We start from the raw sequence: 57,671 nt of genomic DNA on the forward strand, positions 1-57,671 counted from the left end.
CCCAATCATGAGGCCCCCGCCCTCTTCACGATAATAGCCGTAGGATCCCGGATCTTCGATGACCGGCCATGACGAGCTGATTTCGGGGATTTTTTCCGTAATGAGGTAATAATGCTCGGCCGCTTGAAGCGGAATGTTGACACCATTGCGAGCGCCCAATTGACGCGCCCACATGCCCGCGCAGTTGACGACGAATTCAGCTTCGATGTCGCCCTGAGACGTGCGCACGCCTTTGACCGCGCCTCGTTTGGTGATGACATCGATGACCGCCACACCTTCGATGATTTTCGCGCCCGCGAGCCGAGCGCCTTTTGCGAGCGCCATGGTGACGTCGACCGGATCGGCGCGCCCGTCTTCCTTGACATAAAACCCGGCGAGAATATCGTCCGTGCGGGCCAGCGGGAAAAGGCGCTTGACTTCGTCCGCCGAGATCTCGTGAACGTCGACCCCGCAATATCGATTGAATGCCGACACGCGCCGGTATTCTTCGAGCCGGTCGCGGTCTTTGGCCAATTCGATGAATCCGACGGGTTTGAATCCCGTGGCTTGACCGGTCTCCGCTTCGAGCCGCGAATAGAGATCCCGCGTGTATTTGCGCATTTCGGTCGACGTTTCCGACGTCGACCCGAACGTCACCATGAGGCCTGCGGCGTGCCACGTGGTGCCCGACGTAACGCGATCTCGCTCGAGAAGCACGACATCCTTGCACCCCATGTGCGCCAAGTGATACGCGACCGAACAACCAATCACGCCCCCACCGATGACGACCACCCGAGCACGGTCGGGCAATGCGCTTGCAGACATTTCTATCGGCTCCCTCGTTGATGTTCACCCATGCAAAGCGCTCGGGTGCCGGATACTGTGCAGATTCGCAGCCTTCGTCAACCCAAACGATGCATTTGTCTGCACTTTCCCCGAGCGGTGTTTCCAGGCATCGCGAGCATCGTCAGGCTCGCTCGAGTCCCCACAACTTGGCCAGTTCGAAAGCCCGCGCACGCATCGGCACGTTTTGCCAAAAGAACCGCCGCGACTCGGGGTCCTTGATCGCCTGTGCCTGGGCCAGGAGGTCCGAGAGCAGGTAGCCCAATACCGCCTTCGCTTCCTGCATTCGATCCGCCGCAAACAGCGCTTCGGCGTGGCTCAATATCGCATTCGGGTTCGCCGATCGCAAAGCTTCGTATTGAATGGCGAGCAAGGCAGCTTGCGTTTCACCTTCCGCACCGCACACCAGAGCTCGCTTGACGCGTTCGAGCGCCGCGCGATCATCGCCACCATGGAGCGCTTGACGTGCAGCGCCCAGATAATACCCCACTGCGCGCGCAGGCTCGCCACCGCGCGCAAAGTGTTCGGCCAATGTCATGGGATCCGGCTCCCCCATCGACTCCAGCCATTCCGCAGCAAGCTTGTGTCCGATCGTCCGATCGCGCTCGGTCAGCATTCCGTAGGCTGCTTGCTGAATCAATGCTTGACGAAATGCAAGCTCGTCCGGGCCGAATTGCCGGCTGCTCGATTTTCGTTCGAGAAATTCGCGATCGACGAGCTCGTCGAAAATGATTCCCGCCGCACCATTGCGAAGCGTTTGATCAATCAATGCGGCGGCACCATCGGGCCGGAACGTGCGCCCGAAAATACTGGCAGCTCGGAGCGCGAGCCGTAACGCCGGAGGCAGCGACATGATCCTCGTTTCAACCATGCCCGCGACGGTCTCCGGCAATGTTTCGGCGCGACCACTGGCAACGGCGCGCGATAATTCTTCAATGAAGAACGCATTCCCATCCGCGCGTTCCACGATGGCATCGATATGGGCCCGATCGATGGAGTCGCCCAAGATTGCGCCAATCATGGCTTCGGCCGCTTTTTTGGAGAGCCTCCCGAGGCGAACCGATTGCACCGCACGCCCTTGCCACAAGCTCGGGAATGCCTCGTGCACCTCGGGACGACCGAGACCCAATACCACGATGGGCAAATGGCCGATCTCGCGCAACACCGCGTCGACGAGCCTCGTCGAAGGCATGTCTCCCCAATGCAAGTCTTCGAGCACCAAGAGCACCGGCGACATCATGGCTTTGGCCCGCATGAAATCGACGAATGCTTCTTGAATGGCGTCGGCCATGATGGAGGCATTCGCGCGAGCCTCGAAAAGCCGCGGGTGAGCATCGTCAGGAAATGGAATTCCCAGCATTTCACCCAAAAAGGCGGCGACACGAATACGGTCCGCTTCGCCGCAAATGCTCGACGCTTCGACGAGCAGGTCTCGCTGTTGTGCTTCGGTCTTGACGGCATCCAAGCTCAGCGCGGCGCGGAGTGCTCCACCCACGAGACCAAACACCGATCCCAATCCCAACCAATCACCTCGACCCGAAATCACGAAAATATCGCGGACGCTCTCGCGCACGCGATCCAAAATCTCGAGGCGCAAGCGCGACTTTCCAATGCCCGGCGGCCCCACCATCAAAATGGCGCGCGCCGAAGGTTGCTCGAATGCCCCATCGATGTAATCGAGCATCGACCGCAAGTCTCGCTCGCGCCCCACGCACGGCACAGGTCGCCCCAGCACGCTTCGCTTCAGGTAATCGTGCGCGCGTTCGCGCTGCAAAATCCAAAAACCCGAACTCTCTCCCACGAGAAACCGCGACCCGAGCAGCGATCGAGTCGTGTCGTCAATCAAAATGCCACCGTTCCATCGTCGCAAGACGCTGACCGTCGATACGGATTGCGCAAACGTCATCATGCGATCGACGAGCTCTCCCACGGCCAAGGGATTCGCAGCCGTACTGCGTCCGGCAAAAACGGCCACGACATGGGACGTCACGACGTCCTTGATTCGTACTGCCGAGCGCGCGGCCACGGCCACTTGATCGCCGGCATTGCCCACTCCGTCGAACACGGCCACGACGCCACCCGTGCCAAAAGGCTCGACGGCTGCTTTGAATGGCTTCAATGTGCGCCGCACCAATTCGAATACGTCGTGAGGTCGCAAGGATGCTGGTTCGGCATCCGGAAGCATCGGCAATGGCAATACCGTCACCAATGATACGAGACGGCTCTCGTCGCTCGTCATCGAAAGCGACGGCGGACCATCTTGATTCGTATCGCTACGATATTGTTGCGCAATTCGCTCCAGCGCTTCGGCAACTTCGCGCCCATCCGCCGGTCGCATGGCCGGGTTCTTGGACAACATCCGCCCGAGCAACTTATCGAATTCTTTGGGAATTTCCGGGCACAGCGTCCGAGCGCTCGGGGCTTCTTCGAGGAGCACCTTGGCCAGCACCGCCATGACATGCGCACCCATGAATGCAGGCTGACCGGTGACGCATTCATAAAGCACGCACGCCAAGGAAAACACATCGGCACGCGCATCGATTCGACCTCGCTCGCCACGCGCCTGCTCGGGCGACATATACCCGGGCGTGCCGATGATGCTGCCTGTTTGAGTCAATACGGTTTTGCCACGTAGACGCGCGAGACCAAAGTCCAAAACCTTGACTCGTTCAATGTCCGATTGCACCAAAAAGATATTGCTCGGCTTGATGTCACGGTGCACGACACCTTGCATATGCGCCACCGCAAGCGCTCGGGCCACGCGAAGCCCGAGGTCGATGGCTGCCGCAACACCAAGACGCTCGCGATGCAAACGCGCTTCGAGCTCCTCGCCTTCGAGCCACTCCATCGCCAGATACGGCTCACCCGATGCGGCAAACCCATGCGCGACGTAGCGCACGATATGCGGATGCTCGAGCGCAGCAAGCACCTGCGCTTCCTTGGTGAACCGCATCGTCGTCTTTTCAGATTCCTCGTTCAGCACCTTCAGCGCCACGAGCTGATTCGTCACGCGATCGAGCGCCCGATACACGCTGCCCATGCCGCCGACACCAGCGCATGCTTGGAGCTCGAACCGATCATCGATGAGTTCACCCGAGAGCATTGCTCGCGCAAAGTCTAGAGGTTTCCGAGCCGGCACAACAAGATATATTTTCCGGATTTCTGAGACCGGTCCCGGATCGGGACGCGCGCTGTTTGATGACAGGCCCAGATCTGGACGCTCGCTGCGCGCGCGTGGGACGCGCGCTACGCGAGGCCAGTCACGATGGGGGGCTCGCAGGCGGCCCTATAAGTGTTTTTACCTGCGGCAAAAACACGGGCCGACTGCTCTGCCCCCCATACCCCCCAGTTCGGATTGAGAACTCGACCTTGTACTGCACGAATCTGCTATCCTCCGCCTTCATGCGACACCCCTCCTTCTCTTCACTTCTCATGGCCCTTCTTTTCGCCGGTTGTGGCACCGACCCTGCCGCCCAATCCGTCGATGATCGCACCCGAGCCCTCCTCGACTTCGAAAGCGACTTGACAACCGACGCCCGGTTCTACGACTTTCCCTTCCCATCCGATCTTCGGCTGACAGCGCAAGGTGCACCCGATTATTCCGGGGTGCCGCATCCATCCACGGTCGCATTTTGGAACGATTGGACGTCTCTTGCGATGGACCGCCGGGCATTTCCAACGGTTCCGGTCGCTTACTTTCGATTTACCCGAAGCCTCGCACCGCTCGATCACCACAATGTCGTTTCAGCCGACAAGACATCGCCCATTCTCTTGATCGACATCGATCCCGATTCACCCGAGCGCGGGCGTATGATTCCCACGGTCGCAGTAACCCCCGAAGTGGACGCTTACGTCCCCGAACACATGCTCGAAGTGGCCCCGAGGCCTGGATTCGTTTTGCACGAGAATCGCAAATATGCATTCGTGGTGATGACGAGCCTTCTCGATGAACGCGGCGAAAAGCTCGCTCCAAGCACCGATCTCGAAGCATTGCGATCCGGAAAAACCGCTAGCGGACCTCGAGGTGCGAATGCTGCCGAAGCGTATGCGCCGCTATGGGAAACGTTATCGGCAAAGGGAATCAATGCAGCCGACGTCGCATCGGCGACGGTATTCACCACGGGCGACGTCGTTGCAGATACTTACGAGGTCTCCGAAAAGGTTCGCGCTGCGCGATCGATTACGATCGAAAATATACAAATCGATCCGGACGATGGCTCGATGCACGACCGCTATTGCGAGCTTGTTGGTACGATCAAATATCCACAATTCCAAAAAGGCACGCCACCTTTCGACAAAGATGGCCTTTTCGAGATCGACGCGTCGGGTGTGCCCGTGCTTCAGCGCGAGGAATCGGCGCCCATTACCATCGTGATTCCCAAACAAATGATGCCGGCCGGCGGTTATCCTCTCATGATGTATTTTCACGGTTCCGGTGGCGTCAGCGGAGCCGTCGTCGATCGCGGCACGTGGAAACTCGACACGATGGACAATACGAAGGGCGAAGGTCCCGGATTTGTCCTTGCGCCATTCAACATTGCGAGTGTCGGGAGCGCCTTGCCCGTCAATCCCGAGCGTCTGCCAGGCGCATCCGAGCAAGAGTATCTCAATTTGAAAAATGTAGTCGCCATGCGCGATACGTTTCGTCAAGGCGTCATCGAACAGCGCTTGCTGCTCGACGCAATGCTCGACGTGAAAATCGATCCATCGGTGCTCGCCGGATGCGCGGGGCCACTTCTTCCGCCTGGTGAAACGGCCTTTCGCTTTGCTGCCGACAAGGTCGTCGCGCAAGGGCAATCGATGGGTGGCATGTATACCAACATGATCAGCGCCGTGGAACCTCGAATTCGAGCCGCCGTTCCGACGGGTGCGGGAGGCTTCTGGACCTATTACGTTTTGCAAACGACGGTCATCGACAATGCGCAGGGCTTGCTGGGCGTCATTCTCGCCACGCAGAGCGAGCTCACGTTCATGCATCCTGCATTGAGCATGTTGCAAGCGGGGCTCGAGCCAGCCGATCCATTCGTGTACATGCCGCGTGTCGGATTGCGGCCACTCGACGGAGCACCCGCCAGACCCATTTACGAACCCGTAGGCAAAGGCGATTCGTACTTCTCCACGGACCTCTACAATGCGGTGGCGCTATCGTATGGCCATCAACAAGCGGGTAACGAGGTTTGGCCGGAAATGCAAGAGGTGCTCGCGTTGTGGGGTCTCAGCGGGATATTGCCTTATCCGGTGAAGAACAACCGCGCCTCGGCCAAAGGCACGCCATACACAGGCGTCGTCGTGCAATACGAGGGTGACGGAATCTACGATCCGCATGCGATTTACACGCAGCTCGATGCGGTCAAATACCAATATGGATGCTTTTTGTCGACCTTTCTGTCCACGGGAAGCGCCACCGTCCCTGCCCCCGCGCCGCTCGGAACGCCTTGTCCGAATTGACGACGAAATCGCGTTTCTGGCTTGACACGAGACTACTTTTCAGCCTTTCCTACGCTTGCGCATTTGCTGTTGCAAGAAGGAGAAGCTCGCATGACGACGACGACACTGGCCCCCAATGCCAAGACCGGAGGGCTATTGCTCAAGGCCTTTCAGAACGGGGAGACCGAAGAGATTCGCTGGGTCGAGGTCACACTCGGGGATCTCATCATCACGGTCGCTTCCGATGCCTTGAAGGCTCCGCTCAACGACCGCGGTTTCGTGCGTTTGCCCGTGACGTACAAGGAGACGATCGAGATTTGCCGGGACCTCGAATGCATCGCCCCGACGCAGGCGATGTGTGACGCGATGTTTGCGCAGGCGAAATCGCAGACCTTGGCTGTTCCGCTGGTCATCAGGGCTTCTGATTCCGCAAAGATGCCAACGGTCGAATTCGTATTGAAGTTTCACGATGGGGTGGAAAAACAGCTCGCCGGGGTTGGCCAAGAAGATCGAGGGCTCATTTGTGGTGCTTGGAAATATTGGCTCCTTCATCCGCGGTTGAATGTCCTCGGCGCAGTCAATTATGGGTTTTGGAAGAGCAAGAAGCCACCGTCGGTCTACCAGACGCCCGGAGCTCGACATGATCCCGCGCATTACGATTATTCTCAATTGCTCCAGCCGGTGCAGCGCAAGGCGCGCCGGGTGTCCACGGGAGAAGAAGTCGATTTGCTCGAATACGTCGCGCAAAAGGAGAAGATTCCGGCGAAGTATTTGGACGTCTACCAGCCGACTTTGCGGACGTTCAGCAGCGTCGAAGACAATGCCGAGCCTTTGAAACCCGTCGACGTTTTGGCGCTGCTCGAAATGGAGGGGCTCGACGTGGTGGCCGAGAAAGGTTGGGACACGCGAGGCCGATCGGGTTTTACGCCCGAGGGGATCATGGTGCATCACACGGCTGGGCCGAAAACGGGCGACGCGCCGTGCCTATCGATATGTGTTAACGGGCGTCCGGATCTTTCGGGACCGCTTTGCCACATTTTGCTTTCGCGAAGTGGTAAGGTGCACTTGATTGCGGCGAACATTGCGAACCATGCGGGCAAAGGCGCGCGGCAAGTTTTGGATTTGGTACGTAAAGACGAACCCGTCACGAAAAACGCGAGGGACAACAGGTACGTCGATTCGATTGGCGGCAACCAATTCTTTTACGGCATCGAAGTCGAAAATGCGGGCGTTGCAGGAGACCCCTACCCGCCCGCTCAGCTCGAAGCCTTGGCGCGCATTTGCGCGATCATCTGCAATGCGCATAGCTGGAGTGCCAATCGGGTGATCCATCATCGTCAATGGACGAGCCGCAAGATCGACATGAGTTGGCGTGGAGATTTGCCGGGCATGGTCGCGCAATACATGGATTCGCTCGTCATCTCGTTTAGCACGGGCGAGGATCCCACCGAGCCGATGTGGGAGGACGATCACGACGGCGTGGCGATGCACGACTGCGGCGACGCGGACGAAGGCCCTGCGAGCATGTCGGTGTAACGGACCTCGGCAAACTTTTTTGGGTCTCTACGCAACTCACACCCAGTTCGCAACGATGTTGGTACATGACGTACCTCGGTCGTTCGCGACGAACTCGTGCCAACCGTAAGCACCGATCCACTCAAAAGCGCCATCGCGACCTGTGGCATGCGCCATTTGCAAGCTTTTTGGCGGAAATCGCGCCGAGCAATTTCGAGGTGATGGCGGAAGTTTGGCTCAGCATTGCGCCGCCGCGGGCGGATTTCATCATCTTGCGCCGCAGGGCGAAGGCCCGATGTGCCGCAAAGGCGTTTTGGCGCCTTTGGCGATGGCTGGGGAAAGTCACCGTGCTGGAATACAAGAGTCCTCTCAAATCATCCTTTCGACGAGGGGACCTGCTGCGGCTCGTCAGTTACGGCGCCATCTACGACGCTCGGCAGCGAAAAAAGGACGAGTTACGTTGCGACGAACTGACGCTCGTGCTCGTCGTAGCATCGATCACTCCTACGCTTCGTGCCGAAGTCAAGCGGATGGGCTGGACGCTCGAAAGTCTCGAACGGGGCTATGCGCGCATAACGGGAGTGATGTATCCTTGCTACGTTGCAGTCGTCAATGATGTATGCCAGGAAGAACGCAGCGAGATGCTGCGTCTGTTCAGCCATCTGCCGGTGACGGATGAAAGAGCCAAGGCGTGGCTTTCGTACTGGATGAAGGACGGGAAGATGAAGCAACCACGTAGATTCACTCGAGCGGAAGCTGATGAATTCATGCGACAACTCATCGGACGCTTGCCCGCCAAGGATCGTCTGCGAGGCCTCGCGCCTGAAGAACGTTTGGCGGGGCTCGCGCCTGAAGAACGTTTGGCGGGGCTCGCGCCTGAGGAACGTTTGGCGGGGCTCGCGCCTGAGGAACTGGTTGCCAACTTGCCGCTCGAAGTGCTGCGTGGCTTGTCGGATTCGTATCTTCGCACCTTGCCCATCGCGGTGCAACGAAAGGTAAAACGTCGCCTGCGCGCCGCCGAAGTCGCGACGAAGCCCCGGCGTGCAGCCGCCAAAAAGACGGGAACCGCGCGCACCGCTCGGTCGAAATCTGCTGTATAGCCGCCGCCATTCGTGAGATAGTGATCGGCGATGACCAAAACGAAATCCGCCCTTGCCTTGCTTTTTGCCTTCGTATTCGGTCCTTTCGCGTGCGATTACGTGCCACCGGGCACAAAAGCGGAACCGGATGCAGCTTCGTCGACTGGCGATCCCCCCGACTTCCAAGGCGTGCAATGTGGCGACGTCGTGTGTAATGCCCCCGAAGTTTGCTGCATCAACCTGGATTTAGGGGTACGGGAATGCACACCATTGGCCGAATGCTTTGCAACACGCGTATCATGCGACGGCCCCGAAGACTGCTCTGCCACTCAAATCTGCTGCGGCGCCCGAGACGGCAGTAGCAACCCCATTACGAACGTTCGATGCAATGCGTCGTGTGACGAGCCGAACGCCCAGATGTGCCATGTCCCCCCCAATGACGACGACAATTGCTCCACGGGCGCAACCTGTCAGGTCGAATTCTCTCTCGGAGGATTCGGCGCGTGCGTTCCGAAATCCACCAGCCGCTAATACCACCGCAGCAACGACTTCGATTCGCCCGACACATTGACCCATCACCGTCGTCACGGCGTCGTCCGTCCCCTTTGAAATCTACTTTTCCTGCATGCGATTGGCCGGCGCGACATTATGTTCTGAACGCAATCGTTTGTCCGCATGCATGCGTGTTTCCCGCACGCGTGCGTAAATCGCGATCGCCCTGGAAATGAGCCGTAGCGACAAACAAATGTTTTGAACCCTCTTGCCTCATTTCGAATGTTGCGCTTATCGTGGGCCATGCCTGCCAAAAAGAAACCCCCGGCTCCGCCTGCTCCGGGTCAACCTCGTCATTACGACCCGAGTCTCGGCAAGCTCGCGCTCGCTCAGCTCGCTCCTCGGCTGAAGACCCTTCAACCCGAAGATCTCCTTTCAACCCGTATCGACCTCGATGCAGCCGCATTTGCTGCCCTGGCGACGTACATGCGCGCTACCGCACCAGCGCTCAGAGCTCGTTTTCAGAAGCAACACGACGCCGGTGAATTCGATATTGCTCATCTCGATGACCTCGAAGAACTTGCTTTCGCCGTTCTCTATGCTCACGCGGAAGCGAGCGCACATCGCGCAAGCGACTCAGGTGCCAAGCTCCCAGCAGCCCTCGTCGAGCGTGCCATTGAACTCGAGGCACGTATGCAAGCCTTGTGTGAATACCACTTCCGCGATGACCCGGAAATCGCAGCCGAGCTCGACCGACTGCGACCTGGCACCAGCCATCGTGATCTCGCATCCGACCTGAATGGGTACGCTCGCATCTATGATCTGCGTCGCGATATCGTCGCGCTCGATAGAAAACATTACCGAGAAACGGACCTCGTCGATGCTCGTGCCGTTGCCGGCGTCATCTTTACCACGCTGAGCGCTGGTGCCTCGAGCAAGGCGCGTATTGCCCAGGATACGCTCGCTCGAGCCTGGACGCTGCTTTGCCGCAGCTACGATGAAGTGCGCGCCGTTGGCCTTTACGTATTGCGACACAATGCCGACAAGCATCGCTTCTTCCCGTCGCTCTTCTCGGCCGCCAAAAACCACTCGCCCGGTCGACGAAAGCCGAAGACAGTAGCCGTCGACCACGAGGAAGCTGCCACGCCGGAGTGAAAAGCCTCCCCAGACCACGCGCCTCCTTTTCAAAAGCTATCGATAGCCCCCATGACCACCTCATTCGTTTGCGGTGAGTCTCGACAGCTTCCGCTGACCATTTTTGTGCTCGAAGTTACTCTCGAGAGCTTCCGCTGACCACTTTTGTGGTCGTGGGATCAATTCCCGCGCGTGGAGGCATTGCGTGTCGAGCTCGATGGTTGGACCATCGCCGCGATTGGTCGGATAATCAATGTCGACCCACGCGCGGCTCCCGATACGCTTCAATCTTTCATTCATCAGGACAAACCAATGTTCAATTTTTACATTCGCGACCGCTCACCGACTTACAGCAATACGCGAACCTCGTCCATGCAGCATCACCAACATCCAGCGCGCCCACGCGTTTCCACGCGCGGCTCATTTCTGGCATTGAACGCGCGATCGAGAAACGCCGACAAAAATACCGTGCGAGTGTGTAAGTGCCTGAGCGTGTCATTGTCATCCACGTGCTAGCAAGCTTCGCGCCATTGATGTGGTTTGTTCTTCGCTAGCATTGGCACGGCTTTGGCAAGCAAAACGGAATCGAGCGAATTGTCATGTAAAAACTTGACGAACGGTCTGAATCGAAGGAAGCCATTCCTCGGCTCGGATGATAGCTCCGCAAACGATAGCCTCGGTCAAAGAGCGCACGGATCTCGTGGCGCTCATCGGGGAAACCGTACGCCTTCAGCGAAAAGGGCGGACGTTTCAGGGCCTTTGTCCTTTTCACAAGGAAAAAACCCCGAGCTTTCACGTCAATCCCGAACGCGGCATCTACCATTGCTTCGGCTGCAAGGAGAGCGGCAGCGCCATCGACTTCATGATGAAGATCGAAGGCATGAGCTTCACGGAGGCCGTGCGAGCTCTGGCCGAACGAAGCGGCGTCGAAGTCGTCGATACCGCAACCGATGCGGAGCGACGTGAAGCCGTCGCGGCTCGGCGCGCCCGCGAGGACCTCTACGCCGTCAATCACTTGGCAGCGACGTTTTTCGAGCAGTCGATGCGCGGGACGAGCGCCCATCCACTGGCCGGATATGCGCTCGATGAATTGCGTCGCCGAGGTCTCGACCCGGGCCCAGACGCGGCAGGCAGTGTCGCCGATGCGCTCCAGGCATTTCGTGTCGGTTATGCTCCTCCCGCCTGGGACGGCCTCGTGGCGTACCTGAAGCGCCAGGGTGTCTCGCCCGTCGCCGCTGAAAAAGTCGGCCTGCTCGTGCCGCGTTCGTCCGGGTCTGGGTACTACGATCGTTTCCGACATCGGCTGATGTTTGCCGTGACGGACGTACAAGGTCGCGTCATTGCGTTCAGCGGCAGGAGTTTGGCGGAGCCAACCGCCGACGAGCTTCGCAGCTTGGGTTTGTCCCCGGCGGCGGGTGCGGAAGTGCCTGCGAAGTACGTGAACAGTCCCGAGTCGACCATCTACACGAAGGGCGAGCACTTGTTTGGGCTGTACCAAGCGCGTCATGCGATCCGTCAAAAGGGCGAAGCGATCTTGGTCGAGGGCAACTTTGACGTTTTGTCACTGCATGCACGCGGCGTGGACAACGTCGTCGCGCCGCTCGGTACGGCGTTCACGGCGGCGCAGGCGAAGCTCTTGAAGCGTTTTACGCCGACGGTGACGCTGCTTTTCGATGGTGATGCGGCAGGCAAGAAGGCGACGTGGGGTGCGCGGCAGCCTTGCAAAGAAGGCGGGCTCGATGCGCGCGTGGGCGTGCTCCCGCCAAAGATGGACCCCGACGATTTCGTGCGCACGCGAGGCGTCGATGCGCTGAAGAACGTGACGAAGGCGGCGAAGGAGCTTTACGAGCACCTCATCGACGACGCGCTCGAGAACGACTCGTTCAACGATGCGACGACCGATGGAAAGCTTTCGCGTATCCACGCGGTTGCGTCGCTCTTGGGTGAACAGCAGGACGCGGTCAAACGCTTGATGCTGAAGACGTATGCGGATCGGCTGTCGTCGAAGCTCGTGATGGGAGGTCAATCGCCGAAGGATCTCCGACAGCTCGAACAGCTTTTGGATCAGGCGACGCGCAAGGCGCCACAGCCTGTGCTTCGAGCTGCCGAGACGCAGGCACCGCATCATCAGGCGCGATCGCGGTCGCGTGTGGACGAGATCGGGCTCGAGATTCTTGGCGCGCTGCTCGACTATCCCGTGTTGTTCGATCACGGTGATGTCATGGATGCGGTGAGTGCGCTCGATGGCGAAGCGGCGCTGGCGATTGGCACGGCGCGTCAATGCTTGACGGATGAAATGGAGTTTCGTGCCGACGAATTTCTTGCGCAGATCCCCCGGTCGATCCATGCATTTGCGGCTGGACGGCTGGCATCGCCCGTCTTCGAGACCGCCGACATGGCGCGTGAAGAGCTTCTAAAGAATGCAGGAAAGTTGAAAAAGCTGAGCCTGTTGCGCGAGAACGCGGAAGTGGCGGTTCAGCTCCAACGCGTGGCGCCGTTGGGGGACGTTGCGCTCGAGGATGCTTTGTTACTTGAGAGTGCCAGGCGTGCGAGAGCGAAGCTCGGTGGGAGATGAAGGCGCCTGGTGAGCGCGGTTGGCGGTGCGTTTGTCGTAGTTTCTCAATGGTTTGTCTCGAGGTTTCTTGAAGCATGCGGTCCACGAAGGACCGCGGGTGGAGCGAGTGCGAATGGCGAGCAAGGCCAAGCAGTCTGCGGGTCGGCCAAGCGGATCGAGCACGGGGAAGAGCAACGGAGCGTCGAGCTCTCATGGCTCCCGTGGCAAACATGCGGCGGAGGGTTCTGGGAAATCAGACCCTCGTAAAGCTCTCGAGAAACTCGTCGATGCGGGCAAGACGAAGGGCTTCTTGACGTACGACGAGGTGAACGACGCGCTTCCGGCCGATGTTTCACCCGACCAACTCGACGACGTCGTTGGAGCTTTGGGCGACGAAGACATCGAGATTGTCGATGGGGCGACGCAAGTAAAGATCGCGCCCAAGCGCATCGCCGATGAAGAAGCGATCGAGAAGAAGCTCGTCGTTTCCAACGATCGCGAAGCGGAAGAAGACGTCGACTACTACTCGAAGTCGAACGATCCGGTTCGCATGTACTTGCGCAAGATGGGCAGCGTTTCGCTACTCACGCGCGAGGGCGAAGTGGAGATCGCCAAGCGCATCGAGCAAGGCGAGCTTTCGGTCAACGCTGCGATCCTCGATTCGCCCATCGCCGTGCGCGAGATCATCGACCTTGGCGAGAAGCTCCGCAAACACAAGATTCGCGTGAAGGAGCTGATTCGCGATGCCGAGTCGGACGATCAAGAGTTCGACGAGGAAGAGGCGGATCGGCGCATCATTCGGCTGATCGACAAGGTCAAGCGCCTCGACAAGAAGAAGGCCGACTTGCTCGAAGAGCGCAAGGAGGCGAAGACCGAGAGCCGTCGCAAGGCGGTGGATACGGAAATTCAGAGCACGACTTCAGAGCTCGTGACGACGCTCGAGGAGATGCGTCTCAACAAGAAGACGATCGAGAAGATCGTGCTGAAGCTGAAGGGGCTCATTTCCAAGGTCGAGCGAGCGGAAGCGGGTGCGACGGAGATCGAGCGTCGCACGGGGATGAGCAAGTCCGAGCTGCGGCGCGAGCTGGTGAAGGTCAAGGGCAACAAGCTTGCCGAGGCGCGTTTGGCTCGGCGTCTCAACGTTCCGCGTGAAGAACTGCTGGAGCTCGAATCGACGCTGAAGAACGCCCAGAAGGGGCTGAAGAAGGTCGAGGAGGAGCTCAACATCGACGTCGACGGCGTTCGCGGCACCTACGACAGCATTCGTCGTGGCGAGCGGATGGCCGAGCAGGCGAAGGCCGAGCTTGTCGAGGCAAACTTGCGGCTCGTCGTGTCGATCGCGAAGAAGTACACGAACCGAGGTCTTCAGTTCCTGGACCTGATCCAGGAGGGCAACATCGGCCTGATGAAGGCGGTGGACAAGTTCGAGTACAAGCGCGGCTACAAGTTTTCGACGTATGCGACGTGGTGGATTCGTCAGGCGATCACGCGAGCGATCGCGGATCAGGCGCGCACGATCCGCATCCCGGTGCACATGATCGAGACGATCAACAAGCTCATCCGTACGTCGCGGTATCTCGTGCAGGAGTACGGTCGCGAGCCGACGCCGGAAGAGATTGCCGAGAAGATGGAGCTGCCGCTCGACAAGGTGCGCAAGGTCCTGAAGATCGCGAAGGAGCCCATCTCGCTGGAGACACCGATCGGCGAGGAGGAAGATTCGCATCTTGGCGACTTCATCGAGGACAAGAGCGTGGTTTCGCCGGCGGAAGCGGTGATCAACATGAACTTGTCCGAGCAAACTCGGCGGGTGTTGAAGACGCTGACGCCGCGCGAGGAAAAAGTTCTTCGCATGCGATTTGGCATTGGCGAGAAGAGCGATCACACGCTGGAAGAGGTTGGGCAGGACTTCGAGGTCACGCGCGAGCGGATTCGGCAGATCGAAGCGAAGGCGCTGCGGAAGTTGCGTCACCCGAGCCGCTCGAAGCAGCTCAAGAGTTTCATCGATAGTTAGGACGAACCATGCGTGGTCGGGACAAACTCGGCGAGCAACGGCGCTTCTTTGCACTGGCTCCTGGGTTTGTCCTGCTCATCGGCGTGTTTGTCGGCTCGGCCTGCGTCCGGGACGTGACGGAAGAAGACTGTCGTTCGCTTGGCGCGCACTTGCGCGCGATATGGACGGCGGAAGCGAAGTTTCCGCAAACCGCGACGCCGTCGGCGGAGAAGGCCGTGGCGGTCATCAAGAGTGAAGGCGCGAAGCTCGAGGAGTCCGTGATTGTCACGTGCAAACGCGACTACATGGGCAAGCCCAAGGCATCGGGCGAGTTTTCATGTTTGTCGCGCGCGAAGACGTACGCGGATGTCCAGGCATGCGCGACGATTCCTGAGCATTAATTCAAGTAGCGTTTGTCCGGGGGCTCTTTGCTCCCGCCGCCTTCGATGACGCGCAGTGCGGGTCCGCCTGCGCGACGCGCCCGAGCAGCTTCTGCACTTGCGGACGCTTGCCGTCGAATCTTCGCGGTTTGGGCTTCGAGCTGCCGCAGACGGAGCTTGAGCCACACACGGCGAAGCGGCGACCTGTCGCAGAAGAGATAGCCCGCGAGCATGCCTCCAAAGGGCGTGATGAGCCCTTCTGGCGTGTGGTGGTTCTTGGCGATGACGTGGGCCACCGACAGCAAAAAGATGAACGCGATGAGCACGGTTGCCGAAACGGGCAGCACGAAGAAGAGCCGCACCTGCGAGTGGCGATTCTGCAGCGCCCAGGCGACGGCAATCGCTTCGATGAACCCAAGCCCGCCGTACCAGAGCTGGCTGCCGATGCTGGGCACGAGCAAGGAGCCGATGACCTGAAAGACGAAAGCCAGCGCGCCCGAGCCGAGGATGAACAGGAGCATTCGGCGCGGGCCCCAATCCGATTCGAGGCTGGGCGCGAGAAACCACAGCCCGAGCAGCGTCATGATGAGGTGTGACGGCTGGTGGATGTCATGGAGCAGCGGTGCCGTGACGAGGCGCCAGATTTCGCCGCGAAGGACGCCTGGTGTCGAGCCGGCGAGAAACTGCATGACGCTGTAACCGACGTTGACCCAATTGACGCTGATCGCGAGCGCAACCCAGATGACGGTGACCGCGATCATCACCCCGCCGACGGCCTTGCGTGGACGGGGAAAGGCGAACTGGACGGGGTTATCGCGCATCGCTCATGAGCTACCAAGCGCAGGGGCTTGGAGCAACTGCGCACGGGCTTTGAAAACGTCTACGACGGGCGGGGCGTCAGAGGGCGTTTGGCGGGCGTCGCGAGCGTTGCGACGCTAGGGAGGACGGCGGAAGCGTACTTCGTACGCTGAGCAAGTCCGACCGACGCATCGCAGCGCGCAGCAGCCAGCCAAACGCTCTCAGAAGAAGTTGCCGATAGTGAACTGGAACGGGCTGACGTTCTCGTACGGGAGCGCTTTGAAGGGATATCCGAACTCGAAACGGAGCGGGCCCAGCGGTGAGAACCAGCGAATGCCGAATCCGTACGATGCGCGGATGGCGAGCAAGCTTTCCGCCGAGAAGCACGGGTTTGTCTCGAGATACGGCGCAGCCGGTGCCGCCTTGCAGTAATTCTGCTCGAGGTTCCACGCGTTGCCGAAGTCGGTGAAGAGCACGCCGCGGATGCCGAGCTGTTCGAGGATGGTGAACTCGAGCTCGATGTTTTGGTAGTACATCAAGTTGCCGCCGATGATCGCTCCGTTCGGCCAGGGACTGGAGTTCGGATCGAGCGAGCGAGTCAGGGGCAAACGAGCGCCGAGGCTGCGCAAGCCGAAGCCGCGCACGTCGAGAATGCCGCCTAGGAAGAACCGCTGGTAGATGGGTACGCCCTGCGCCGACGGGCTCGTGATGAGACCAAAGTTGCCCTGCGTCTTGAACACGAGCCAGCTCGTGATCGGATGGTAAAACCGCCCCGTCAAGCGATAGCGGATGAAGTCGTTGTCGCTGCCGATGTAGCGGCTGGCGATCTCTGCCGAACCTTGCAAAAACCAGCCATCGGATGGAAAGAGCTGGTTGTTCCGGGTGTCGAACGTGATGGTCGGCTGGATGCTCGACGTGAGCCCGATCTGGTAGAGGTTTGCCAGGGGCAAACGCGGAAAGACGCTGATGGATGCGGCGGTACCGAAGATCGTCGACGTCGTCTGATTCGAGATGTCGTTATTCTCGAGCGTGTACGTGAGCGACGTGCGCAGTTCCGGGTTGATGATTGGGTAGCCGAGCGTGAGGGATCCGCCCGTCGAGGTTTGGGAGAACGTGTCGAACAGTCGAAGCTGGTCGTAGACGCTGATCGATCCGCTGATTTGCGTATCGAACAGGTAGGGCTCGAAGACGCGAAGATCGATGAGCTGCCGCAGACCCGAGATTTGCGCTTGCAGCGACAGTGATTGCCCCCGACCGAAGAGGTTTTGTTGCTGGATTTGCGCGGTGGCGATGAAGTTTTCGATGCTGGAAAAACCTGCGCCGACTTGGAACGTGCCCGTGGGTTTTTCCGCGACCTCGACGTTGATGTTGATGTGTTCCGAGTCGTCGCCTTGCTCGGTCGAAATATCTACGCGCTCGAAATAACCGAGCATCGTGATGCGGCGCTTGCTTCGTTCGAGCTTCGATTCGCTGAAGAGCTGCTCCTCGAAAATTTCCATCTCGCGACGGATGACTTTGTCGCGCGTCTTCGTGTTGCCCTTGATCTCGATGCGACCGATCTTGACGGGTTTGTTGCGGCGAATCGCAACGATGATGTCGACCTCTTGCGTCTCGGGATCGAGATCCGTAGCGGGAGGAGCTTCGACGTTCGCGTAGCCTGCGTCGCGATAGAGCGTTTGGATTTTCGCGAGGTCTGCGGCGAGCTCGGCGCGGTTGAACCAATCGCCGCTCTTGGCGCGGATCATTTCGCGCAGTTGCCTGCGCCCTCCGAGCGGCTCGATTTCACGGCCTTCGGCATCGCGTTCGTACACGCGAAGTTGCCGAATTTTGTATCGCGGGCCTTCGTTGATCGTGAGCGTCACTTCGATGCCGCCCCGATCCGGCGTGAGCATCACGCGCGGCGTTGCGACCTGAACCGATAGAAATCCGCGGTCGTAGTAGAGCGCCGAAATGACGAGAACGTCGCGTTCGAAAGCATCTTGGCGGAACGCGCCGCCGGTGCCGAAATCGAAGAAGCTGCCTTGGCCAGTGATCATCACCTCGCGCAGCTCGGATTCGGGAATGCTGGTGTTCCCGATGAACGTGACGCGACGAACGGTGACTCGTTCGTGTTCCTTGACCTTGAACTTCACGATCACTTGGTTGTCGCGTTGCGGCACCTGTTCGTGCGTGACTTCGGCGAGGAAGTAGCCCTCCTCCGCGTACTTGTCGCGCAACTTCTGGATGCCTCGACGAATCGCGCTGTAGCTGATGATCGTGCCGGTTTTGACTTCCACACCGAGCGCTTCGGTGAGGTCTTCGGCGCTGATGTTCGCGTTGCCGTCGAACTCGATCGCTTTGATGTTGGGGCGTTCGCGAACGAGGATGCGAAGGTGAGCGCCGTCGTCGCGCCGCGTGAGATCGACTTCGATGTCCTCGAAGAAACCCGAGTCCCACAGTTCGCGAACGTCGCGAGCGAGTCCTTCGGGCGTGAACGTTTTTCCTTCGCGCGCCGTGTTGAGGTAGGCGCGAATGTCGTCGCCCGAGATGCGCCTGTTGCCGGCAATCGTCACGCGAGCGACGGTTTGTCCGCGTGCTTGCTCGGCTTCGGTTGGTGCGAGAACGACGGGCGGAGGCGCATCTTCGGGTGCTGCGGCTGCACCAGCGGCGGCGCCTTGTGCCGGTTGCGCTGGGGTTTGTCCCGTACCTGGAGCGCCCGGAGCTGCGGGTTCGTCCTCGTCTTCTTCCTCGTCGGCGTCGTCGCTTGCGGGAGCTGCAGGAGGCTGCGTTTGCGGCTCTTGTGGCGCTGGTTTCGCCTTGGCCGAAGGCGCGGGCTTTGCGGGTTGGCCCTCGGCAGCGCCCTTTCCTTGGGCCCATCCGACGCCGGGAAACAGCCCGAAGGTCGACAACACGACCAAGAGAACGCTCGTCGGCAAAAGCCGCGGGGCGATCGGGAGGCGAAGCGGAGGGTTCGGCGTAGGGAACAAGTGGCGGCTCTGGCTAGCCCAGCGGGGCGTCGGTCTCAAGGTCACAACGACGGGTTTTTCCTCTCGACGACCGGGACACCCTGGTTGAAGAGGACATTTTGCCGGTCTAAGTCGGGCAAGAGAATGTTTGTCGTCGGGGAATTCACGTGGTCGAAAGCATGGCTTGGAAGTGGGGCGGATGGGTCGCGGGAGCCAGGCACGATGCTGGCGCGGCTTGACCGATCGACGATGCGTGGGTAATGGCATGCCAGTCCACGAGCCTACTGAACGTGGGTACACCCTACGATTGAAGGTGGGTTCGTGCAGCCAAGTTTGCGGCTGATCTGCCAAACTCCTGGAGAAACCCCTCGTGGCCACAGCATCGCAGCTCCCGTTGCCCATCGACGGTGAGGGTTCTCGCCGACGATCTCGGCGCAACCCGCCTCCGCCGGCCGACAACGACCCTCCGGGCCCGCCGCCACCCATCCCGGATACGTCGCTCGCCGAGGAAGCGCAGCGTCGCTACCTGAACTACGCGCTCAGCGTGATCACGGCGCGCGCGCTGCCGGATGTGCGCGACGGCCTGAAGCCGGTGCAGCGCCGCATCCTGTACGCGATGCAGCACGACCTGCACCTCAGCCCGGACGCTCGGCCGCGCAAGAGTGCTGCGGTCGTCGGTGATGTGATGGGCAAGTATCACCCGCACGGCGACTCGGCGATTTACGACGCGATGGTGCGTTTGGCGCAGGATTTCACGATGCGTGCGCCGCTCGTCGCCGGCCAAGGCAACTTCGGTTCTCCAGACGGCGATGCACCGGCCGCGATGCGTTACACCGAAGCGAAGTTGCGCCCGCTCGCGCTCGAGCTGCTCGGCGAGCTTGGCAAACGCACGGTCGAATGGCGCCCGAACTACGACGGAACGCGCAGCGAGCCCATCGTCCTGCCGGCCCGTTTCCCCAACCTCTTGGTGAACGGTTCACAAGGCATCGCCGTAGGCATGGCGACGAGCATCCCGCCGCATAACCTCGGCGAAGTGCTCGATGCAGCCATCGCGCTGTCGAATCAGCGCGACCTGCCCGTGAGCCAACTTCTGCGGCACATCAAAGGGCCAGACTTCCCCACGGGCGCGCAACTGCACGCGACGAAACGCGAGCTCGAAGCGGTCTACACGACAGGGCAAGGGTCGCTGAAGCTGCGCGGCGAATGGCATCTCGAAGAGGAAGACGGAAAGCGCGGCGCTTCGTACATCATCGTCACGTCGGTTCCGTACGCCATCGAGCGCAAGTCGATCGTCGAGAAGATCGCCGAGGTCATCAACTCGAAGAAGCTGCCGCCACTGCTCGACGTGCGTGACGAGTCCACCGACATCGTTCGCGTCGTGATGGAGATCAAGCGCGGCAGCGATCCGCAGCTCGTGATGGCGTACCTCTACAAGCACACGCCGCTTTCGGTGCACATTCCAGTGAACCTCACGTGTCTGGTTCCGACGGACAATCCCGAGCTTTCGGCGCCGAAGCGTTTGTCGCTGGACGAGATCCTGAACCAGTTCCTCACGTACCGCCTGGCCACGGTGACGCGTCGTCTCGAGTTCGAGCTGGGGGAGCTCAAGGCGCGCATTCATCTGCTCGAAGGCTTCGATCTCATCTTCGACGCCCTCGATGAAGTGATCGCCATCATCCGCAAGAGCGAAGGCAAAGCGGACGCTGCGGACAAACTCATCAAGCGGTTTCACCTGTCCGAAGAGCAAACGGACGCAATCTTGGAGCTCAAACTATATCGTTTGGCGCGCCTCGAAATTCAGGTCGTCCGCAAGGAGCTCGCGGAAAAACGCGGCGAAGCCCGGAAGCTCGAAGCGCTCATCAAGAGCGAGCCGAGGCGCTGGGAGGTGGTCCGCGACGAGCTGTCCCAGCTCAAGGAGAAGTACGCGGACAAACGCCGCACCAAGATCGTGGTTTCGGTGGACGAACCCGAATTCCAAGCGGAAGACTTCATCGTCGCGGAAGACGCGAACGTGATTCTTTCGGCGCAGGGTTGGGTCAAACGACAGCGCGAAATCAAAGATCCGGCGCAGACACGATTGCGCGAAGGCGACAGCGTGCTCGCGGCGGTTGCAGGTTCGACGCGTTCGTCGGTCGCGTTCTTCTCGAACTTCGGCGCGTGTTACGTCTGCCGCATCCACGACGTGCCCGCTTCGACGGGATACGGCGACCCCGTGCAGAAGCTCTTCAAGCTGGCGGACGGAGAACGCATGGTGGCGATGCTCTCGCTCGATCCCCGCGTGCTCGGCCAAGAGCTGCGTGAACCGACGGATGATTCACCCGAGGCCGACGGTCCGTACGGTTTGGCGCTGACGCGTGGAGGTTTGGGTTTCCGCTTCCCGCTGCATCACCATCGCGAGCCTTCGACGCGCGCAGGGCGTAAGTTTGCCAAGCTGAACGAGGGCGACGAGGTCCTCGCAGTGCTCTTGCCGCAGAATGCTCGAGGCGTCGTGCTGGCCGCGACGAACGGCTTTGCGCTATGCGTGCCCATCGACGAGATCGCGGCATTGTCGGGCGCAGGCAAAGGGTCGATCGTGATGAAGGTCGACGAGGGCGAACGTCTCGTCGGGGCAATGCTCGACAATCAGGATCTCGTCGAAGTCGAGACGGAGAAGGGCAAGATCGTGCGCGAAACCGTGGAGAAGATCTCGGGCGTACGCGGCGAATACGGCCGGCAGATCACGGGGAAGAAGGATCGTGTGATGCGAATGATCATGCCTCCGATCGCCACTCCGAATCTCAACCGCGCGGCCGAGGTGGAGGGCTGATCCATGGCAACTGCTCAAACGACGGCAGCGGCATCTCGCTACACGGCCAAGGACATCGAGGTACTCGAGGGGCTGGAGCCCGTTCGTGCACGTCCCGCCATGTACATCGGCGGCACGGACATCCGCGGCTATCACCACTTGCTCTGGGAAATCGTCGACAACGCGGTCGACGAAGCCATCAACGGGCACGCCAAGCGCATCGAAGTGACGCTCGACGAAGATCGTCGTGGCGTGACCGTGTTCGACGATGGTCGCGGCATCCCCGTCGACATTCACCCCAAGTACAACCGGCCCGCGCTCGAGCTCATCCTCTGCACTCTCCATGCGGGCGGCAAGTTCGCGACCTCCAGCTACAAGGTGAGCGGCGGCTTGCATGGCGTTGGTTCGAGCGTCGTGAATGCGCTCTCCGAAGTGCTCGACGTCAAGGTTTTGCGCGACGGTCACGAGCACGTGCAGTCGTTTTCCCGCGGCGTGCCCACGGGCAAACTCAAGCGCGGACAAACCACGCGCAAGCACGGCACGATCCTGCACTTCCGGCCCGATCCGAAAATCTTTGGGGACAAAGCAACCTTCGATGTCGACACCATCAAGGAGCGGCTCGAAGCGAAGGCGTACCTGCACGGTGGGCTCGTCATCACGTTCAAGGATCCGACGAATGGCGAAACGGTCGAGTTTCTCCATCCAAACGGCATCGCCGACTATTTGCCCAAGCTCGTCACGCATCGTGGCAAGTCGCTCGTGCATCCGAGCCCCTTCATTCATCGGCACACGGCTCCCGGCGGCGAGATGCTCGAAGCGGCCCTTTGCTGGACCGAATCACCCGATGAATCGCTGCGATCGTACGTCAACGGCATCCCGACGCACTCGGGCGGCTCGCACGAAAACGGTTTCAACACTGCGATAGTGAAGGCCGTGCGCGCCTTCATCGAAGCCAAGAAGATCCAGGTCAAAGGCGTCACGCTCGCCGCGGAAGACATCCGCGAAGGCATCGTCGGCCTCTTGTCGATCTACATTCAAAACCCGCAATTTCAGGGACAGACGAAGGATCGGCTGAACAATCCCGAAGCGGGACCGATGGTCGAAAGTTCCGTTCGTCCGGCTCTCGAACAGTGGCTGCTCGAAAACGGCACCGCAGGTGAAGCGATCGTCATGCGCGGCATCTTGGCCGCCCGCGCGCGCGAAGCTCGGCGCGAAGCCACGCAGCAAGTCGTCCGCAAGACGGCCATCTCGCATCGGCTCAACTTGCCCGGCAAGCTCGCCGATTGCGCCTCGACAGACCCGCACGAAAGCGAGCTTTTCATCGTCGAGGGCGACAGCGCAGGCGGCTCGGCCAAACAAGGCCGCGACAGGCGCACGCAGGCAATCCTTCCGCTGCGCGGCAAGGTTTTGAATGCCGAACAAGCGTCGACATCGAAGGTGCTCTCCAACAAGGAATTGCAGGACATCGTCAGCGCGCTCGGTTGCGGCTTCGGCAAAGACTTCGACGAGTCGAAGCTGCGTTATGGGCGCATCTTCCTGCTGATGGACGCCGACAGTGATGGGCAGCACATTGCCACCTTGTTGCTCACGTTCTTCTATCGGCACCTGCCAGGACTGATTCGAGGTGGGCATGTCTATCTTGCGCAACCTCCGCTCTATCGAATCGACGCCGGTAAGGAAACATACTGGGCTCTCGATGAGAAGGAGCGGGATCGAGTGTTGGCGAAGCTACCGAAGAATGTGAAACCCGAGGTATCGCGGTTCAAGGGGCTTGGGGAGATGCCTGCGGAGGATCTCAAGTCAACGACGCTCGAGAAACGGCGCCGTCGGGCGTTGCGTGTGGTCATCGAAGGGGAGATCGAGACGGACCGCATTCTCAACGAGCTGATGGGCAAGGACGCCCAGGCGCGTTTTCGGTTCATCATGGATCGAGCGCAATCGGCCGAGCTCGATATCTAGCCCACAACATTGCGATTCGCGTTGGATCTCGCGCCTTTGGTTGCGCCGACTTGGCGCTCGTCTACGCGCATTCCGCCAAGCACCGCGATCAGCCGGAGCGACTCCTGCTCGAGTTGAGCAGAAATGGCTCAACGTGCCGCAGGTGTTGCGCAATCGAAAGCAATTTAAACTACATCGCGCAGCGATTGAGCATCGATTCTTTGGCGCTTCGTAAGGCGGCTCGAGCGTCGTGAAACTGCGGGATTGGAACGGTTTTTCGCACCTGTTGCGTGATTCAAATTACTTTCAGTTAGGTGGTAACTCGACTGCGTAGGTGCTCCGACGCACGGGCGATCGAGCGGGCATTGGCGTCGGCCCAAGGGTTGCAAAGGCATCCGAGTGCCGTCACGGCGCCGCGCACTGCGCGGTAACAACCCCGTGACAAGGAGAGGTTCCCGTGAGTGATGCACTTTCTTTGGCGATGGTGACCACACCCTCCGAGGCTCATCTATCCTCGTCGGCTCTGCGCATGCCGCCCTTTGCTCCCCGCGAAGCGCCCATTACGCAGACGCTGCCGCGTATTCCGCCTCGGATTCCTGCTGCGAACATTCCGCGAACGACGCCCGAGCGCATGATCGTTGCGCGCGATCGCATCCGTGCTGCTGCCGAGGGTGGGCAGCGCGTGCGTTCGTATGAAGTAGCGCTCGATCTGGACTTGTCCGAGTTTCACTTCGCGCGGCAATTCCGCGCGGCGTTCGGAAGGTCGCCGCACGTCTTCTACGACGAAGTTCGAGCGCAAAAGGCTCGCGAGCTTTTGGCCGAGGGTCTGAACGAAGGCGAAGTCGCTCGCCGCATTGGTTTCCGCCGTCCCGCTGAACTTCGCGCCCTGCTCGCGAAGCGTTGAGCGTCGGCGAAAGCATCGTTCATGGTGGCGCATCGCGCCTCCATGAACACGCTCGGAATCGACTGAATCGACACATCACCGAACCCGTGTTTGTCCTCCAGCAACGAACACGGGTTTCGTCATTTTGTGTCCCAAGTTTTTTGAGTTTTATGAAGTGCGACAACCACGCCGCACACACGACTCCGCACCTCGGCTCTTCACGCGCCGCATGACATGGCTGTCATGGCGCGCCGAACCTTCATCGAGGTGCGGCAACTGCCAAGCGTCGATGTGACAGCGACGGGAGGCTCGAGCGTACGTGATGCAGGTAGGCCGGATCAAGCGTGGCGCACGCAACGCCTTCGCCCTCGGAAGCTTGCGCGATGACTTCGCCCCACGGATCGATGATGCACGACTTGCCGTACGTCCTTCGACCTTTGGGATGCACTCCCCACTGCGCCGCAGCGATGACGTAGCACTGCGATTCGATCGCGCGCGCTCGCAGAAGCACGTGCCAATGATCCTTGCCCGTCGCGAGCGTGAACGCGGCCGGCACGACGAGCACCTCGGCGCCCTCGGCAACGAGCGCTCGGTAGAGTTCGGGGAATCGCAAATCGTAACAAATGGACAAACCCACACTCGCTCCCGCAACCGCTGCGACGACGGGTTTGTCCCCGGGCGCGCACGAGGCGGATTCGCGATACCGCTGCCCATCTCCAACTTCGACGTCGAACATGTGAATCTTGCGATAACGCGCCGTCACCAAGCCATCCGGCGCAACGACGACGCATGTGTTGTGCACGCGCGTTGCGTCCGCCGACGCCTCGGGCAAACCACCGGCAATGATCCATACGCCATGTTTTCGTGAGTTTGTCTCGAGAAACTTGCGAATGATGCCGGGTTCATCGGTGTCGAGATGTTCGGCGACGCGCAGGCGTTCGTCGTCTTCACCTCCCATGAAGGCGAAGTTTTCCGGTAGCAGGACGATGCGTGCCCCTTGCCTTGCAGCCTCCGCCACGAGCACCTCGGCGCGATCCAGGTTTCTCGCTACGTCGGCTTGGCTGTTCATTTGCACTGCTGCCGCGACGATCCGATCTTGCATGGCCCTACCCTAGTTACATTTGGCCTTCGTGAGCTAGGTCGTGCATCGGGCAAATCTCCGTCGCCGGCGATGCAACGTTTCCCTTCCCCGTCTGCGGAACGTGGCTATCCTGCGCGTCCGATGGGGCCCCTTTCTTGGTTGCCCGCGAGCGTCCTCGGGCTCGCTCGTGAAGTGGGCAGGCATCTTCTGCGACGGCCGGTCGTAGGCATTGCGGTCGCGGCGCGCGTGGCCGATGGAAGGTGGCTGCTCATTCGTCGGGGCGATACGGGCACGTGGGCGTTGCCCGGCGGAACGCTCGAGTGGGGAGAGACGTTGCGCGAGGCCGCGATTCGCGAGCTACGTGAAGAGGCGGGTGTGTTCGATGTAGAGCTTGGTCCAGTCGTGGGCGTGTTTTCGCGACCCGATCGGGATTTGCGATTTCACGCGGTCACGATCGTCATAACGGCACGCGTGGCCGCGCCAAGCCAGGCCCCGACAAACCCGCTCGAAATCCGAGAAGTACGGCTGTTTCACGAAGACGAGATTCCCCGGCCGCTCGCGATGGGCATGGACGACATGCTCGATGCGGCCAGGCGTGGCGGTGATGTGGTGTTCGAGTAGCAAGTGACGGCGAACGAGGAAACGACGATGAGCAAGCAGCAGAAAAAAGCAGAACCGAGTGGTCAATTGGATTTGTCCACGCGCTCGCGCATCGACGAGCTGGCAGCGCGCATCGACCGTTACCGAGCGAGCTACTACGCGGGCACGCCGGAGATTTCCGACGCCGCCTACGACGCGCTCGAGGACGAACTACGCGACATCGATCCGACGCATCCGGTGCTCGCGCATGTCGGCACGCCCGTCACCGTGACCGAATGGGAAAAGGCGCGGCACGAAATCCCGATGGGATCGCTCAACAAGGTCGTGAATGAAGGCGAGCTCGAAGCGTGGGCCGCGCGATGCGACGAGCTCAGCGTGAAGGAGGGCGGCAAGCCCATCAGCGATAATTTGTCGGTCGCGGAAAAACTCGACGGGATCTCGATCGAGGTGATTTATCGCGATGGACGGTTTGCCGATGCCATCACACGCGGAGACGGCGTCATTGGCGAACGCATCAGCGCCAACGTCGCTCGCATGCGCGGGGTGCCTCAGAAGCTGCGTGAAAAACACACGCTCAGCATCCGCGGCGAGATCATCCTGAAAAACTCCGACATGAAAAAGTACTTCCCCGGCGTGGCGAATCCACGCAACGCCGCCGCGGGAACGTCGAAGCGTTTCGATGGCCAAGGTTGCGAGCACTTGACGGTGCTGTTTTACGATCTCGCGGATCACCTTGGAATCCAGACCGAGGAGGACAAGTTTGCCTACCTGCGCAAGCAGGGTTTTGCGACGCCGTGGACCGCGCGCGGAACGCTGAAGGAGGTCATCGCGCACTACCGCAGGTACTCGACGGAAACGCGCGCGACGCTCGATTACGAAATCGACGGGCTGGTCGTCAGCGCAAATTCGATTGCTGCTCAAACGTTGCTCGGTGAGGTCAATCGTCGTCCTCGAGGTGCCATCGCGTTCAAGTTCGCGTCGCAGGCCAAGGTCAGCAAGGTCGTCGACATCCTTTGGGATACGGGGCCTAGTGGTCGCGTGACGCCGGTCGCGATCGTCGAGCCGGTGGAGCTTGCGGGAGCGACGGTGCAGCGCGCGAGCCTGCACAACATGAGCAACGTGCGAGCGCTCGGCATCGGTGTGGGTGACGAAGTGCTCGTGTCGCGACGCAACGACGTGATTCCGTACGTCGAGGAAGTCGTGGAAAAGCGCGGCAAGGCTGCGGAGCCGCCGACGAAGTGCAAGACGTGCGGCGCGGGTCTCGTGACGAGCGGCGAATATCTTTTGTGCCGCAACGAAGAATGTCCGGCGCTCATCGAAGGACGCATCCTCAACTGGATTGAGGCGATCGGCGCGCTCGAATGGGGCGACAAACTCATCGAGCAGCTCGTGCAGGCGAAGCTCGTCAAAGAGCCTGGTGATTTGTACAAGCTCACGTGGCAGCAGATCGCGAACCTCGAGAGGCGCGGCGAGAAGATTGCGAAGAAGGTGCTGGACGAGTTGCGGTCGCGTTTGCCGCTGACGCTTCCGGTGTTTCTCGCAGCGCTCGGCATCGAAGGGTTTGCGATGCAAACGGCGCGGCTGCTCGTGTCGGCGGGGTATACGACGATCGAGAAATTGCTCGCGGCGACGGAGCAAGATCTGGCGTCGATCCCGGGTCTCGGATCGATCAAGGCAGGCAACATCGTTCGGGGTTTGGCAGCGCGCAAAGACGAGATTCATCGGCTGCTAGCGCAAGGCATCGTGCCCGTGACGCAGGAGCAAGAAGGACCTTTGGCGGGCATGTCGTTCTGCTTCACGGGGGCATTGAGCAAGCCGCGTCCGGAGATGACTGCGTTTGTCGAGAAGCACGGCGGACGCGTGCTTTCGAGCGTGACGAAGGAGCTGCAATTCCTCGTGAGCGGCGACAACGATCCGACGTCGAGCAAGGCGCAGAAGGCGAAGAAGTACGGCACCAAGCTGCTCGACGAAGCAGCGTTCGTGCAGCTCATGACCGACAAGGGCGTGACGCTTTCCTAGAGCGCGTGACAATCTCGGACAAGCTTTCGATCCGATCCCGGGGGGTATGGGGGGCCGAGCCTCGCCGTGCTTTGGACGCAGTCCAAAGCACCGGGAGGCGAGCCTCGGCCCCCCCATCGTCAACAAGCCTCGCGTAGCGCGCGTCCCACGCGCGCGAAGCGAGCGTACAAACTCAGACCCGGCAGCGATCCGTACGCTCTACCAAAGCGTGTCTTGATCTTCGGTCACGCCGGCGAGTTTGTCGAACGTGACCGTCTCGTTCGGCAGGACCAACTTGCCTCGAAATGCCCCTGCAACTTGCTGGAAGCTCGATTGGATGACGACCAGGTTGTGCCGTTCTTCGTGCAGGTACGTCCCATCGAAATCCACGTCGAACACGCCTCTGTCCGCGCGAACTTTCCACGGTTTGACCACGTCGTTCCGGTCGAACGAAAACTGCACGGCACCCAAGGGAACGACGTCCTTGCCGACCCACGCGACGCACTCGCGCTGCCCGACGAACCCTTCGGTGAGGTTGCACGCGAGCGGCCGTCCGTCCGACGATCGACCCATGCCAAACCCCCATTTCCATGCAGTTCGTCGCTCGAGAAGCCCCGCTGTGTAGTCGTAGCCGCCGAACGCTCCTTTGAGGTCATACGTTTTGCCGCCGGCAATGAGCGTGCCTTCGACATCGAGAAGCGCTCGTTTCTCCGTCGTCGAAAAACGTCCACCACGAAGCTCGCAGACGACCGCGAGGGGCTCCGGAGCGTTTGTCGTGGAGAGCCGCGCATCGAGCCTGAGCCGCGGCCCGCGGACTTTCACGGTGTAGTCCTTGCTGCCGTAGGGCCGGTCGAACGAGAATTGCTTTGGTCCCAAACCAAATTTCGCATCACACCCCTCGCCTGCCCGATCGCTGACGGACGCGATGAACGCAGGTCCCATCGCGGTGATGTCGGCGATGGGCGAGCCTGTCGTGCGATCGACCGCGAATGCGAACGCGTTCGATGCGTAGCCAAGCCGAACCACAGCGGCGCAGCAGATCACTTCGTCCGACGCGAGAATTACGTACATCCAGCGTTTGCCGCGAGTCAGGATTTCGGGCAAAGACGCTCCGGTCGCGGCTAGATCGACCGGCGGCAAGCTCCCGACGTACGTGCCGAACCGCGGTTTGCGCGTCGATGCATCGATGAGCTCGGCAGGTGCAGCGTGAAGGGCACGGTTCGTCGTCATACTGAGAGGATAGCGGAGACAATGGTGGTAGACTCGCGCGCCATGCAGGCCGCCATCGTGAATACGCCCGTTGCAGTCAACGAGCCCACTCGTTCGTATGCGCCCGGAACGCCCGAACGCGCCGAGCTCAAGGCAGCTCTCGCGCGCATGTCTGGTCAAACCATCGAAATTCCGATGGTCATCGACGGGCGCGAAGTGACGACGACAAACCAGTTCGAGGTCCGATCGCCGCATCGACGCGACTTGCTCCTTGCGAAGGCGCATGTCGGCGGGGCCGAACACACGTCGCAAGCCATCGCGGCTGCACTGAAAGCTGCGCCCATGTGGCGCGAGCTTCCCTGGACGGCCCGTGCAGCCGTATTTTTGCGAGCTGCCGAACGTTTGTCGCGAAGGTATCGACCCATCCTCAACGCTGCCACGATGCTTGGTCAGAGCAAAACAGCTTACCAATCCGAAATCGACGCAGCTTGTGAGCTCATCGACTTTCTGCGGTTCAACGTCCAGTACGCGCGGCAAATTGTGAGCGAGCAGCCAGAAAGTGCTCCTGGAATGTGGAACACCATGGAGATGCGGCCGCTCGAGGGGTTTGTATACGCGATTACACCGTTCAACTTTACGGCGATTGCGGGAAATCTTCCTTCGGCGCCGGCGCTGATGGGCAACACGGTCGTGTGGAAGCCTTCGAATACTGCAATGCTTTCGGCGCATTTCATCATGGAGCTATTCCGTGAGGCGGGATTGCCGGATGGTGTCATCAATCTCGTGACGGGCGATCCGGAGGAGGTGACGCGGGTTTGTCTCGAGCATCCGTCGCTCGCCGGCGTGCATTTCACGGGTTCGACGCCGGTGTTTCAGCAAATTTGGCGTCGAGTCGGGGAAAACATTTCTCGATATCGTTCGTATCCGCGTCTCGTGGGAGAAACGGGCGGCAAGGATTTCGTTTTTGCGCATGCGAGCGCGGATGAAACGGCGCTGGCCGTAGCGCTCGTGCGTGGAGCATTCGAATACCAAGGCCAAAAGTGTTCCGCGGCGTCGCGTGCGTACATTCCGCAGTCGATGTGGCCTTCGCTCAAGGAGCGAATGGTTGAATTGACGCGCATGATCAAAATCGGCGATGTGGCTGATTTCCGCAATTTCATGGGAGCCGTCATCGACGCGCGAGCTTATGCGCGCATCACGAATGCGGTGCTCGCGGGCAAAGCGAGTGGCAAGGCGCGCGTGATTTGTGGTGCGGAATGGTCGGACAAGGATGGGTATTTCATCGAGCCTACGGTGATCGAAGCGGACGATCCGAAGCACATGCTGATGGAAACCGAGCTATTCGGGCCGGTGCTGACGGTATGGGTTTACCCGGACGGCGAAGAGGACCGGGCGCTCGAATTGTGCGACGAGACGAGCCCGTATGGATTGACGGGTGCGGTGTTCGGGCGGGATCGAGCATTCATCGAGCGGGCGCAAAAGGCGCTTCGTCGCGCGGCTGGGAATTTCTACATCAATGACAAACCGACGGGGGCGGTCGTTGGACAGCAGCCATTCGGAGGAGCGCGCGCATCTGGAACGAACGACAAAGCGGGCAGCCCGCTGAACTTGATGCGATGGGTTTCACCGCGCGTGATCAAGGAAAACTTCGAGCCGCCGCGTGCCGTGCCATATCCGTACATGGCCGATAGTTGACGAAAGCCGTCGTCATCGAATCAAAAGCCGCCAACGCGTAGGATGTCCGAGCGCCTGTCGCCATCGAAATCGGCGATCGCGATATCGTCGACGTTGCCCGGTTCGTTCATCGCTCGGTCGAATTCTGCAAAGTACTGCCAATCCGCGAGACCGGATTTATAATCGATGCCGAGCGCAGCGACGTAGCGCCTTTGCTCGCCGCAGGTTACGAACGCCGCATCGTGATCCGGGTCATACGCCGTGTCGCGCACATAATGGCCGGTCGATGTTGACGATTTCGGTCGACCAGGTACAACTGAGCCTGCTCGAGCTTGATGCTGAGCATGCCTTCTGCGCCGAGGAACAGCCGTGACACGAGCACCGCACGTTGACGTCGAGAAGTTCTGGAAACATGGGTACACGATTGTTCGATGCGTATTTTCGCCACAAGAGGCTGAAGCTTGGCGCCAGGCCATCCTCGAGAATCCCACGCATGACGGTGATATGCTCTCCCATCCCTCGCCGATCGTGCGTCAAGTGCTGCTCGACCCACGCTTGATTGACATCGGCCAGCGCATTCTCGGTTGCGGCAAACTCGTGTACTTCGGCGATTCCACAGCAAAAGTCGGCATTTTCGGACGCGGTTATCACAAGGACAATGCCGACCGTAACGATCCCAAAGCGCCGGACTGGGTGGGAAGGTACACACTGATTCGTTTCGGAATTTATCTTCAGGACCACACGCGCCATTCGGGCGGGCTCAACATTCGCGCTGGTTCGCATAACTGGACGGATCTGGAACGCGGCCGCACGGTGTACATGGATACAGCGTTGGGCGACGTGGTCATTTGGAGTTTGCGCACCAGCCACAGCGCCAATGGCATGCTGCTCAAGGGTCCGCTTTGCCGAATTCATCTTGGTCCGAAACAATTGCGCTTCGTACCAGAAAGCCTCTTGCGCCCATACGAGCGCGAACGCGTCGCAATGTTTTTCACGGTGGGCCTCGACGATGCCCATCTCGAGCGCTACCTCGGTTATGTCAAGAAACGGGCGTATATGATCGATATTTGGAAACGCTCGCCGTGGAATCCTGATCTTATCGCAAAATCCGCTGGCTTGCCCATTGAGCTGCGGGACGTTTGGTCCATGGTTCGTGATGAACCCGACCTTGGGATCAACAAGGATTACGCGGCGATACCGTACTAACTCATGCAGCATGAACGTTTCTGGCGATGGTTTCCTTGGGCGCTGCTCGCGGTATATGTTTTGCCGCAATGGTTGTGCGGTCAGGATACCCAGCTGGTCGTGCACGATATGCTCGACAGCGAGGTTGCGCATCGAACTTTGCTTGCCAAATCGGGGCTACTTTGGACGCGCGATCCCGACGCGATCGTCCCATCGATTCTCGGGGGCGTGCCAAGGGGAAGTTTGCCGTCCGGATTCAAGTTGGACGCAATCCTATTTGCATGGCTCTCGCCGTATTTCGCATGGAACGTGCACGACACGCTCGTCCGGGGAGTAGCACTTGCTGGAGCGCTTCGATGTGCCGAGGTCTGGGTATCGGGTGCGACGACGGCACTGCCACGTGATGAATCCCTCCGCCCACTCGCCGTCGTGGCGGCTGCGGTAAGCTTTGCGCTTGCCCCTTGGCAATCCGTGACGGGATTGGCAATCGCTGGTCTGCCGTGGCTCGCGTGGTCCTGGATGCGTCTTTACGACGCCAAACCGAATTGGCTTGCCTGGCTCGTTTGGCCTGCATTCGCATTTTGGTCGAACTTTGCACAATGCGGTCCGACGCTTCTCATTGGGCTAGGTGTCTGCTGGTTACTTCGAGCGTGGAAGGACAAAGGGTTCGCGTGGCGACCGCTCGCGGCCATGGTCCTTTATTTGGCGACGATGGTTGTCGTCGAGTGGCCCCTGATCGCACTGACGGCGAAGGGTTACGATCACCATCGTAATGCATGGGACGCCGTTACGCTCGCAAAACCCTTTTCCGGGGCTCTCGGCATGGCGTGGCAATTCCTTTGGGTGGGGCAGGATCATGCCCCGATGTACCCTCGGCTGGGGTGGCTCCTGCTGGCGGCCGCAGTCGTCGCCGCATTGCGCAATGGGTCGGTGGCGCGGGAGCGTATTCGATCCATAACGCCAGCGATCGCCATGTTGCTTGTTATTGCGTTGATTCACTTGCTCTGGCAGTGGCGGGTGATTGCGGCACTTCGGCAGCCATTCCCGCCGTTACGATTTATCCAGATGGACCGGTTTTACCTGCTCGTCGGTTTGCCCTGGATCTATATCACCGTTCGACTCGGCGCGTCGTTCTCGTACCGTGCCGTCAAATGGCTGTTGTTCATCAGTCCATTGTGGTGCTTCATTTTGAGCCCGCCATGGGTAGGACTCGAGCGGACGTTTTCATTTCATGCCGGGCTGATACCCAAGCCTCCAATGACATTCCGTCGGTTTGTCGCAGCCGATCTTTTCGCCGATCTGCAGAGCTCCGTGCAGCCGAGCCGCGTCGCCAGTCTCGGCATGCACCCAGCCGTGGCGCAAATCAATGGTTTGTCGACGGTCGATGGTTATCTCCAGATCTACCCGCGAAGGTACAAGGAAAAATTTCGCCGCGTCATAGCGGGCCGTTTGGAACGAGATCCACAAGCAGCCTGGTATTTCGACGCGTGGGGCAGTCGAGCGTACCTTGGCTGGCCCAATGCGTTGCCGCCACATGACATCGAGGGGCTCGACACGAATGCTCTCTGCCAGCTTGGCACGGACTACGTGCTCAGCAACGGGCCGGTGGTTCCCGCTCAGGCCGCTCGAGGTGGCTGGAGCCTGCGTTTTCACAAAACGCACCCCGATTCCGCGTGGGATCTCCATGCGTATCGACTACCTTGCTCACCATGAACGCTTCGACCACGCTGATGCGACGGCGTCGTACCGATGCATCTCGTCGCCTTGCCCGAAAGAAACCACTTGACACAACCATGACTTCCACGTTTGGTGCGCGGCAGTGTTAGGCAGCAACGGGCATTATGGCCATCGGAACATCCTCAACGCGTACGCCGGAGTACCCGTAGGCACGCCCATCCCCGGGCATGTGCAGCACGGGTGGAACTACGATTTGGGAAGCGCGATCAGCCAAGTGAACTGCGCGCGACCGTGTCCATTTTTCCTTTGGTCGGCGCGGAACCTGCGAAATTGTCGGAAGGCGGGCCTCGCGGATCGCGTCGAGCCACTGGGTTCCCCATTTTTGTATCTACCGCCCGCCAAAGAAGTCGAGCCTGTAGCGCGATCGCTGCTCGTCATGCCTTTCCATGGCTGGGAAAAAGAGCGGATCCAGCAGGATTTCCAGGAGTACGCTCAAGCCATTCGGGATATTTCGAAGGATTTTGGCAAGATAACTGTTTGCTTGTACTGGCACGATATGCAGTTTGCCGAATATCGTCGCCCCTTCGAGGAGCTCGGTGCGGAGGTGCTCACGGTCGGACACCGTGATAACAACCCGCGATTTCTCTTCGATATGCGTGATCTGATGCTCCGCTGTGAATACGTAACGGCGAATCGCGTCCAGACGGCGGCATTTTATGCATTGTCACTCGGCAGAAAGTTTTTCGTGCACGGGCCCCCGACGGGCCTGGATGGCAGCATCGATCGCTCGGGGGAACTTTTTCATGCCTGGCAAAAGCAGGAATTCCCGCGTCTTTTCTGGGACAAGTTTGAGGGCATGTGTCATAAATCGATTGGTGACGAGGAGCTCGGGCTCGAATTCAAACGAGATCGCGACGAATTGCAGGAGCTTTTTGCATGGGGGCCCGAACGAAGCGGGGAGCTCAGGCGGCGTACCGAAGCATACCGGACGCGTATCATCACGGAAAACCGGGCGGCAGCCTTGAAGCAATTGCAGGAGCGCGTAACGCGTCTCTTGCCTCCCTTTCTTCGCGCGTACGTAAAACGTGGCGATTGAGTAAGCTGAAGTGACGCCGGAGCAACCGAGTCCAGCGACGGACGAAAAGATCTCTACCGACACCACGGCAAACGCCGTTCCGGCGTCGAGCATCCGGCGATTGTTCAAGAATGCGTCAATCTATGCCATTGGCCATACGCTCTTATCAATCCTTTCCTTTGTCACGGACCCAATCCTTTCGCACCTCCTCACGGTCGCCGACTTCGGTCTGATCAGCCTCACGCGGGCATTCACAAATTTCTCGAGTAACTTCTATCGGGTCGGTCTCGATGGAGCTGCAAACCGAATCTATTATGCGACCGAGCATGACGAAACCGCTCGACGCCGCGCCCTTGGCACCATCAATACGTTTCTCCTTGGCTGGACGTTGTTACTGACGATAATCCAGGAGATTTTCGGTCCGAGCATCTACCGGCGCCTCTTTGGCGACATTTCATATTATCCTTATGGGCGGTTCGTCACCTATACATTGCTTTGCACCACGCTCATTTCGGTCGCACAGAGCGTCTGGGTCGCGCAGGAGCGGGCGAAACTTCTCGCAGGCATTCGCTTCCTCACCGCCTTGTTCAGCAGTGTCATCACGTTTGGACTGCTCTTCACGACGAACCTTGGCGTGATCTCGGTATTTGCCGCGCAAATCGCAAGCTCGACGATCATGCTCGTCGGCCATTGGCGTCATACCTATCGCTCCCTAGGGTTGGCATGGGATCCACAAGTCATGCGCAAGGCGCTTGCATTCGGGCTTCCCATGGTCGTGCACCAAACGAGCCATTGGGCGCTCGATCTTGCAGATCGGCTATTGCTCGAAAAGCTAGCCAACCGCAATGCCGTCGGCGTCTACGCCGTGGCTTATGGCACGACGAGCTCGCTATTCATGATCAATAGCTCCATCAACAGCGCGTATGTACCTCAATTCGTCAGAAGCTTTGGAAAGCCTGAGCAACGTGATTTCATCGCCCGAGCCATTACGTACGCGTTGCTCATCACCACCGTTGCAACGCTGGGCTTCGTTATTTTTGCACCAACCATGATTCGCGGTCTCTACGCAAGCAAGTTCGCTGATGCCGCGACCCTCACCCCCATCCTTGCGCTCGCGGGACCTCTGCAGGCGATTTACCTCATTCAAGTCGCGGTGTTGTTCCAAGCGGAGCGGACGCGAATCATTCCGGTTCTGACACTGCTCTCGGGACTCGCCAACATTGGTCTCAACATTTGGTGGATACCGAAATATGGCATCCTGGGCGCCGCCGGGGCCACGGTCATTGGTTACGGTGCGCTTGCTGCGCTTTTTAGCTTTGGCGCTCGGCGTGTCGTCGCGCTGCCATTCGAAAAGCGCCTCGGTCGATTGTTCGTGACATTCGTCGTCATTTCAGTGCTGGCAGTGGGGATTGACGGAAGGTTATCCATCGGGCTGGAAATTCTTGCCAAAATGCTCATCGCCCTCGCTGCTCCGATACTGCTCCTGGCAACTGGTTTTTTGACGGCCGAGGAGCGCACGCTGGTGCGAGAAAAGTTGCAATCGACGCTGGCTTGGTTCCGGCGGTAAATGGGCAGAGTACACAGAGCTTGCGGCCAGCCACCGTTTACCAGTCGTGGCCATGTGCTTTGCGGCAGATTTGTGGCCCAACACACTCACAAACATGGGCGACCACGTACGCGCTGGACTGCTCCACCCCAAGGCACCAATGCTGCAGCGAAGCGAGATCAAGGCGCTGTTGCCGTTCTCGCTGCCATTTGCATTGGTGGTAGTTGCAGCGACAATCGCCGCTGCCGTACCCCTGCCGTACGCGCGCTAATCCGATCGAGTGTCCCGGTCCTGAATACCTTGTCTGTTCTCGCAATACCAAGCAATGGTCTTCGCCAATCCCTCGTCGAAGGAAGTGCGTGCGGTAAATCCAAACTTCTCCGTCGCTCGAGAAACGTCGAGCATACGACGAGGTTGACCGTTCGGTCGTGACGTATCCCAAACGATGTCGCCTTCGTATCCAACGGCATTTTTTATTTTGAGCGCCAAGTTCTTCATGGATATCTCGAATCCCACGCCAAGATTGACGGGATCGGGCTCGTCGTATCGTTCGGCTGCAAGAACGAGCCCGAGCGCTGCATCGTCGACGTAAAGGAATTCGCGCGTCGGGCTTCCATCGCCCCAAAGGACGACACGGGGCGAAAGGTCCCGCTTTGCTTCGACGAATTTGCGAATCATGGCGGGAATCACGTGCGAATCGTTCATGTCGAAATTGTCGCGAGGACCGTACAGATTCACCGGAAACACCATCACGAAGTTTGCACCAAATTCCGCTCGATATGCCTGGGCCATCACGAGAAGGGCTTTCTTGGCGATTCCATACGGTGCGTTCGTTTCTTCCGGATACCCATTCCACAAATCATCTTCACGGAAGGGAATGGGAGCAAACTTTGGATATGCACAAATCGTCCCTGCCACGACGACCTTTGGGATGGCGGTGGCGTGTTTTTGCCCGAAACGCCGTGCCTGTTCGAGCACGTTCAATCCCATCGCCATGTTGTCGTGAAAAAACGTTCCTGGATGTCGACGATTTGCATCGATCCCACCCACTCGAGCAGCGAGGTGAATCACGAGATCCGGTCGAACTTCATCGAATAGTCGCGCCGTCGCTGTTGCGTCCGTCAAGTCGAAGTCACGCGAGCGCGGAGCGACAATGGTCCGTACGCCCCGCTCACGCAGGAGATCGACGACGTGCGAGCCGAGAAAGCCGGCGCCACCCGTGACGATGATGGTGTTTTCCAAAAAAGGTTTGGGCGGTTGTCGCATGTTGTCTCCGATTCCGGACCCCGGCACATATCACCAAAGTGCATCCGACGCACGCGAGATGTCTCGACGAGATAGCGAAAGGCGTCCACACATCAACCGTTCCCCGTCACGCGCTCACGACCACATTTTCACTGGACGATTCAGCTTCGTGCGACTACGTGGCGAAGCTCATGATGACGCATCATTCGGCGTCGCTCGCTTCGCACAGGTACGGTCTCACTTCATGAAACGCGCGCTCATCACAGGAATCACAGGCCAAGACGGTTCGTACCTGGCCGAGCTACTGATCGCCAAAGGTTATGAGGTGCACGGGGTCGTGCGCCGTTCGAGTTCGTTCAACACCGAACGAATCGATCATCTCTACAGCGACCCGCACGAGGGAAATGTGCAACTGAGGTTGCACTACGGAGACCTCAACGACGCTTCGTCGCTGCATGCGATCGTCACTGCAGTAGCACCCGTGGAAATCTACAACCTCGGAGCGCAAAGTCACGTGCGCGTGTCGTTCGACATTCCGGAGTACACGGGCGAAATCACGGGACTTGGCGCGTTGCGCATGCTCGAGACGATCCGCAAGGTGGGACTTTCGTGTCGGTTTTACCAGGCAAGCAGCAGCGAGCTGTACGGCAAAGTCGTGGAGACGCCGCAGCGTGAAACGACGCCGTTTCACCCGCGCAGCCCGTATGCATGCGCGAAAGCGTACGCGTTCTACGTGGCGCAGAACTACCGCGAGGCGTACGGGATGCACGTCTCCAACGGCATTTTGTTCAATCACGAGAGCGAGCGGCGTGGCGAGACGTTCGTGACGCGCAAGATCACGCGTGCCGTGGGCCGCATCAAACATGGGCTTCAGAAGGAGCTTTACCTGGGCAACCTCGACGCAAAACGCGACTGGGGCCACGCGGAAGACTACGTCGAGGCAATGTGGTTGATGCTTCAGCAGGATGAGCCCGACGACTACGTGATTGGTACGGGTGAAACGCATTCCGTGCGCGAGTTTTTGGAAATCGCATTTGGAATCGTGGAGCTCGACTATCGCGATTTCGTTCGAATCGATCCGCGCTATTTTCGTCCAGCCGAAGTCGACCTGCTGCTCGCGGACCCGACGAAGGCCAAGCGGACTCTTGGCTGGCGGCCCCGAATCGACTTCAAATCGCTCGTGACGCGCATGGTGGTATCCGACCTGGAGCTGGCAGCACGCGAGAAACGGGCACGAAAATAGAACGACTCGAATGCCGCAAGTGCCAACGCGCCTCCTCGAGCACAAAACCGAAATCGGCCGTCCCGCAAGCTACGCTTTGGTGCATCTCGGCCCCTTGGCAAAGTGCTTGACAGGGGACCGCCGCGCGCCTATCCCTCGTGCCGTATGAAGCTTCACCTGGGTTGTGGGAAACGATTCATTCCCGGCTACGTTCACATTGATGCGGTCGAATACGATCATATCGACCATGTGAGCGGAATCGACAACCTCTCGTTTATCCCTGCCAACAGCGTCGATGTGATTTACAACTGTCATGTTCTCGAACATTTCAAACGGCGCCAAGTTCTCTCGGTTCTGGGCGAATGGCGTCGCGTGCTCAAACCGGGCGGGATTCTCAGAACTTCCGTGCCGGATTTCGCACAACTCTGCAAGATCTACACGGCGACCGAGGATCTCAATTTGATCATGGGCCCGCTTTTCGGCCGCCAGGATTATCTCTACAACATTCACTACAATGTTTTCGACTACAAATCGCTCAACGACACGCTTCGCCAAGCTGGGTTCGAGAACATCCGCCGCTATGACTGTCACGAGACCGACCACGCCCATGTCGACGATTACTCGCAGGCGTATATTCCCCACATGGATAGAGCGAATGGGATTTTGATCAGTCTCAATGTCGAGTGCGACAAACCGTTTGGCGCTCAATGACGTGATAAGCGCGCAAACGTTCGAGCCGAAGCGGCGCGACTCAGCGTTGCGCCCAAGGAAAATTTCCTCGGCCAGACGCCTCAGGTTGCGCCAACGATTTCCCTGATCGTACGAACGATCGTCTCGACTGTGCGCCGATACTGCGCCTTGTAGTCCTGGCGGTTCCAAATTTTGTTGTACGTAGCGATGCAACTGTCCAATCGCTCGCAGTACTCGGCGTCCGACATCGACTCAATCAGATCGAGGATCGGCTCTGGACCGCTGAAATCATTCGGATCGATAAAGCTTCCGCGCTCGAACTCTTCGAAGATCTTGTTCGTGCCGCCGCGATAAATGGGCAAGCAACGCGCGGTGATCGCGTTCCAGATCTTCTCGGTCACGTAGTAATCAAAATCAGTGTTTTCCATGCAGATATTGAACCGGTAGCCATCCAGAATCGCCGCCTTGGCTCGTACCCAGTCGGCAGATCGCGACTCTCCCCGCGCGATCCCTTTCGGCCAATCCTTGCCGTATACATCGACAAGACCCCTTCGGTGGCCCGCGAGAATGAGCTCTTGCCGTCGAACGATGATGTCGGTATCCACACCATCAATGACGACCGGCGGCGTACGGCGTCTGTACCCGACGACTGCGACAGCCTTGCGTGAGCGCTTGTCGGTCACGTCCGACGGCGTGACGCGCGGAAGCTCACCTCGAATATTGTAACCGTAAATGCTGTAATTGCAAAAATAAACTCTTCGGTTGAAGACGTTCATGATATGCACGGTTGGAATGCCAAACGGCCCTACGATTCGTTCCTTGGTGTTCATGCAAAACCGCGGTTCGTCTGTCCAGACAAGTAGCGGTTTTTTCGCTCCGTAGCGGAGCATCAGCTCCAGGAAGACGCCTTTGTTCCATTTTTTGGAAACGAAGAGGTCGGCGTCCCGCGGGTCGTCGGTGTCGACGATGTCGTGTTCTCGCAGGATCGCCACGCCTGGTGCGTTCACGAACGGCGTATACAACATTTTCTCGAGCGCAAATACCTTGATCGTCATGGGTTCCATCCGCCGTGCATGCCGAAAGCGTCGCTCCCGTGGGAGCTTTGCGACCGGACCGAGATGCTGAAGTATGCTTCGGCCCGGGATGTTGCACGATGTCGAGGGCATTGGAGGAAGAAACCGCCATTTGACATCGTGTCGTCCATCTCGGCTCGCTCAGAAGCCACCACTGCGTATTTTTGACCACATTTAAAACAACTGCCCTTCCCTATTTACCGAACGCGCAGCACGTCGTCGAATTTTTTCGGTCTGCGAACACATCTGCGTCGGGGCGCTCGCGAGTGCATGGTCACTTTCGGCGTAATTTCGCGGCGGCGCATGAAAAGGTTGCTCGTCCAGCTTGCATGGCTCACGGGTGCAGCGTAAAGAGGAAGCCTGGACGACCGACCCAATTCGGCAGTCATCACATCCACTCCCGAACCTGCGCCTCACCAGTCCCCAAATTCATCTCCATGTGCGGTATTTGCGGAAAACTCAATGTTGACCCGGAAGAGCCCGTGGACGCCATGCTCCTCGGGCAAATGCTACGCACGTTACATCATCGAGGTCCGGATGGTACAGGGGAGTATCGTTCGGGGCCTGTCGGGCTCGGACATCGACGTCTGAGCATAATCGATCTGGATATGGGCGCGCAACCGATGTCGAACGAGGACGGCACGGTATGGGTCGTGTATAATGGTGAGATCTACAATTTTCAGGAGCTGCGCAAAGAACTCGTTGCCAAAGGCCACGTGTTCAAGTCTCACTCGGACACGGAGGTGATCGTTCATCTCTATGAAGAATTGGGCGAAGCCTGTGTGAGCCGTCTTCGTGGAATGTTTGCCATCGCGTTATGGGATGAGCGGACGCAAACACTGCTCTTGGCGCGTGATCGCCTTGGCATCAAGCCCCTATATTACGCAAATACTGGGAAATCTTTTCTTTTTGCCTCTGAGATCAAGGCGCTGCTCGCGGATGCGTCCGTGTCGCGTGAATTGAATGTTCAGGCAATCGATCGATTTATCACGTATTATTATGTACCGGGCGATGAAACGTTGTTTCGCCATATCCGGAAGCTCGAACCGGGCCACTTGATGACGGTGCGCGGTAGCGATGTCCGCATTCAGCAATATTGGGATTTGTCGTTCGCACCGCAAGTACCGAAGCCAAGTTTCGAGGACGCCGTGGCGCAATTGCGAGATGTGCTTCGTCGCAGTGTGAAAGAGCATCTCATCAGCGACGTTCCGGTAGGTGTGCTGGCGAGTGGGGGTGTCGATTCGACGGGGATATTGCGATACGCGGCAGAGCACTCCTCGCGACCCCTTCAAACGTTTACCATCGGATTTGCTGACGCAGGCGTTGCAGACGAACGGCCTTACGCGCGGATTGCCGCGAATGAATATGGAACGATACATCATGAAATGACCATGACGGCATCCGACTTTCGGGACTTTTTGCCTCGGTACGTGTGGCATGCGGAAGAGCCGGTGTGCGAGGCTCCAGCGATTGCGCTCAACTACGTGACACGCCTGGCGCGCGAGTCTTCCGTCAAGGTACTCCTTTCAGGTGAAGGCGGCGACGAGGCGTTTGGGGGATATCAAAATTATAGCGATGTCTTGTGGCTGGAGGGATTAAAATCCAAGTTGGGACCGGCAAAGGGCATTCTGAAGGCAGCCTTCGGAGCTCTCGATGCCGCTGGATGGGTACATGGTGCGCGGTATCACCGGTGGGCGGCTGCGGCGCCATCGGAGTATTACTTTAGTCGCACGGGACATCCGGGAACGTTATTCAACCAAAGAAAGACTGCGCTGTACAAGGCGGATTTTGTCGATGCGCTCGAGGGATCGACGTCGGAAGCGCCAAGCCGTAAATTATTTTACAAAGTGAAATCTGAATCGCTCTTGCACCAGATGCTGTACGTGGATACCAAAACATGGCTCCCAGATGATTTGCTCGTGAAAGCCGACAAGATGACCATGGCGGCGTCGGTCGAGCTCCGCGTGCCCCTTTTGGACCATCAGGTGCTGGAATTTGCGGCTTCATTGCCCGAGGAATACAAAGTGTGCGGGAACGAGCGCAAGCGCGTCTTGAAGGCAGCGTTGGCAGACAGCGTTCCGCGCGAGCTGCTCCAGCGAAAAAAAGCTGGCTTTCCCGTTCCTTACGCACGTTGGTTGCGTCGCGATTTGCGCGATTACGTGGCGGATACGATTCAGCAGAACGATGCAGCGCTCGGAGAATACTTCTCGCGTGACCAAATTCGCTCGCTCGTGGATCTTCATGCGCGCACCGGCAGAGGAACGAAAGAGGTCTTCGGTCTTCTCGTGTTGGAGCTTTGGCTTCGAGCGTTCGCGACGGGCTGCAATTCGGAAAAACTTGGAGCAAGCGGATGAAGCGAATGCGCACTGTGCTCATTATTTCACCGTGTTTTGCGCCGCAAGCGACAGTAGCGGCGTTTCGGTGGATAAAACTTTCTCGGCACTTGGCCCGACATGGCTTTCGTTGTGTGGTTCTTTGCGGTACGTTCCCTGACGATACGCGCGATCCGGACCTGCTTGCGGTGCTTCCGTCCGAGTGTATTGTGGTGGATGATTACCTGGACCCGCGCATGATTGCATTGCAGCGTAAGATTGCCCAATTGCGCCCGGTCGCGGCAGTATCGAGCGAGGGTCCGCGTCCTCTCGGGGGGCTTCGTCCATTTCATTCGTCGAAGGATCGCTATGCAGTGCATCGTTTTCATGCGCAGGCCGTTGCCGTGGACCTTGCCCGCAAGTACGAAGCGAGCGCCATTGTCGTGAGTGCCGGGCCGTTTGGTGCCGTACCCGTTGCCTTTCATGCAGGTCGTACAATGCGGGTGCCCGTCATTTTGGATTTTCGCGATCCTTTTGGATTGCACGAATCCGCTAGTTTGCCATCGCATGATTTTTTCGCTGCGATCCGAAGACGAATCGTTTTTTCTAATGAGCGCCGATGGATGTCGAAAGCTGCACACGTCGTTCTCAATACACGCAATGCGCTCGACGCCTACCGCGAGCGTTATCCCACCATTGAATTGAAATCCTCATTTATTCGAAATCACTATGATATGGCGCTTTATGAACCCGTTCCTGCGAACCCCGAGCCTCCGACTCGATTGACGATTTTGCACACGGGGACGTTACGTGCCGACACGCGCCTCGATGACATCGGAGAAGCATTGCGTCGATTGGTCGAACGATACAAACTCGGTCCGAAGGACATCGTATTCCGTCAAGTCGGCCGCATGACGGACTATGAGCGGGCTCAAATTGCATCGATGGGCATTGGCGATTTCGTCGAAACGGTTCCCCCGGTCCCTCAGGCTGCCATGCTGCGCGAGTTGAGAAAAGCGCACGTGCTGCTCTCGATGTTCGACGCCTGCGTGCGCCTACGAATCGCTGCCAAAACATACGATTACATTGCCGCCGGCATGCCGATCGTATCAATTACTGAAAATGCCGAAGTCGACGAGTTACTCGCGCATCGGTCCGACAATGTACGATTACGCCCTGGTGATGTCGATGGTCTCGTCGCCACCTTGTCGAAGCACCTCGAATGGTTCAATCAGACGCGTGCGTGGCCTACGCCTGTTGCATCTCCGCGGGAATTCTCATCGGAAGTCGCAGCAGAACGATTTGCGAACATCATCGATCGCGTGATGTCACTTCCGTGAAGTCGCACGATATTCGACTTGCAGGGATCATTCGCCCCAGCCAAACCAGTTCTTTCGCACGATCCAGCTCGTCAACTTGAATCGCATCCGGTTTTTCTTTACCAACCACGGTTTGTCGAACTGCGCCGTCGGGTGCCATTGATGAAGCATGTAGGCGCTCTCCGTGATCCACTTGATGACCCGACCGTCGATTTCGGCACGACGCCCCAAGTCCTTGTCTTCTGAACCCCAATACGTGTACCGCTCGTCAAAACCACGGATTCGGTGAAACCACTGCGTTTTCGCACACTGGCATCCGCCCATTCCATACGTCGGTCGCAGGGTGGCAGACTTTTTTAGTGCTTCGAGCTCCTGACTATCGATGACTCGCTCCCCGGTTTCCTCGCCAAGGTCATGACATTGGCACATGAGCAAACCGTGCCCTCCTACCTGCACTTGGGTATCCATTAATGTCTTGAAGAAGTTGGGTGAAAACACCATATCTGCATCCGTGCAGAAGGTATATTCCCCATTGGCACGCTTGATACCGATGTTGAGGGCGCGCGATCTGTTCCACAAATCGGATGTCGGCGTGTAGTGTACCGTCGCATCATAATTTCGCGCCGCTCGCTGCACGGCCTCGCGATGCTCGGGTGCGCTGCCAAAATCGCTCAATACGATTTCTACACGATCACAGGGAATGGCCTCTTGCCAACGCAGAGACCGAAGACAATTTTCGAGGCGCACACCCGAGCGATTACGAATGGGAATGACAACCGACAACAACGTTGAAGGCATAATGGGCCATCTTTAGCATACATCCGTCCCCTCTTCAAGTATGATCACTTGTGGTGGTTCGGTGGCCGCCTTCCGCAATTTCGGCAGTTTGCCAAGTTCATTTGCCCGACGAGCCGGCACATTTCAACATGCGTGGCTCATCATTCGTGACGTTGGGCTTTGGCTTGGGCACCATTCGCGTAGCGCAGGCGCCGCGTTCATGCAGCATCTTTATTCACGTACGCGTCCACCATAGCCCCCTCCACTTCGCGCCGCCCTTCGAGGACAAACCCGGCACGCAAAAATGCCTCGGCGCTCGCCTTGTTCTCGGGTTTGACCAAGGCGACAACCTGCCCTTTCACGCCCGCCTCGCGACGCTTCGCGACCGCTTGCGATATGGCGACCGAACCATAACCCCGACCACGCACGCAAGGTGTGAGCGCAATTGAAATCATGTCCTCTTCCCCACGACGCTCGATGCGCACCGAACCAATCGCGCCCGAATGTGCTTCCTCGACAATCCACATCGCCGCATTCGGATTTCTAAGCTGCGATGCAAACCAACGCTGATGATCGCTCCACGGAATCGGCGCCGTACGTAGCGACGCAGCCCGAGCGCCCGGTTCGCTATTCCAAACCCACACGCGCCCGACATCGCTCTCTTCGGCGGGTCGAAGCGAAAGCGTAGGTTTTTCCTGGCCATCCTTCGGCACCGCCACATCGGCCGCTTGAACCGTCGCATACGCATCGAGCGCGCGGCTGAACGTGCGTCCAATTGCTGCGGGATAATCACGCGGCGGCAATCCATGCTGAAGTTTGCCCGCACGAAGCACGGCCGTGTTTTCCCGCGTCATCACGTCACCCGCCGCAACGGCCCTCGTCGTGAACACCGTCCGACGCGCAAATGCCCGCAGTTCCTCCTCGACGCCGTGCACACCCTTTTCGCCAGCTCCAAGCGTTCGCTCGACATCACGGATTCGGCGAATCATTTCAATGAGCTCGTGAGGCTCGATGGCAAAGGGATGATCCGGCCCCGGAAGCCGATTACTCAACGTGTAATGCTTTTCAATGACGACTGCACCGAGCGCCACGGCAGTCATCGGTGCAACGAGCGGGTCGCGTGAATGGTCGGACAAACCCGTCGCGACACCAAAGACCTCGCGCATCCGCACGAGCGAGCGGGCGTCGATGCTGTCGAGCGGCGCGGGATATGCCGCCGTGCATTGCAAAACGACCATTGCATCGTTTCCCGCAGCTCGAACCGCTTCAATCGCTTCGCCTACCTCGACGAGCGTCGCCGTTCCCGTGGAAAACACAATCGGTTTGCCTTTGCGCGCCGTGTGCTGAAGCAGCGGCGTGTGCGTCATTTCGTAACTCGCAACCTTGAATGCATCCACGTACGGGTCGAGCAAGTCCACGGATGCCTCGTCGAAAGCGCTCGCCATGAACGCGATCTTGCGTTCTTTGCAGTGCTCGGAGAGCTTGGGCAACCAATCGGGCGGCATTTCCATGGCGCGAATGATGTCGAAAATACTCCGCTCGTCGCCGAGGTAATCGCTTTTGCCCGCGGTGGGCGGATATAGCGCGCTTGCTCGGAAAATCTGAAATTTTACCGCGTCTGCACCAGCCTCGGCCGCAAGATCAATGAGCCGATAGGCTTGCTCGAGTTTGCCGTCGTGATTGCTGCCCGCTTCGGCGATGACGAAACACGGCGCGCCAATTCCTACAGGGCGACCACCGATGACAATGCGTGGAATAGAAACGTTCATGATGACTCCTTCACGGCTTTTGCCTTTTGAATGGCGAGCGCCCCGAGCGAGCGAGCAATCCTTGTTGCGCCTTGGCCGTCAACCAGACGCCGAGCTTTCGCGCTCATGGCGCGAAGGTTGAATGGTTCCATTGTAACAAACGCTTCGAGCTGCTTTTCCAGGGCAAGCTCGTCCTTCGTCGTATCGATATCGATTTTTTGGGCGACGCCTGCTGCAATCAGCGGATCGATGACGGCGCGTTGATTGTCGGCGACTTGCACGAGAAGCATGGGAACGCCCAGCGCAGCAAGCTCGAAACATGTGCTGCCGGCTGCCGCAAATGCGAGATCCGCCGAGCAAAACAGCGGAGCGACCTGCTGCGTGTCGCCAGCGATGGTAACGGTATCCGGCATTGCGAGGGCCGACAGCGCTTCCATATCGGGATTCATGGGGCCTGCGAGCACGATGATGCGCAAAGGTACGCGACGAGATACGGCCATCGCTGCGCGCAATGCAAGCAATGAAAGCCGCGCGGGATCACTCGCGCCAAACGTGAGTAGCAGCGTACGCGGAGACGTATCGAATGATCGCTGGGGCACTCGTGCATCCGCGATTTCTGCGCGCAGTGGCGTGAACGCGCCTCCCGCAAGCACCGTGATTCCGTCACCGCGCGGGCCTTCCGCTGCACCGACGTTCGGATCGATGATCACGTCCACCGGCAGGTCGCGCTGCGCAAAGTCGTCGATGTAGGCGACGACGGAGGCGCTTTTGCGAAGCGCTTCGAGGTACGTCGTGCCAAACGCGTAGCCATCGAGCAAGAGCACGTCATGGCGCCCCGCATCGACCATTTCACGCGTTGCGGCCGCATCTTCTGCCGATCCAATCGGAGTTTCCGGTGGAAACGACGTGATTACAGAAATGTTCGCTTGGATGAATCGAGCGACGAACGCCGGTGGCAAATGCCCAAAGAATGCCGCACGTCCGCCTGCGCGTGCCCACGCCTCGGCAATCGCAAAACAACGCATGGCGTGCCCTGCCCCGATGTCCGGCGTCGCATCGGCGCGAATGAGCAGCGACAAACCGCGTAGATCCCTACTGCTCGACGTTTCGTCGTATTTTTTCTGCCGCACATTGACATTGCGAAGCGCAACGTGTGGATTTGTTTCGAGAAATTCGAGCGCCGAGTCCAGCGAATACTTGTTCGGTTTTGCGTCGATGGCTTCGAGCACTTCCGTCACGACCGAGAGGTCTTCGGCCGTGTCCACGGTCAGTCGCAAATGCGAAAGATCCTGCGGCGGATGAACCACGAGCGTCGAAAAACGCCCCGGTGATTCATAAAGATACGGCGTGACGTGTTCGCGATGGTGTTTGTCCTGGCCTTCGCGAAAAGCTTTTGCGAGCGCGTCTCGCGTCATGACTTCCACGGACAATCCGAGCGGAATGCGACGTTCGGTCGGCGTGAGGTTCGACGCGTAATCCACGGGAGGATCGGCCGATAGAAATGCCGTGACGACCTTGTCCACTTCCGCCGGATCGAGCAGCGGGCAATCGGCCGTGATGCGCACGATGACATCGGCTTGCAACGACGATGCGGCCGCTTCGTAGCGCGACAGGACGTCGTCCTCGTCGCCACGAAAACACGGAATGCCCAGCCGCGTAGCTTCGGCTTCGACGGCATCATCGGACGGTCGATCCGTCGTCGCAATGAGTATTTTTGATAGCGTGCGCGCCTGCCTCAGGCGTTCGACGAGGTGTTCGAGCAGGGTTTTACCGCAGACGCGGGCCAGCACTTTGCCGGGCAGCCGGCTGGAGCTCATGCGTGCCTGGACAATCGCTGCGACCCGACGTTCAGGCACCAAGTACCTCCCGCAGCGCAGAAACCACGCGCACGACGTCATCATCGCTCATTGCGGGATACATCGGCAAGCTGAGTGCTTGGGCGTAAATGCGCTCTGTCGCGGGAAAATCACCCTTCTTGTAGCCCAAATAAGTAAAATCGGGGTGGTGATGCACGGGAACGTAATGCACTTGCGTGCCGATGCCTTTTTCACGAAGCGCAGTCATGACAGACGCGCGATCCCGCCCAAAGCGCCCGAAATCGATGAGCACGACGTACAAATGGTACGCATGCTCGTGTCCTTCGCGTTTCTCGAACGTACGAATACCTGCCATTCCTTTGAAAAGCCCATCGTATTGCGCCGCGAGATCGCGCCTTCTCGAAACGAATTGGTCGAGCTTACGAAGTTGCGAGCGCCCGAGTGCCGCTTGCATGTCGGTCAATCGATAATTGTACCCGAGCAAAACTTGCTCTTGGTACCAAAGCCCCGGGCTTGGCTGTGACAACTTTTGCGGATCTTTTGTAATTCCGTGCGATCGAAAAAGCTTCAGCTTGTCACGCAACTCTTCGTCGTTCGTCGTGATCGCCCCGCCCTCGCCCGTCGTAATGTGTTTTACGGGATGGAACGAAAACATCGTCATCGCGGAATAGCGCCCATCACCGACGATGCCACCCGAATAACGAGCTCCAAGGGCGTGCGCCGCATCTTCGATGATGGGAATGCCGCGCTTCGAGGCGATTTCGTGAATCAGGTCCATCCGCGCGGGCAAGCCCGCGTAATGCACCGGAATGATGGCGCGCGTCTTGGGTCCCACGGCTTTTGCAAGCTCTTCGGGGCTCAACGTGCCCCAAACATCGACGTCGACGAGCACGGGCTTTGCGCCCACGTACCTTACGCAATTGGCCGATGCGGAAAACGTGAGCGGCGACGTAATGACCTCGTCGCCCGGTCCAAGCCCGAGCGCTGCGCATGCCGCGTGGAGCGCCGCCGTGCCATTGGCAAACGATACGGCAAAACGAGCGCCGACGGCGGCCGCGAGGTCCGCCTCGAATGCATCGATGGTCGGCCCCTGCGTGAGCCAATCGCCGCGAAGAACGTCGACGACCGCAGCAATGTCGTCATCGTCGATGGATTGACGTCCGTAGGGCAAGAACGAGGGTTTGTCCGCCATGGGAATTCATGCTGCTGGTGTGGTTGGAAGAAAGCCGAGGGATCGGAGCATGACGCGCACGGCCTCTACGCCGAGCCGTTCGGGCGTATTGGCGCTCGTGTACGTAAAATCTTCGCCGACGCGCCGGCCTTGATGGTGCACTTCGCCCCACAGCGGGAAATTCGGCTCGATGACGTACGTACCGCCGGTATCGACGACTTGACGAGCTTCATCGCCGGTGATCAGCGTTTCGTGAAGTTTTTCCCCGGGCCTGATGCCCATGATTTTATGCCGACATTCAGGCGCAATGGCCTCCGCGAGCGTGGCGAGATCGGTTGCCGGAATTTGCGGAACGAAGACTTCGCCGCCTTTACCTTCGGCTGCTGCATGGAGGCAGAGGTCGAGCGCCTGGGACATGGTAATCCAGAAACGCGTCATTCGAGGGTCGGTGAGCGTGATTTCTCCCTTTTCGCGTTGCGAAAGGAAAAGCGGAACGACGGAACCTTTGCTGCCAATGACGTTGCCATAACGTACGAGCACGAATGAAGTGCCGTGCGCGCCGCGGTAACTATTCGCCGCGACAAACAGTTTTTCCATGCAGAGTTTCGTGGCGCCGTAGAGATTGACCGGGCTCACGGCTTTGTCGGTCGAAAGCGCAACAACACGCTCCACACCTCGATCCAGCGCGGCGTCGATTACGTTTTCCGCACCCGTGATGTTCGTCCGAATGGCCTCGATCGGGTTGTATTCGGCGAGCGGTACGTGCTTCATCGCGGCGGAGTGAAAGACGACGTTCACGCCATCGAACGCGCGTCGCAGCCTGTCCCGATCACGCACATCGCCCACGAAAAAGCGCACCCGCGGATCGTCGAACTGCGCCTGCATCAAATAATGCTTTTGTTCGTCGCGACTGAAAACAATCACCTTGCGCGGAGAAAATTCGTCGAGCAGCCGGCGAACCATGGCGGTTCCGAAGGAACCGGTGCCACCCGTGACCAGGATTGTCTTACCTTCTAGATTGGGCTTTGGATTTCCGAACATTTTTGATCCTGACGCACTTTCTTTCAACTACGGCACGGCTTAGCACGCCGCTCGCGACATGCCGAGAAGCTACTCGCCCCAACCAAACCAATTTTTCCGCACGATCCAGCCCGTCAATGTCAGCCGAAATTTGTTTTTCTTAACCAACCACGGCCGGTCGTACTTCGCCGTGGGATGCCATTGATGAAACATCATCGTCTGTTCCGTGACCCATTTTACAACACGACCGTCACGTTCAGCCCGCACCACGAGGTCGGCATCCTCGGCCCCCCAACCCTTGTACCCCTCATCGTACCCTCGTACTCGGTGAAACCAGTCCGCCTCGGCACATTGCACACCACCGACACCATGCGTAGGTCGCATTACGGCCAATCGATGCAGCTCGTCCATACCTCCGACGTGAATTTGCCGACCCTCGGTGTCCTGCGGCAAATCACGCGATTGGCACAACAAGAAACCTCGCCCACCTAATTCGTCTTGCGTATCGAGCAACACACACAAGGCGCGCTCATGCGGACCAGGCGCGTCTAGCACGCAAGATTCCGTCCTTCAAGCAACGGTCCCCGGGCAAACACGCGCGTTTTGCGTATTCGTTGCTGGTCAAACGATCGCGTCAATCGGGTTCGACACGACACGCGCCACCTTCGATGGCGAGACACACGCCCTTTGGATCCTCGTAGTAGCTCGCGTGTTCTTCGTAGCAGTCAGCCTGAAACGCGATGGCCTCGGTGTACGCTTCGTCGTCCGCAGCAAGTTCCATGCAGAGCGAAGAGCAGGATGGTTCATCGGTTCCGGGCGTGCATAGAGCGCTCTTTTCACAGATGACGGCGCAACTGTCTTCGGCCGAGCGAGTGCACGACGGCAAGAGAAGCAAGAGGGCAGTAGCAAAGAGCAAACGCGACATGCTGCGAGGATAACCCAGTCCGCACGTCGCAGTGGTATAGGGCCTTCGCGATGCGTACGCGTTTTTTCACAGTGCTCTCGTTCGCTCTGGCCTTCAGCGCATGCGGTGGCGCAACGCCAGAGGTTTCAACGCCGCCGCCCCAAGCGAGCGCCAGTGCCAGCGCCGCACCGGCGGCTTCCGTTGCGCAGCAAACGCCGCCCGCGGAGGCTCCAGCACCGGACTTCGATCCAGTTGCGCTGGGCATGACGCCGGCAGGGGTGACGAAGTTGTGCGACGACCGGCTGGCGAAAGCGAAGGAGCTCGTCGACTCGATCAAAACGCTGAAAGAAACGAGCGCGGACAAACTCACGTACGCGTCGACGATCGGACGCTTCGACGACGTGATCCTCGAAGTGACGAACGCGAGCGCATTTCCGTACTTGATGGGTTTGGCGCACCCGGATGGAGCCGTGCGCGAAGCGGCAAAAGGATGCGAGCCGAAGGTGGACGCGTTTCTGACGTCGCTCTGGCTCGATGCGGATCTAGCGAGCGTCATTCGGGCGTATGCCGACAAGAAGGAGAAGCTCGAAGGAGAGCGTGCGCAGCTTCTGGCCGATGCGCTGCGTGACTTCCGTCGCAATGGCTTGGAGCTGCCCGCGGACAAACAAGCGCGACTGCGCGAGGTGAACGCGTCGATCACGAAGCTCGGGCTCGAGTTCATGTCGAACATCGGCGGGTCTGTCGAGACGATCGAGATCGATCCGAAGGGCCTCGAAGGTTTGCCCAAGGAGTACATCGCGGGGCATCCGCCGAATGCAAAGGGCAAGGTCACCATCACGACGGACTACCCCGACTACACGCCGTTCATCACGTACGCGAAGAACCGCAAACTGGCGCTGGAGCTGTACTCGAAGTTCGTCAATCGGGGCGGTCCGGAGAACATCAAGCTGCTCGAACAACTGCTCGCGTTGCGTAGTGAAAAGGCGAAGCTGCTCGGGTACGAGACGTGGGCGGACTACGCCGTCGAGCCTCGGATGGCGAAGTCGAAGCAAACGGTGCGCGACTTTTTGAAGAAGCTCGCGGAGGCCATCGCGCAGCCAGCGAAGGCGGAGCTCGAGGAGTTGCGCAAAGAGCATGTGCGTCTCGGAGGCAAGAAGACCGACGTGCTGTATCCGCCGGATCGGCTTTATCTGGAGCACGGCGTGCGCAAGGCGAAGTTCTCGTTCGATGCGCAGGCGCTGTCCCAGTACCTCGAGATCGGCCTCGTGAAGAAGGGTCTGCTCGACATTACTTCACGGATGTACGAGCTCGAGTATCGCGAGGTGCCAGCGAAGGCGTGGCATCCCGATGTGACGGCGTACGAGGTGTGGTCGAAGGGCGAGAAGATCGGCCTGTTTTACTTGGACCTCTACGCACGAAGCGACAAGTACAAGCACGCGGCGATGTTTCCGATGCGCAAGGCGAAACGTCTTCCGAGTGGGAAGTGGCAAACGCCGATCGCGTCGCTCGTGTGCAACTTTCCGAAGCCGGGTGCGCAGCCTGCGCTCATGCAGCACGAGGAGATGGTGACGTTCTTTCACGAGTTCGGGCACGTGCTGCACGAGATGCTCACGCGTTCGGAGCTTGCGCTGTTTTCGGGCTCGGAAGCCAAGCGCGACTTCGTGGAAGTTCCGTCGCAGATGTTCGAGGAGTGGGCGTGGTCGCGCGAGGTGCTCGACATGTTCGCGCGTCATCACGAGACGAAGGCGAAGATCCCGGACGACTTGTTCAAGGCGATGACGCAGTCGCGAACGTTCGGTCGCGCGCTTTACACGCAGCGGCAGTTGGTCTTTGCGACACTCGACTTCGAGCTGCACACGCGTTCGGTGCCGGTGGATACGACGAAGGTGATGGAGGAAGTGCAGACGAAGATGGACTCGTTTCCGCACGTGAAGGGAACGCATGGTCAAACGAGCTTCGGGCATCTCATTACGTACGACGCGGGCTACTACGGCTATCAATGGGCGCTGAGCTTGACGCGCGACGTGCTCACGCGGTTTCGCAAAGAAGGATTGATGAACCCGACGGTCACGGGCGCATGGCGCACGGAAGTGTTGTCGAAGGGCGGCGGGATCGATCCGGTCGAGCTCGTGACGCGATTTCTCGGACGACCACCGAATCACGATGCGTACTTCGCGTATGTGAAAGGGTCGGAGTGATTGTCAGGGCTTGATCGCCACGCCCATGGCTTCGCGCAGCATCGAGCACGATTCGGAAACGGAGAATCCGTAGAGGTCGATGACCTTTGCTTCAGGGTCGAGCGCGCCACGCGGCTCGCTGCGCACGATCGCCGCTGACACCTCCAGGTTTCCACACAAGAGATATCCCGCTCGGGTTGCGCATCGCTCGACCGCGGCAGCCCATCGGGTCAAATCCGGGCGAATCTGCGCGGCTTCGAATTCCGTAACGGCTTGTCGCAGCGTCTCCAATCGTTCGGGTTCGAAGTGTTTGTCGAAGAGCGACCGATGAGACGCAACGACGTCTTGCACCTTCGGCGGAACGGGACGCTCGGGACGAGCAATGGCCAATGCCGTGACGAAGCAAGCGCTGAGCTCTTCGAGCGACGGATAGAAGAGCAACAGTCTGTGCACATCGATGTGGTAGGCGAGGTGCCGGCCTACGAGAAACGCAAGCTCGGGAAGACTGCGTCCGCGTAGCGCATGCGTTCCCGCGAGCACCGTGGGTTCTTCCGCGGGGATGGCAACGAGACCCACGGGAGCGTCCTCGCGCACGTGAATCGCAGGAAGGTCGACACCCAAGAAGTGACTGCCCCACGCGAGCGAGCGAACGGCGGAAATGGTGCTCTTCTGCGGATCCTGACGTGTCGATGGATCAAAGGAGGGCAGCATTCCGTCGGCGTTCAACGTTTCGAGACGAGCTGCGATGGCGACTGGAGCGATTGCAACGAGCACGCCTTCGGTGGGTTTGTCCCGCCCCTCGTCGCGAATCATCTCCCAACTGTCGAGCGTGATGGCCTTCTTGAACGCGGGGATGCCCTTCGGCTTGTGCTCCTCGAACAAGAACTTCTCACGCGCCTCCGCAGCATCACGAAGGACGGTGACGGCAGCAGCGGAAACGGCGACGTCCGGTTGACGCGATTTCTGCGCGACGTCGAAAAGATCGTGAAACGTTTCGATGCGCTCGGGCTTCAGACGCGCAGCCTCGCGCAGGTGCGTGAGAGCGCGCTCATAGCGCCCGAGAGAACGCGCCAAATCGACCACCGTCAGATGTCCTTCGAAGTCGTCCGGGCGCTCATCCATGGCTCGCTCGAAGTAGGCGAGCGCGACGATGGGATCTTCGAGGTGATCGCGGAACAGGATCCCGAGGCGACTACAGATGGACCACGCCGCGCGACGGCGTCGATCGCCAGGCTTGAGTTTGTCGAGGCGTGACAGCGCACGCCGGTAGACGGCCTCGAGCCGATTCCACTCCTGCATGCCGGCAAGAATTTTTTCGAGCGTATCGATCGGCCCTGGCAAGGTCGGATCGTTGTCGATCGCAAGCTCGTACGTTTCGATCGCTTGTTCCTGCTGCCCCACCGCCATGCAGTACGCCGCGAGATCGGCAAACACGGTCGCGCGATCGCGCCCTGCGGGGGTCAGTCCTGCGATCTGCCGGCGAACTTCAATCGCTTTGCTGACTTCCTTGGCTTGCTCGTAGATGCGCCGCAGCTTGCTGAGCAGCACCATGTCGTCTTCGCGTATGTCACGCGCACGCTCGAACGCCGAACGCGCTCGCGCAGAATCGGACCCGATGCCTTCCCACCGATCACCAAACTCGATGAGCCGCGTAAAACGATCATTGGGATCCGTGATCGTTGCGAGCAGCCGTTCCTCGGCAACGTGCACGGCCTTGAAGTCCTTCTCGGCCACGTTGAGCACGACGAGCGCCTCGAGCGCAGGCCGATAGTCCGGTCGCAGCGTGAGCGCCTTGTCGAGGTTGCTGATTGCTTCTTTTCGCTTCTCTTGAGCCCACTTCGCGGTCGCCAGACGCACGTAGAGCTCCGCGCGCTCCTCCGCCTCGGATGGTCCGAGAAAACCGAGCGCCTTGCGATATTCGGCGAGAGCTCCTTCGTGATCCTTTGCAGCCAAAAGATCATCGCCCACATCGCGGTGATGCACGGCCGGCGGTTTTGCTGGTGCCGGTGGCGGCGGTGGTGGTGGCGGTGGTGGTGGCGGTGGTGGCGGTGCTGCATCGACGTTCTCTTGAACGGAGACCGGGACCTCGATCGAGATGGGTACCGCCGACGATGCTTGCGGCTCATCGATGACGACGTTTGGACTGGGCGACGTTACCGGGCTGATCGACGGTGGAAGAACGTCCGGTCGCGTAACAATCGACGCCGGTGCAGGCGGCGCACCAACTGCGTTGGGCGGCAGCAGCATGCCATCGCGGGGCGTCGTTGGACCTGTCGCGACCGATGAGGGACTCGCACCCGTTGCAGAAAGCGGTTGGCCCATGCCCACCGCGGGTATGGGCAAAGATCTGAGCGTGTCGACGGGCTCGCGGTCGCTCGAGAGGGCGTCTTGTAGGACGACATCGACGCTCGGAGGCGCATGGTAGAGCGACGGATCGAGAGGCGGAGGTGCGACGGCCTCGACGTGCACGTCACGCGACAGCGGTTTGCTCAAGCCCGCCAGCAACGCTTCTGCAGCTTCGGATTCGAGGGTGACTTCATCGAGTCGTTCACCATTGGCAATGGCTTCGGCCCAACCCGTTGCACCATCGACCATCGGTTCGCCGTCGGCGGACTCGCCGCTTTCGGGAAGGGGAATGAGTGCGAATGGAGTCCATCCTCGAGCGTGCGCAAAACAAGGCACGCGACCGAGGAGCTCGTCCTTCACGCGTTCGTAGAGCGATCGCGCGAGAAGGCCAAACTGTGCGTCGGATTCATCGAGCGCATCGATGAGCGCGCGCGTGAAAGGCGAAGGCTTGGTTTCGATCTCTTGCGTGCTGGGTCGTGCCGCAATGAGGAGCTCGATGCCGCTTCGTGCCGGACTGACGGCTTCCTTTGCAGCACCAACGACTGTCGCACTGCGGAACGGATCGTGCGGGGCAGGCGCATGTCGACACTCGAGCATGAACAGGATTGGCCCCGGGGCATGATCCTGAAAAACCGCAACGACATCCGCGAGTGCATCGCCCGTTTGAGGATTGGCTGGATCGAGGCAGAGGAAGAATTCGTTGTCGACCGAAACGGCGACGAGGCTCGACGCGTAAAAGAGAACCTCGTCGCCCGCGCCTAGCCTGCGCCCTGCGAGAAGCGCATCGAGCTGCTCGGCGAGATCGATGGTCGGATCGACGTCCACGACTTGAAACGCTGTGTCAGGCAGCGACAGTCGTGCACGAAGCACATCGCCGTCGAGCGCACCTGGTGGAGCGCGCATGTCCGATAGAGGCGAAGGCGTCGCGACAATTGCCAAGCGCATCAGGCTGTTGTTCCCCGGCCGCGGGCCATCATTCGAGTCACGGAATCTACCAGGCATCGGACGCAAAAAGTGCGCGGAAAGCAGAAGCTGGTACGTCCCACTCGTTCAGTGGGTCGGG

The 57,671-nt window shown here is 59.3% G+C and carries 39 protein-coding genes (1 of these 39 running past the window's edge); 22 read left to right on the forward strand and 17 right to left on the reverse strand.

Going from position 1 to position 57,671, the window contains the following annotated elements; translation table 11 throughout:
* A protein-coding gene (locus IPM54_30110; GenBank protein ID MBK9264044.1) for a GcvT family protein crosses the window boundary here: on the reverse strand, nucleotides 1-804 show its 5' portion. Its footprint begins 1,656 nt before the window's first position; 804 of the gene's 2,460 nt are visible here — the first part of the coding sequence; its start codon is at nucleotides 802-804; its stop codon lies beyond the left edge, outside the window.
* Nucleotides 805-946: 142 nt separating this feature from the next.
* Nucleotides 947-3,925, reverse strand: coding sequence for a protein kinase (locus IPM54_30115; GenBank protein MBK9264045.1), 2,979 nt, complete (start codon nucleotides 3,923-3,925; stop codon nucleotides 947-949).
* Between the two features lie 299 nt (nucleotides 3,926-4,224).
* Here IPM54_30115 and IPM54_30120 point away from each other — a divergent pair, with 299 nt between their 5' ends.
* The 7 genes from IPM54_30120 to IPM54_30150 all read left to right on the forward strand — a co-directional run bounded on the left by IPM54_30120 (nucleotide 4,225) and on the right by IPM54_30150 (nucleotide 15,414).
* Nucleotides 4,225-6,270 (forward strand): hypothetical protein, encoded by a 2,046-nt coding sequence (locus IPM54_30120; GenBank protein MBK9264046.1) that lies wholly within the window; start codon nucleotides 4,225-4,227, stop codon nucleotides 6,268-6,270.
* Between the two features lie 90 nt (nucleotides 6,271-6,360).
* Entirely contained in the window at nucleotides 6,361-7,785 is a 1,425-nt protein-coding gene (locus IPM54_30125) for an N-acetylmuramoyl-L-alanine amidase (GenBank protein MBK9264047.1), read from the forward strand.
* 65 nt (nucleotides 7,786-7,850) lie between these two features.
* Entirely contained in the window at nucleotides 7,851-8,864 is a 1,014-nt protein-coding gene (locus IPM54_30130) for a hypothetical protein (GenBank protein ID MBK9264048.1), read from the forward strand.
* A 774-nt stretch (nucleotides 8,865-9,638) separates the two neighbouring features.
* A complete protein-coding gene (locus IPM54_30135; protein ID MBK9264049.1) occupies nucleotides 9,639-10,490 on the forward strand; it encodes a hypothetical protein in 852 nt (283 codons plus the stop codon).
* Nucleotides 10,491-11,121: 631 nt separating this feature from the next.
* Entirely contained in the window at nucleotides 11,122-13,044 is a 1,923-nt protein-coding gene (gene dnaG / locus IPM54_30140; GenBank protein ID MBK9264050.1) for a DNA primase, read from the forward strand.
* 112 nt (nucleotides 13,045-13,156) lie between these two features.
* Complete coding sequence (gene rpoD / locus IPM54_30145; protein MBK9264051.1) at nucleotides 13,157-15,034, forward strand: RNA polymerase sigma factor RpoD; 1,878 nt, start codon at nucleotides 13,157-13,159, stop codon at nucleotides 15,032-15,034.
* A gap of 8 nt (nucleotides 15,035-15,042) precedes the next feature.
* Complete coding sequence (locus IPM54_30150; protein MBK9264052.1) at nucleotides 15,043-15,414, forward strand: hypothetical protein; 372 nt, start codon at nucleotides 15,043-15,045, stop codon at nucleotides 15,412-15,414.
* Here the strand turns inward: IPM54_30150 and IPM54_30155 are convergent.
* Both IPM54_30155 and bamA read right to left on the reverse strand, forming a co-directional pair.
* The gene (locus tag IPM54_30155) at nucleotides 15,411-16,214 is read right to left on the reverse strand and encodes a rhomboid family intramembrane serine protease (protein ID MBK9264053.1); all 804 of its coding nucleotides are present in this window, start codon (nucleotides 16,212-16,214) and stop codon (nucleotides 15,411-15,413) included. The two genes, IPM54_30150 and IPM54_30155, sit on opposite strands and share 4 nt — an antisense overlap.
* A 198-nt stretch (nucleotides 16,215-16,412) precedes the next feature.
* Nucleotides 16,413-19,403, reverse strand: a complete 2,991-nt coding sequence (gene bamA, locus IPM54_30160) for an outer membrane protein assembly factor BamA (protein ID MBK9264054.1) — start codon at nucleotides 19,401-19,403, stop codon at nucleotides 16,413-16,415.
* A gap of 103 nt (nucleotides 19,404-19,506) precedes the next feature.
* Between bamA and IPM54_30165 the strand changes: the two genes are divergently transcribed.
* From IPM54_30165 to IPM54_30175, 3 genes are all read left to right on the forward strand, one after another.
* Nucleotides 19,507-21,942: a DNA topoisomerase 4 subunit A gene (locus IPM54_30165; GenBank protein MBK9264055.1), complete on the forward strand. Its 2,436-nt coding sequence runs from the start codon at nucleotides 19,507-19,509 to the stop codon at nucleotides 21,940-21,942.
* 3 nt (nucleotides 21,943-21,945) lie between these two features.
* Complete coding sequence (locus tag IPM54_30170) at nucleotides 21,946-23,880, forward strand: type IIA DNA topoisomerase subunit B (GenBank protein MBK9264056.1); 1,935 nt, start codon at nucleotides 21,946-21,948, stop codon at nucleotides 23,878-23,880.
* Nucleotides 23,881-24,316: 436 nt separating this feature from the next.
* Nucleotides 24,317-24,763, forward strand: a complete 447-nt coding sequence (locus tag IPM54_30175; protein MBK9264057.1) for a helix-turn-helix domain-containing protein — start codon at nucleotides 24,317-24,319, stop codon at nucleotides 24,761-24,763.
* 238 nt (nucleotides 24,764-25,001) lie between these two features.
* Here the strand turns inward: IPM54_30175 and IPM54_30180 are convergent, their stop codons facing one another.
* Nucleotides 25,002-25,844, reverse strand: coding sequence for a carbon-nitrogen hydrolase family protein (locus IPM54_30180; GenBank protein MBK9264058.1), 843 nt, complete (start codon nucleotides 25,842-25,844; stop codon nucleotides 25,002-25,004).
* Between the two features lie 138 nt (nucleotides 25,845-25,982).
* Between IPM54_30180 and IPM54_30185 the strand changes: the two genes are divergently transcribed.
* Together IPM54_30185 and ligA are read left to right on the forward strand one after the other, a co-directional pair.
* Nucleotides 25,983-26,444: an NUDIX hydrolase gene (locus IPM54_30185; GenBank protein ID MBK9264059.1), complete on the forward strand. Its 462-nt coding sequence runs from the start codon at nucleotides 25,983-25,985 to the stop codon at nucleotides 26,442-26,444.
* Between the two features lie 27 nt (nucleotides 26,445-26,471).
* Entirely contained in the window at nucleotides 26,472-28,442 is a 1,971-nt protein-coding gene (gene ligA, locus IPM54_30190; protein MBK9264060.1) for an NAD-dependent DNA ligase LigA, read from the forward strand.
* 198 nt (nucleotides 28,443-28,640) lie between these two features.
* Here ligA and IPM54_30195 read toward each other — a convergent pair whose 3' ends face one another.
* A complete protein-coding gene (locus IPM54_30195; GenBank protein ID MBK9264061.1) occupies nucleotides 28,641-29,651 on the reverse strand; it encodes a DUF2804 domain-containing protein in 1,011 nt (336 codons plus the stop codon).
* A gap of 42 nt (nucleotides 29,652-29,693) precedes the next feature.
* Here IPM54_30195 and pruA point away from each other — a divergent pair, with 42 nt between their 5' ends.
* Nucleotides 29,694-31,325, forward strand: coding sequence for an L-glutamate gamma-semialdehyde dehydrogenase (gene pruA, locus IPM54_30200; GenBank protein ID MBK9264062.1), 1,632 nt, complete (start codon nucleotides 29,694-29,696; stop codon nucleotides 31,323-31,325).
* A 20-nt stretch (nucleotides 31,326-31,345) separates the two neighbouring features.
* Here the strand turns inward: pruA and IPM54_30205 are convergent, their stop codons facing one another.
* Complete coding sequence (locus IPM54_30205) at nucleotides 31,346-31,576, reverse strand: hypothetical protein (protein ID MBK9264063.1); 231 nt, start codon at nucleotides 31,574-31,576, stop codon at nucleotides 31,346-31,348.
* Nucleotides 31,577-31,673: 97 nt separating this feature from the next.
* On the opposite strand from IPM54_30205, the gene IPM54_30210 reads away from it, so the two are divergent.
* From IPM54_30210 to IPM54_30225, 4 genes are all read left to right on the forward strand, one after another.
* Nucleotides 31,674-32,510 carry a hypothetical protein gene (locus tag IPM54_30210; GenBank protein ID MBK9264064.1) on the forward strand — a complete coding sequence of 279 codons (837 nt, stop codon included), beginning with the start codon at nucleotides 31,674-31,676 and terminating at the stop codon, nucleotides 32,508-32,510.
* A 3-nt stretch (nucleotides 32,511-32,513) separates the two neighbouring features.
* Complete coding sequence (locus tag IPM54_30215) at nucleotides 32,514-34,202, forward strand: hypothetical protein (GenBank protein ID MBK9264065.1); 1,689 nt, start codon at nucleotides 32,514-32,516, stop codon at nucleotides 34,200-34,202.
* Nucleotides 34,203-34,308: 106 nt separating this feature from the next.
* Complete coding sequence (locus tag IPM54_30220) at nucleotides 34,309-35,262, forward strand: hypothetical protein (GenBank protein MBK9264066.1); 954 nt, start codon at nucleotides 34,309-34,311, stop codon at nucleotides 35,260-35,262.
* A gap of 10 nt (nucleotides 35,263-35,272) precedes the next feature.
* Complete coding sequence (locus IPM54_30225) at nucleotides 35,273-36,808, forward strand: oligosaccharide flippase family protein (protein MBK9264067.1); 1,536 nt, start codon at nucleotides 35,273-35,275, stop codon at nucleotides 36,806-36,808.
* 246 nt (nucleotides 36,809-37,054) lie between these two features.
* Here IPM54_30225 and IPM54_30230 read toward each other — a convergent pair whose 3' ends face one another.
* Nucleotides 37,055-38,053 (reverse strand): GDP-L-fucose synthase, encoded by a 999-nt coding sequence (locus IPM54_30230; protein ID MBK9264068.1) that lies wholly within the window; start codon nucleotides 38,051-38,053, stop codon nucleotides 37,055-37,057.
* Nucleotides 38,054-38,276: 223 nt separating this feature from the next.
* Here IPM54_30230 and gmd point away from each other — a divergent pair, with 223 nt between their 5' ends.
* Together gmd and IPM54_30240 are read left to right on the forward strand one after the other, a co-directional pair.
* Entirely contained in the window at nucleotides 38,277-39,275 is a 999-nt protein-coding gene (gene gmd / locus IPM54_30235) for a GDP-mannose 4,6-dehydratase (protein MBK9264069.1), read from the forward strand.
* A gap of 144 nt (nucleotides 39,276-39,419) precedes the next feature.
* Nucleotides 39,420-39,965, forward strand: coding sequence for a methyltransferase domain-containing protein (locus tag IPM54_30240; protein ID MBK9264070.1), 546 nt, complete (start codon nucleotides 39,420-39,422; stop codon nucleotides 39,963-39,965).
* 80 nt (nucleotides 39,966-40,045) lie between these two features.
* Here IPM54_30240 and IPM54_30245 read toward each other — a convergent pair whose 3' ends face one another.
* Nucleotides 40,046-40,999 (reverse strand): hypothetical protein, encoded by a 954-nt coding sequence (locus tag IPM54_30245; protein MBK9264071.1) that lies wholly within the window; start codon nucleotides 40,997-40,999, stop codon nucleotides 40,046-40,048.
* Nucleotides 41,000-41,454: 455 nt separating this feature from the next.
* Here IPM54_30245 and asnB point away from each other — a divergent pair, with 455 nt between their 5' ends.
* Nucleotides 41,455-43,371 (forward strand): asparagine synthase (glutamine-hydrolyzing), encoded by a 1,917-nt coding sequence (asnB, locus tag IPM54_30250; GenBank protein ID MBK9264072.1) that lies wholly within the window; start codon nucleotides 41,455-41,457, stop codon nucleotides 43,369-43,371.
* Nucleotides 43,368-44,669, forward strand: a complete 1,302-nt coding sequence (locus IPM54_30255) for a hypothetical protein (protein MBK9264073.1) — start codon at nucleotides 43,368-43,370, stop codon at nucleotides 44,667-44,669. Before asnB ends, IPM54_30255 begins: the two co-directional genes overlap by 4 nt.
* 27 nt (nucleotides 44,670-44,696) lie before the next feature.
* Here the strand turns inward: IPM54_30255 and IPM54_30260 are convergent, their stop codons facing one another.
* From IPM54_30260 to IPM54_30290, 7 genes are all read right to left on the reverse strand, one after another.
* A complete protein-coding gene (locus IPM54_30260; protein MBK9264074.1) occupies nucleotides 44,697-45,446 on the reverse strand; it encodes a glycosyltransferase family 2 protein in 750 nt (249 codons plus the stop codon).
* A 197-nt stretch (nucleotides 45,447-45,643) separates the two neighbouring features.
* Nucleotides 45,644-47,194 (reverse strand): GNAT family N-acetyltransferase, encoded by a 1,551-nt coding sequence (locus IPM54_30265; protein ID MBK9264075.1) that lies wholly within the window; start codon nucleotides 47,192-47,194, stop codon nucleotides 45,644-45,646.
* Complete coding sequence (locus IPM54_30270) at nucleotides 47,191-49,029, reverse strand: NTP transferase domain-containing protein (protein MBK9264076.1); 1,839 nt, start codon at nucleotides 49,027-49,029, stop codon at nucleotides 47,191-47,193. Before IPM54_30270 ends, IPM54_30265 begins: the two co-directional genes overlap by 4 nt.
* A complete protein-coding gene (gene pseC / locus IPM54_30275) occupies nucleotides 49,022-50,182 on the reverse strand; it encodes a UDP-4-amino-4,6-dideoxy-N-acetyl-beta-L-altrosamine transaminase (protein MBK9264077.1) in 1,161 nt (386 codons plus the stop codon). The genes IPM54_30270 and pseC overlap by 8 nt, the downstream gene beginning before the upstream one ends.
* Nucleotides 50,183-50,188: 6 nt before the next feature.
* A complete protein-coding gene (pseB, locus tag IPM54_30280) occupies nucleotides 50,189-51,202 on the reverse strand; it encodes a UDP-N-acetylglucosamine 4,6-dehydratase (inverting) (protein MBK9264078.1) in 1,014 nt (337 codons plus the stop codon).
* Nucleotides 51,203-51,271: 69 nt separating this feature from the next.
* Nucleotides 51,272-51,736 (reverse strand): hypothetical protein, encoded by a 465-nt coding sequence (locus IPM54_30285; GenBank protein ID MBK9264079.1) that lies wholly within the window; start codon nucleotides 51,734-51,736, stop codon nucleotides 51,272-51,274.
* Between the two features lie 79 nt (nucleotides 51,737-51,815).
* On the reverse strand, nucleotides 51,816-52,106 hold the full coding sequence (locus tag IPM54_30290; protein MBK9264080.1) for a hypothetical protein: 291 nt from the start codon (nucleotides 52,104-52,106) through the stop codon (nucleotides 51,816-51,818).
* Nucleotides 52,107-52,156: 50 nt separating this feature from the next.
* On the opposite strand from IPM54_30290, the gene IPM54_30295 reads away from it, so the two are divergent.
* Nucleotides 52,157-54,283 (forward strand): Zn-dependent oligopeptidase, encoded by a 2,127-nt coding sequence (locus IPM54_30295; protein ID MBK9264081.1) that lies wholly within the window; start codon nucleotides 52,157-52,159, stop codon nucleotides 54,281-54,283.
* A gap of 3 nt (nucleotides 54,284-54,286) precedes the next feature.
* Here the strand turns inward: IPM54_30295 and IPM54_30300 are convergent, their stop codons facing one another.
* A complete protein-coding gene (locus IPM54_30300; protein MBK9264082.1) occupies nucleotides 54,287-57,553 on the reverse strand; it encodes a hypothetical protein in 3,267 nt (1,088 codons plus the stop codon).
* Nucleotides 57,554-57,671: the final 118 nt, after the last annotated feature.

Source organism: Polyangiaceae bacterium (assembly GCA_016715885.1).
GTDB lineage: Bacteria > Myxococcota_A > Polyangia > Polyangiales > Polyangiaceae > Polyangium.

What these genes read in the sequence shown, in the direction of transcription:
- IPM54_30115 (MBK9264045.1), bottom strand. Translation starts at nt 3,925, where the DNA reads ATGCTCTCGGGTGAACTCATCGATGATCGGTTCGAGCTCCAAGCATGC.
- IPM54_30120 (MBK9264046.1), top strand. Translation starts at nt 4,225, where the DNA reads ATGCGACACCCCTCCTTCTCTTCACTTCTCATGGCCCTTCTTTTCGCC.
- IPM54_30125 (MBK9264047.1), top strand. Translation starts at nt 6,361, where the DNA reads ATGACGACGACGACACTGGCCCCCAATGCCAAGACCGGAGGGCTATTG.
- IPM54_30130 (MBK9264048.1), top strand. Translation starts at nt 7,851, where the DNA reads ATGACGTACCTCGGTCGTTCGCGACGAACTCGTGCCAACCGTAAGCAC.
- IPM54_30135 (MBK9264049.1), top strand. Translation starts at nt 9,639, where the DNA reads ATGCCTGCCAAAAAGAAACCCCCGGCTCCGCCTGCTCCGGGTCAACCT.
- dnaG (MBK9264050.1), top strand. Translation starts at nt 11,122, where the DNA reads ATGATAGCTCCGCAAACGATAGCCTCGGTCAAAGAGCGCACGGATCTC.
- rpoD (MBK9264051.1), top strand. Translation starts at nt 13,157, where the DNA reads ATGGCGAGCAAGGCCAAGCAGTCTGCGGGTCGGCCAAGCGGATCGAGC.
- IPM54_30150 (MBK9264052.1), top strand. Translation starts at nt 15,043, where the DNA reads ATGCGTGGTCGGGACAAACTCGGCGAGCAACGGCGCTTCTTTGCACTG.
- IPM54_30155 (MBK9264053.1), bottom strand. Translation starts at nt 16,214, where the DNA reads ATGCGCGATAACCCCGTCCAGTTCGCCTTTCCCCGTCCACGCAAGGCC.
- bamA (MBK9264054.1), bottom strand. Translation starts at nt 19,403, where the DNA reads ATGCCATTACCCACGCATCGTCGATCGGTCAAGCCGCGCCAGCATCGT.
- IPM54_30170 (MBK9264056.1), top strand. Translation starts at nt 21,946, where the DNA reads ATGGCAACTGCTCAAACGACGGCAGCGGCATCTCGCTACACGGCCAAG.
- IPM54_30180 (MBK9264058.1), bottom strand. Translation starts at nt 25,844, where the DNA reads ATGCAAGATCGGATCGTCGCGGCAGCAGTGCAAATGAACAGCCAAGCC.
- ligA (MBK9264060.1), top strand. Translation starts at nt 26,472, where the DNA reads ATGAGCAAGCAGCAGAAAAAAGCAGAACCGAGTGGTCAATTGGATTTG.
- IPM54_30195 (MBK9264061.1), bottom strand. Translation starts at nt 29,651, where the DNA reads ATGACGACGAACCGTGCCCTTCACGCTGCACCTGCCGAGCTCATCGAT.
- pruA (MBK9264062.1), top strand. Translation starts at nt 29,694, where the DNA reads ATGCAGGCCGCCATCGTGAATACGCCCGTTGCAGTCAACGAGCCCACT.
- IPM54_30215 (MBK9264065.1), top strand. Translation starts at nt 32,514, where the DNA reads ATGCAGCATGAACGTTTCTGGCGATGGTTTCCTTGGGCGCTGCTCGCG.
- IPM54_30230 (MBK9264068.1), bottom strand. Translation starts at nt 38,053, where the DNA reads ATGCGACAACCGCCCAAACCTTTTTTGGAAAACACCATCATCGTCACG.
- gmd (MBK9264069.1), top strand. Translation starts at nt 38,277, where the DNA reads ATGAAACGCGCGCTCATCACAGGAATCACAGGCCAAGACGGTTCGTAC.
- IPM54_30240 (MBK9264070.1), top strand. Translation starts at nt 39,420, where the DNA reads ATGAAGCTTCACCTGGGTTGTGGGAAACGATTCATTCCCGGCTACGTT.
- IPM54_30245 (MBK9264071.1), bottom strand. Translation starts at nt 40,999, where the DNA reads ATGACGATCAAGGTATTTGCGCTCGAGAAAATGTTGTATACGCCGTTC.
- asnB (MBK9264072.1), top strand. Translation starts at nt 41,455, where the DNA reads ATGTGCGGTATTTGCGGAAAACTCAATGTTGACCCGGAAGAGCCCGTG.
- IPM54_30255 (MBK9264073.1), top strand. Translation starts at nt 43,368, where the DNA reads ATGAAGCGAATGCGCACTGTGCTCATTATTTCACCGTGTTTTGCGCCG.
- IPM54_30260 (MBK9264074.1), bottom strand. Translation starts at nt 45,446, where the DNA reads ATGCCTTCAACGTTGTTGTCGGTTGTCATTCCCATTCGTAATCGCTCG.
- IPM54_30265 (MBK9264075.1), bottom strand. Translation starts at nt 47,194, where the DNA reads ATGAACGTTTCTATTCCACGCATTGTCATCGGTGGTCGCCCTGTAGGA.
- pseC (MBK9264077.1), bottom strand. Translation starts at nt 50,182, where the DNA reads ATGGCGGACAAACCCTCGTTCTTGCCCTACGGACGTCAATCCATCGAC.
- pseB (MBK9264078.1), bottom strand. Translation starts at nt 51,202, where the DNA reads ATGTTCGGAAATCCAAAGCCCAATCTAGAAGGTAAGACAATCCTGGTC.
- IPM54_30290 (MBK9264080.1), bottom strand. Translation starts at nt 52,106, where the DNA reads ATGTCGCGTTTGCTCTTTGCTACTGCCCTCTTGCTTCTCTTGCCGTCG.
- IPM54_30295 (MBK9264081.1), top strand. Translation starts at nt 52,157, where the DNA reads ATGCGTACGCGTTTTTTCACAGTGCTCTCGTTCGCTCTGGCCTTCAGC.
- IPM54_30300 (MBK9264082.1), bottom strand. Translation starts at nt 57,553, where the DNA reads ATGCGCTTGGCAATTGTCGCGACGCCTTCGCCTCTATCGGACATGCGC.